The 57,671-nt window shown below is 63.1% G+C and carries 54 protein-coding genes (1 of these 54 running past the window's edge); 35 read left to right on the top strand and 19 right to left on the bottom strand.

Annotation, left to right across the window (positions count from 1 at the left end):
- Both M3P27_00870 and M3P27_00865 read left to right on the top strand, forming a co-directional pair.
- A protein-coding gene (locus tag M3P27_00870; protein MDP9266861.1) for a tetratricopeptide repeat protein crosses the window boundary here: on the top strand, positions 1–1,027 show its 3' portion. Its footprint begins 569 nt before the window's first position; the window shows 1,027 of its 1,596 coding nt (coding positions 570–1,596); the start codon falls outside the window, past its left edge; it ends in the stop codon at positions 1,025–1,027.
- Between the two features lie 534 nt (positions 1,028–1,561).
- A complete protein-coding gene (locus M3P27_00865) occupies positions 1,562–2,551 on the top strand; it encodes a hypothetical protein (GenBank protein ID MDP9266860.1) in 990 nt (329 codons plus the stop codon).
- A gap of 50 nt (positions 2,552–2,601) precedes the next feature.
- On the opposite strand, the gene M3P27_00860 is transcribed toward M3P27_00865, so the two are convergent.
- Both M3P27_00860 and M3P27_00855 read right to left on the bottom strand, forming a co-directional pair.
- A complete protein-coding gene (locus tag M3P27_00860) occupies positions 2,602–2,955 on the bottom strand; it encodes a PilZ domain-containing protein (GenBank protein MDP9266859.1) in 354 nt (117 codons plus the stop codon).
- Between the two features lie 196 nt (positions 2,956–3,151).
- Complete coding sequence (locus M3P27_00855; protein MDP9266858.1) at positions 3,152–3,658, bottom strand: hypothetical protein; 507 nt, start codon at positions 3,656–3,658, stop codon at positions 3,152–3,154.
- A gap of 340 nt (positions 3,659–3,998) precedes the next feature.
- Between M3P27_00855 and M3P27_00850 the strand changes: the two genes are divergently transcribed.
- Both M3P27_00850 and M3P27_00845 read left to right on the top strand, forming a co-directional pair.
- A complete protein-coding gene (locus M3P27_00850) occupies positions 3,999–4,217 on the top strand; it encodes a hypothetical protein (GenBank protein ID MDP9266857.1) in 219 nt (72 codons plus the stop codon).
- Between the two features lie 51 nt (positions 4,218–4,268).
- Positions 4,269–4,637: a VOC family protein gene (locus M3P27_00845; protein MDP9266856.1), complete on the top strand. Its 369-nt coding sequence runs from the start codon at positions 4,269–4,271 to the stop codon at positions 4,635–4,637.
- Positions 4,638–4,703: 66 nt separating this feature from the next.
- On the opposite strand, the gene M3P27_00840 is transcribed toward M3P27_00845, so the two are convergent.
- A complete protein-coding gene (locus M3P27_00840; GenBank protein ID MDP9266855.1) occupies positions 4,704–6,305 on the bottom strand; it encodes a S41 family peptidase in 1,602 nt (533 codons plus the stop codon).
- A gap of 270 nt (positions 6,306–6,575) precedes the next feature.
- On the opposite strand from M3P27_00840, the gene M3P27_00835 reads away from it, so the two are divergent.
- From M3P27_00835 to M3P27_00805, 7 genes are all read left to right on the top strand, one after another.
- Positions 6,576–7,007 carry a twin-arginine translocase TatA/TatE family subunit gene (locus M3P27_00835; protein MDP9266854.1) on the top strand — a complete coding sequence of 144 codons (432 nt, stop codon included), beginning with the start codon at positions 6,576–6,578 and terminating at the stop codon, positions 7,005–7,007.
- A gap of 76 nt (positions 7,008–7,083) precedes the next feature.
- The gene (gene tatC / locus M3P27_00830; protein ID MDP9266853.1) at positions 7,084–7,821 is read left to right on the top strand and encodes a twin-arginine translocase subunit TatC; all 738 of its coding nucleotides are present in this window, start codon (positions 7,084–7,086) and stop codon (positions 7,819–7,821) included.
- The gene (locus tag M3P27_00825) at positions 7,818–8,810 is read left to right on the top strand and encodes a M28 family peptidase (protein MDP9266852.1); all 993 of its coding nucleotides are present in this window, start codon (positions 7,818–7,820) and stop codon (positions 8,808–8,810) included. Before tatC ends, M3P27_00825 begins: the two co-directional genes overlap by 4 nt.
- A 133-nt stretch (positions 8,811–8,943) precedes the next feature.
- Positions 8,944–10,398 (top strand): rhodanese-like domain-containing protein, encoded by a 1,455-nt coding sequence (locus tag M3P27_00820; GenBank protein MDP9266851.1) that lies wholly within the window; start codon positions 8,944–8,946, stop codon positions 10,396–10,398.
- 58 nt (positions 10,399–10,456) lie between these two features.
- Positions 10,457–11,422, top strand: a complete 966-nt coding sequence (locus M3P27_00815; protein ID MDP9266850.1) for a TerC family protein — start codon at positions 10,457–10,459, stop codon at positions 11,420–11,422.
- Between the two features lie 32 nt (positions 11,423–11,454).
- A complete protein-coding gene (aroB, locus tag M3P27_00810; protein MDP9266849.1) occupies positions 11,455–12,570 on the top strand; it encodes a 3-dehydroquinate synthase in 1,116 nt (371 codons plus the stop codon).
- A 5-nt stretch (positions 12,571–12,575) separates the two neighbouring features.
- Positions 12,576–13,373 (top strand): ubiquinone/menaquinone biosynthesis methyltransferase, encoded by a 798-nt coding sequence (locus tag M3P27_00805; protein ID MDP9266848.1) that lies wholly within the window; start codon positions 12,576–12,578, stop codon positions 13,371–13,373.
- A gap of 28 nt (positions 13,374–13,401) precedes the next feature.
- Here M3P27_00805 and M3P27_00800 read toward each other — a convergent pair whose 3' ends face one another.
- On the bottom strand, positions 13,402–14,508 hold the full coding sequence (locus M3P27_00800) for an NAD-dependent epimerase/dehydratase family protein (GenBank protein ID MDP9266847.1): 1,107 nt from the start codon (positions 14,506–14,508) through the stop codon (positions 13,402–13,404).
- 2 nt (positions 14,509–14,510) lie between these two features.
- Positions 14,511–15,830, bottom strand: a complete 1,320-nt coding sequence (locus M3P27_00795; protein ID MDP9266846.1) for a peptidyl-prolyl cis-trans isomerase — start codon at positions 15,828–15,830, stop codon at positions 14,511–14,513.
- A 137-nt stretch (positions 15,831–15,967) separates the two neighbouring features.
- Here M3P27_00795 and M3P27_00790 point away from each other — a divergent pair, with 137 nt between their 5' ends.
- From M3P27_00790 to M3P27_00770, 5 genes are all read left to right on the top strand, one after another.
- Complete coding sequence (locus M3P27_00790; protein MDP9266845.1) at positions 15,968–17,398, top strand: cation-efflux pump; 1,431 nt, start codon at positions 15,968–15,970, stop codon at positions 17,396–17,398.
- Between the two features lie 79 nt (positions 17,399–17,477).
- Entirely contained in the window at positions 17,478–17,828 is a 351-nt protein-coding gene (locus M3P27_00785) for a four helix bundle protein (GenBank protein ID MDP9266844.1), read from the top strand.
- Between the two features lie 20 nt (positions 17,829–17,848).
- Complete coding sequence (locus M3P27_00780) at positions 17,849–18,262, top strand: OsmC family protein (protein ID MDP9266843.1); 414 nt, start codon at positions 17,849–17,851, stop codon at positions 18,260–18,262.
- A 160-nt stretch (positions 18,263–18,422) separates the two neighbouring features.
- On the top strand, positions 18,423–18,557 hold the full coding sequence (locus tag M3P27_00775; protein MDP9266842.1) for a hypothetical protein: 135 nt from the start codon (positions 18,423–18,425) through the stop codon (positions 18,555–18,557).
- Positions 18,535–19,500 carry an EamA family transporter gene (locus M3P27_00770; protein MDP9266841.1) on the top strand — a complete coding sequence of 322 codons (966 nt, stop codon included), beginning with the start codon at positions 18,535–18,537 and terminating at the stop codon, positions 19,498–19,500. Before M3P27_00775 ends, M3P27_00770 begins: the two co-directional genes overlap by 23 nt.
- An 18-nt stretch (positions 19,501–19,518) precedes the next feature.
- On the opposite strand, the gene M3P27_00765 is transcribed toward M3P27_00770, so the two are convergent.
- The 5 genes from M3P27_00765 to M3P27_00745 form a co-directional block, all read right to left on the bottom strand.
- On the bottom strand, positions 19,519–20,775 hold the full coding sequence (locus M3P27_00765) for an MFS transporter (protein MDP9266840.1): 1,257 nt from the start codon (positions 20,773–20,775) through the stop codon (positions 19,519–19,521).
- 54 nt (positions 20,776–20,829) lie between these two features.
- Positions 20,830–21,774, bottom strand: coding sequence for a bifunctional riboflavin kinase/FAD synthetase (locus M3P27_00760; GenBank protein ID MDP9266839.1), 945 nt, complete (start codon positions 21,772–21,774; stop codon positions 20,830–20,832).
- Between the two features lie 69 nt (positions 21,775–21,843).
- Positions 21,844–22,614 (bottom strand): MBL fold metallo-hydrolase, encoded by a 771-nt coding sequence (locus M3P27_00755; GenBank protein MDP9266838.1) that lies wholly within the window; start codon positions 22,612–22,614, stop codon positions 21,844–21,846.
- Positions 22,611–23,279, bottom strand: coding sequence for a DUF1844 domain-containing protein (locus M3P27_00750; protein MDP9266837.1), 669 nt, complete (start codon positions 23,277–23,279; stop codon positions 22,611–22,613). The genes M3P27_00755 and M3P27_00750 overlap by 4 nt, the downstream gene beginning before the upstream one ends.
- A 30-nt stretch (positions 23,280–23,309) precedes the next feature.
- Positions 23,310–24,368, bottom strand: coding sequence for a folate-binding protein (locus M3P27_00745; protein MDP9266836.1), 1,059 nt, complete (start codon positions 24,366–24,368; stop codon positions 23,310–23,312).
- 157 nt (positions 24,369–24,525) lie between these two features.
- Here M3P27_00745 and M3P27_00740 point away from each other — a divergent pair, with 157 nt between their 5' ends.
- The 13 genes from M3P27_00740 to M3P27_00680 all read left to right on the top strand — a co-directional run bounded on the left by M3P27_00740 (position 24,526) and on the right by M3P27_00680 (position 40,205).
- Positions 24,526–25,047 carry a hypothetical protein gene (locus tag M3P27_00740; protein ID MDP9266835.1) on the top strand — a complete coding sequence of 174 codons (522 nt, stop codon included), beginning with the start codon at positions 24,526–24,528 and terminating at the stop codon, positions 25,045–25,047.
- 4 nt (positions 25,048–25,051) lie between these two features.
- Positions 25,052–26,149 (top strand): 3-isopropylmalate dehydrogenase, encoded by a 1,098-nt coding sequence (locus M3P27_00735; protein ID MDP9266834.1) that lies wholly within the window; start codon positions 25,052–25,054, stop codon positions 26,147–26,149.
- A gap of 184 nt (positions 26,150–26,333) precedes the next feature.
- A complete protein-coding gene (locus tag M3P27_00730; GenBank protein MDP9266833.1) occupies positions 26,334–28,154 on the top strand; it encodes a prolyl oligopeptidase family serine peptidase in 1,821 nt (606 codons plus the stop codon).
- Positions 28,155–28,275: 121 nt separating this feature from the next.
- Positions 28,276–29,928 (top strand): hypothetical protein, encoded by a 1,653-nt coding sequence (locus tag M3P27_00725; protein MDP9266832.1) that lies wholly within the window; start codon positions 28,276–28,278, stop codon positions 29,926–29,928.
- Between the two features lie 106 nt (positions 29,929–30,034).
- Complete coding sequence (gene mtnP / locus M3P27_00720; GenBank protein ID MDP9266831.1) at positions 30,035–30,913, top strand: S-methyl-5'-thioadenosine phosphorylase; 879 nt, start codon at positions 30,035–30,037, stop codon at positions 30,911–30,913.
- A 2-nt stretch (positions 30,914–30,915) separates the two neighbouring features.
- Complete coding sequence (locus tag M3P27_00715; GenBank protein ID MDP9266830.1) at positions 30,916–31,839, top strand: PfkB family carbohydrate kinase; 924 nt, start codon at positions 30,916–30,918, stop codon at positions 31,837–31,839.
- Positions 31,840–31,853: 14 nt separating this feature from the next.
- Entirely contained in the window at positions 31,854–33,626 is a 1,773-nt protein-coding gene (locus M3P27_00710) for a hypothetical protein (GenBank protein ID MDP9266829.1), read from the top strand.
- A gap of 23 nt (positions 33,627–33,649) precedes the next feature.
- Entirely contained in the window at positions 33,650–34,345 is a 696-nt protein-coding gene (locus M3P27_00705; GenBank protein MDP9266828.1) for an MgtC/SapB family protein, read from the top strand.
- Positions 34,346–34,349: 4 nt separating this feature from the next.
- Positions 34,350–35,153, top strand: coding sequence for a diaminopimelate epimerase (dapF, locus tag M3P27_00700; GenBank protein ID MDP9266827.1), 804 nt, complete (start codon positions 34,350–34,352; stop codon positions 35,151–35,153).
- 23 nt (positions 35,154–35,176) lie between these two features.
- The gene (locus M3P27_00695) at positions 35,177–36,211 is read left to right on the top strand and encodes an LD-carboxypeptidase (GenBank protein ID MDP9266826.1); all 1,035 of its coding nucleotides are present in this window, start codon (positions 35,177–35,179) and stop codon (positions 36,209–36,211) included.
- Position 36,212: 1 nt separating this feature from the next.
- Positions 36,213–37,652 carry a UDP-N-acetylmuramate:L-alanyl-gamma-D-glutamyl-meso-diaminopimelate ligase gene (gene mpl, locus M3P27_00690; protein ID MDP9266825.1) on the top strand — a complete coding sequence of 480 codons (1,440 nt, stop codon included), beginning with the start codon at positions 36,213–36,215 and terminating at the stop codon, positions 37,650–37,652.
- On the top strand, positions 37,649–39,481 hold the full coding sequence (locus tag M3P27_00685) for a PDZ domain-containing protein (protein MDP9266824.1): 1,833 nt from the start codon (positions 37,649–37,651) through the stop codon (positions 39,479–39,481). Before mpl ends, M3P27_00685 begins: the two co-directional genes overlap by 4 nt.
- A gap of 1 nt (position 39,482) precedes the next feature.
- Positions 39,483–40,205: a 1-acyl-sn-glycerol-3-phosphate acyltransferase gene (locus M3P27_00680; protein ID MDP9266823.1), complete on the top strand. Its 723-nt coding sequence runs from the start codon at positions 39,483–39,485 to the stop codon at positions 40,203–40,205.
- Positions 40,206–40,294: 89 nt separating this feature from the next.
- Here the strand turns inward: M3P27_00680 and M3P27_00675 are convergent, their stop codons facing one another.
- From M3P27_00675 to M3P27_00660, 4 genes are all read right to left on the bottom strand, one after another.
- Positions 40,295–40,657 carry a hypothetical protein gene (locus tag M3P27_00675; protein ID MDP9266822.1) on the bottom strand — a complete coding sequence of 121 codons (363 nt, stop codon included), beginning with the start codon at positions 40,655–40,657 and terminating at the stop codon, positions 40,295–40,297.
- Complete coding sequence (locus tag M3P27_00670; GenBank protein MDP9266821.1) at positions 40,657–41,451, bottom strand: response regulator; 795 nt, start codon at positions 41,449–41,451, stop codon at positions 40,657–40,659. The genes M3P27_00675 and M3P27_00670 overlap by 1 nt, the downstream gene beginning before the upstream one ends.
- A complete protein-coding gene (lpxD, locus tag M3P27_00665; GenBank protein MDP9266820.1) occupies positions 41,448–42,461 on the bottom strand; it encodes a UDP-3-O-(3-hydroxymyristoyl)glucosamine N-acyltransferase in 1,014 nt (337 codons plus the stop codon). The genes M3P27_00670 and lpxD overlap by 4 nt, the downstream gene beginning before the upstream one ends.
- A 104-nt stretch (positions 42,462–42,565) precedes the next feature.
- Positions 42,566–43,045 (bottom strand): hypothetical protein, encoded by a 480-nt coding sequence (locus M3P27_00660; protein ID MDP9266819.1) that lies wholly within the window; start codon positions 43,043–43,045, stop codon positions 42,566–42,568.
- 369 nt (positions 43,046–43,414) lie between these two features.
- Here M3P27_00660 and M3P27_00655 point away from each other — a divergent pair, with 369 nt between their 5' ends.
- From M3P27_00655 to M3P27_00635, 5 genes are all read left to right on the top strand, one after another.
- Entirely contained in the window at positions 43,415–44,968 is a 1,554-nt protein-coding gene (locus tag M3P27_00655; GenBank protein ID MDP9266818.1) for a CCA tRNA nucleotidyltransferase, read from the top strand.
- A 160-nt stretch (positions 44,969–45,128) separates the two neighbouring features.
- Positions 45,129–48,611 (top strand): DNA polymerase III subunit alpha, encoded by a 3,483-nt coding sequence (gene dnaE / locus M3P27_00650; GenBank protein ID MDP9266817.1) that lies wholly within the window; start codon positions 45,129–45,131, stop codon positions 48,609–48,611.
- 22 nt (positions 48,612–48,633) lie between these two features.
- Positions 48,634–49,590, top strand: coding sequence for an acetyl-CoA carboxylase carboxyltransferase subunit alpha (locus tag M3P27_00645; GenBank protein MDP9266816.1), 957 nt, complete (start codon positions 48,634–48,636; stop codon positions 49,588–49,590).
- A 134-nt stretch (positions 49,591–49,724) separates the two neighbouring features.
- Positions 49,725–51,557, top strand: coding sequence for a 2-oxoacid:acceptor oxidoreductase subunit alpha (locus tag M3P27_00640; GenBank protein MDP9266815.1), 1,833 nt, complete (start codon positions 49,725–49,727; stop codon positions 51,555–51,557).
- A gap of 18 nt (positions 51,558–51,575) precedes the next feature.
- Positions 51,576–52,649, top strand: coding sequence for a 2-oxoacid:ferredoxin oxidoreductase subunit beta (locus tag M3P27_00635; protein MDP9266814.1), 1,074 nt, complete (start codon positions 51,576–51,578; stop codon positions 52,647–52,649).
- 104 nt (positions 52,650–52,753) lie between these two features.
- Here the strand turns inward: M3P27_00635 and M3P27_00630 are convergent, their stop codons facing one another.
- A complete protein-coding gene (locus M3P27_00630) occupies positions 52,754–53,086 on the bottom strand; it encodes a hypothetical protein (protein ID MDP9266813.1) in 333 nt (110 codons plus the stop codon).
- Between the two features lie 184 nt (positions 53,087–53,270).
- Between M3P27_00630 and M3P27_00625 the strand changes: the two genes are divergently transcribed.
- Positions 53,271–53,600 carry a 2Fe-2S iron-sulfur cluster-binding protein gene (locus tag M3P27_00625; GenBank protein MDP9266812.1) on the top strand — a complete coding sequence of 110 codons (330 nt, stop codon included), beginning with the start codon at positions 53,271–53,273 and terminating at the stop codon, positions 53,598–53,600.
- Positions 53,601–53,688: 88 nt separating this feature from the next.
- On the opposite strand, the gene M3P27_00620 is transcribed toward M3P27_00625, so the two are convergent.
- The 4 genes from M3P27_00620 to M3P27_00605 all read right to left on the bottom strand — a co-directional run.
- Positions 53,689–54,528 carry a tetratricopeptide repeat protein gene (locus M3P27_00620; GenBank protein ID MDP9266811.1) on the bottom strand — a complete coding sequence of 280 codons (840 nt, stop codon included), beginning with the start codon at positions 54,526–54,528 and terminating at the stop codon, positions 53,689–53,691.
- A gap of 165 nt (positions 54,529–54,693) precedes the next feature.
- The gene (locus M3P27_00615; GenBank protein MDP9266810.1) at positions 54,694–55,434 is read right to left on the bottom strand and encodes an OmpA family protein; all 741 of its coding nucleotides are present in this window, start codon (positions 55,432–55,434) and stop codon (positions 54,694–54,696) included.
- Positions 55,435–55,493: 59 nt separating this feature from the next.
- On the bottom strand, positions 55,494–56,888 hold the full coding sequence (locus tag M3P27_00610) for a translocation protein TolB (GenBank protein MDP9266809.1): 1,395 nt from the start codon (positions 56,886–56,888) through the stop codon (positions 55,494–55,496).
- Positions 56,889–56,890: 2 nt separating this feature from the next.
- Positions 56,891–57,671, bottom strand: a 781-nt coding sequence (locus M3P27_00605; GenBank protein ID MDP9266808.1) for a TonB family protein, incomplete at its 5' end; no start/stop codon positions are given.

Genomic DNA, 57,671 nt, shown 5'->3' with positions numbered 1-57,671 from the left:
TCGATTGCACCTAGAGATCGCAGAGACACTATTGGCGCTTGGGCGTGCCGATGAGGCGATCGAAGAGGCGAAGCACGTGGTTGCGTTGGGCCCAACGGGTACCGCGCGCGCGAAGGCGTTCGTGCTGTTGGGGGACTCCGCGATGAGCAAGTGGTTGTTCTCAGATGCTGAACGGCACTATCGCGAGGCCCTCGCAGTTAATGACACTCACCAAAGACACGTCCGTGGTCTAGTGCAGGCATTGATGAAACTAGGCCGTTTCGGCGAGGCTCATTCGATTGCAGATGCTGCGGTAAGGAGGGAGCCCCGAAACGCCAAGTATTATCTGGATAGAGCGGAGGCAGCATGGTACAGGAACGCGGAGGGGGATATTCGTGAGGCTGCTCGCGATTTTAGTCACGCCAAGGAGCTGAATCCGCGTGATGGTAAGATCTATATCACAGTCGCCGAACTATTGCGGAAACAAGCTCATGAATCAACTGATGGTCTTAGGCGCGGAGAGCTGCTTAGTAAAGCCGCCAAGCAACTTGCGGAAGGGGTGGAACTGACCCGTAGAAGTTTTCGTCCCGCGCTTCGAAACCTCCGATCTTGCGTTTTTTTGGAGCTTGGCGATTCCAGAGCCGCCGTCGCAGAATCACGGTGCGCAGTGAGAGAGAATCCCCGTTACGTTACCAACCGTCTTTACTTAGCAAGAGCTCTCATTTTTGCACGAGAATACGGCGCTGCCCACATCGCTGCTAGCGATGCCTTGGTGATTGCTCCTGCGCCACCTGGAAGGTTCTGGTGCAGTTACTTCCAGCTGCTAACCCAGCTACTGAAAGGTGATTGTGCCTCGTTCAAGCAGCAATTCGCGGTGCTGGAGGCTGCTGCGACTAGTATTCAACTGCGAATGTCTTTCGATTTCGGCCCAATGTGGAACGTCGTAGCGCGTGAAAGAGTGACTCCGGCCACCGCTGATGCATTGGCGGCAATGGCTCGGCTGGTTGGAATCGATCTTCCGCCACTAGCGCAAGCGGCTAGCAATTAGAGCATTTCGACACGGCAGCTCTCATTTGTCCTCTTGCGACCAGAGGGAAGGTCTAAACCAATCCTGGCCCGTCAGTGAAACGGATGGCTCTGACGCCACACGAAGCCAGGTAACTTCCAGAATTCTTGTAGGGCGGTTCTCCGTGAGCTAGGCATCCGGCGTACCTCCTTACTTGGTAATATTCCCAGATATACGCGAGCGTTCTGGAATGTGATGGGTTGTCGCTTCGCCGTCTGAATAGCAAAAGCTCTTGCGGCTGCGGCGTTTTGGAGCCGGAGGTAGCTAACAAGGTTCATCTCGTTGTCCTCTTGAAGCGCCAGCGACCTATATCTTGGGTCCGATTGGGTCCAGCGCCGACCTCGCCTTCCTCAAGCCTGTTCCGATCCAAGTCATCAAGCTCATGGCAGTGGGGACATCTTCTACCTGTGCCCCAGAACTGCCCTTGGCCTTGCTGGCGATTTGTGACAGGGGTTGTGACATAACTGCCCGAGCCAAGGGGGTAAATCAGGCCACAATGCTGCTCATCGCTGCACTGTGTCGGATCGTGAAATCGGCGATATCTCCCGCACCCTCAATCAGTTCTGCCTCTTCTTGCTCACGCTTGCCGACAGTGGGGACAGAATTCGCAACGATGAGGTCGTCGGTTCGATCCCGACTAGCTCCACCATTCCTTCCTCTCCGTCCTTTCTCCCGATATATTTGTTGCCGGAGATGACCATGCGGAACGTGCTATTGCTCCTCGCGGTGGGCGTGGTTGTGGCGGGGTGCCGGTCGCGTCCCACGTTCCACGTGACGGTCAATGCCAACCTGTGCTGCGACGTCCAGCAATACAAACTGACGGTGAATGGCACGGAGGCGGGGCCGTTCGCAGCGCTGCAGGCTTACGAGTTCGATGCGCCTGCGACCGCGGGCTCCGATGAACCGCTCGCGATGATGCCCGCCATCCGCGCGCAGGTGCGGTATGTCTGCGGATGGCAAGATGTGCAGGTTGCCCTGTACCCGCCCAGCCGTGCCGCGATAGAGCACGCGAAAGGCCCGTTGCAGGTGCAGGCTCTGGTCGACTTCCAGGCGCCGACGTTTGCGGAAGTCAGCGTCTGGGTGGATAACCGCGGTGGTGGTGACGCGGTTCTCTCGCTGGGCGAGACCAAGCGGAGCGTCGCTGCTGGGGCCGCGACGAGCGTCCAATTCCCGTACTACCCAAAATGCGATGAGGCCAAGATTATGCGTCTCAATGGCGGAGTGATCGCTGATCTGCCGGTCGAGCCCAAAAAGATTCCGGCGTACCTGGTGGATACCAGCGGCTCGCGCTGCTACACCTTACGGATGAAGGACTACGTCGTGAGCAGTATCTTCGCTTCGCCCCAGCCCAAGCCGGAGTATGTTTCCAAGCAGAAGGCGCACGCGCTCACCAACGGTCGCGGAGTCGACTACTTCCAGGAAGCAGCGCCCAACTCCATCACGACGATGAACGGTAATGGGTTTTCGGCGAGCCGATTGTCGGTCATGGATGCACGTTGCAAGTGAAGGGAAGCGGACCCCAGCAAGGCTGCGGTTAGGCGGTTCGGCGGGGGGCGCTACTTCGCCTTCGTCCCCATCAGGCGATTGATCATGTCGCGGACGCGTCCGTGGTCCGACGAAGGCACGTTCACGAATTCCAGGCCCATGCGATTCGGGGTGGAGTGCCGCACCAGCGCACGCATGGTGAGCAGGTCGCCTTTGCTGCCTTCCGGCGCGCGGAAACGCAGCTCGATCTCCGCGCCCCCGGGATACTGCTTCGGTCCCATCAGCCCGATGCCGGTGGCGGAGATGTCGCAGGTCTTGGCTTCCAGCATCTCGTCATTGTTGGCGCCATAACGCACCAGGAACTGCGCGTTGGCGCGCGGGCTGGCTCGGCGCTCGATGCCCGTCGCTTCGTTCGTCGTTCCCATAATCTCCGCGATGTGTGGCGTTTCCGCTGTGAATATACAGGAACGCCCGCCGCCAACTCCCCCGAAATGACGGCGGGCATCCGTTCGCTGCGGTGATACCGGCCCCAGCCGGGATCGCCGTGCAGCTGCACTCTCGCCGATGCCGCGCCGACCGTCAAATTACGGAAGTAATGTGGGGATTCGCTTGCAGTCACAACTACTTGAAGTCAAACGACACCAGGGCCGCGCCGCCTGCCTGGGGTTTGTAGGCAAGTTGCATGCGGCGCCCGGGAATGAGCAGTCCGCGGACGTTCCCTTCGAGCACGATGGTGTGCGGCGCCTTCTCGCCTTTGCCGCGGATCTGGACGAAGGATTTGTTGGGCTGTCCGACGGGCGCATCGAAGTAGTCGACTTGCTCGATCACGCCGACCTCAGTCTTCAATCCTTCGAGGTTCGCCGCCCTTCCACCCAGGGACATGCTGCCGCCGCCGGCCGTCGCCGCTGCGGGTTCGCCCATACCGGGGATGCGGATCAGTCCCTGAGCGTGGGCTTCGAGCACCGCGTTCAGCGCCAGGATGCCGCTGATGGTCAGCAGGATCAGCGTCATGAACAGGCCGTCGACCGTCCAGTGCGGCGGCACGCCGATGTCGCCGGTGAATGCCAGGTAGACGATGAAACCGATGGGTATGGCCGCGAGCAGCAACGAGATGCCGATGGCTTTCATGCCGTCTCCCAGGGAAGGATGACCGAAGGAACCATCTAAACTAACGCTTATTCGAGGGTCGACGCAACGCTCTCGCACTTCGCCCTAGCGGCTCGGCTCGGCTGCGTCGTCCCTCGCCCTCGCCCGCGCGCTGCGCCGCGCTACCCGCGTGAGCAAGAAGATACACCCCTGAAGCCGTGCCGGGCCTTAGGATGCATCTTAGTGGGGTGAGCGCGAAGCGAGCGTGGGTTACGAAGTTAGCCAGCGCGAGCTCGAAAGCGCGAGGGGCGACGCAGCGAAGCGTTGCGGCGACCCTGAGATTAAAGTTGGTGCGTCTAATGACGCTCAAGGAGCCTGACTTATGAAGGCATTGTTATGGATCGGTATCGTGTTGGTGGTGCTTGGAGTGCTGTCGTTGATCGTGCCCATCCCGCGCCAGGAGAACCACGGCATCAAGGCCGGTGACGTGAGCATCGGCGTGCAGACGCGCACCGAAGAAAAAGTCTCGCCGATGATCAGCGCGGCGCTGATCGTGGCCGGAGCGGTGATGGCGGTGGCGGGCAGCCGCGCCGGGAAATAACAGGCCGCGGCCCGGCGGTGAGCTTCGAGCTAGAGGCTGGAGGAACGACCAATGGCGAATCCATTCATCCATGTCGAGCTGAACACTCCTGACCCGAAGCGGGCGATAGAGTTCTACTCGAAGTTATTCCAGTGGCAATTGGAGACCATGCCGAACCCTGACGTGCCCGATGGTTCCTACACCTTGATCAAAGTGGGAGAAGGCACCGGCGGTGGCATCATGCGACAGATCCCGGGTGGACCCTCAGGATGGCTGGCTTACGTTCTGGTGGATGACATCCACGCCGCGACTCAAAAAGCGAAGTCGTTGGGCGCCGAGATCATGAAAGACGTCACCGAAGTGATGGGCATGGGCTCGCTCAGCTTCATTCGAGATCCGGCTGGCTCCGTCTTGGGTCTGTGGCAGCCCAAATCGAAATGAAGACTTAACCCGGCTACCAAGAAAAAGGCCGGCTGCGAAGCCGGCCTTTTCTGCTGCGAAAAAGATTTACTGGTTGGTGTTAGGTACGGGATGCGCGCTGCGCTCGGCGATGACCTTCCTGGCGTTCTCCGCCAGTTCTTTCGCCTTGGGCAGCAGCTCGAGCGCCTTGAGCACCTGGGGATCGTCTTCGGTGCGCACGCGCTGGCCTTCCTGCTGGCCATACTCGGCGATGAAGATCTCGCTCTTGATGTTGGAGCGGATCCACTCGTTGTTCTCCATCAGGTCGGCTTCGGTGAAGGCGATCTTCTGGCTGTCGAGGAAGCGCCGGAACTCCTGCATCACGGGTTCGTCCACCGCGAAGTCCTTGCCGATGTGTTTGCCGATCAGGTAATGCTTGGCGAAGTTGAAGAAGGCGTAGTTCTGCAGCAACTGGTCCTGGAAGCGGTTGGTCTTCAGCGCGGGCAGTTTCACGTCGGGCGAGATGCCGCCGCCGCCGTAGACGGTACGACCGCTATCGGTCATCTTCACTTCTTTGCCCGTGGGATTGCCGGCCTCGTCGCGATGATAGTAGTAGTCGTAGAGCGAGACGCCGTTGTAATCGCGCTGGATCAGGCGGCCGCTGGGGGTGTAGTACTTCGCCGTGGTCAGCGCCAGGCCGGTGTTCTCCGAGAGCGGATAGACGGTCTGCACCAGACCCTTGCCGAAAGTGGTCTCGCCGACGATCAAGCCGCGGTCGTGGTCCTGGATGGCGCCGGCAACGATCTCCGCCGCGCTCGCCGTGCCGCGGTTCACCAGCACGACCAGCGGATACTCCTTGCCGCCGTTGCCGTGCGACGCGCGGTAAAGTTTCTCCGGGCTGGAACGGCCGTGGTGCGAAACGATGACCGCACCCTTCTTCAGGAATTTATCCGCGACGCCCACGCCCTCGCTCAACAGCCCGCCCGGATTCTGGCGCAGGTCGAGGATCAGGCCTTTCAGGTCGCCGAAGGAATCGAGCGCGTCTTGCACCTCGTGCTCGGTGTTCTCGTTGAACCCGTTCACGTGGATGTAGCCGATGCCGGGCCGCACCATGAATTTCAGATCCACGCTGTAGCGCGGGATCTCATCGCGCAGCAAGTTGAATTCAAGCGGCTTATCCGTGCCCTCGCGCAAGACGGTGATCTTTACCGGCGTGCCCTTCGGTCCCTTCAACAGGTCGGCGACTTCGCCGGTGTTCATGTTGTCGGTGGGCTTGCCGTCGACGGCGATGATGACGTCGCCCGGGCGGATGCCGGCGCGGTAGGCGGGCGTCCCCACGAAGGGCGCGATGACGATGACTTTATTGTTGCGCGGACCGACTTGCATGCCCACGCCGTAGTACTTGCCACGCTGGTCCTCGCGCAACAGCGCGTAGGCCTTGGGATCGAAGAAGTTCGAATGCGGATCGAGCACGCGCAGCATGCCGGGGATCGCCCCGTTGTAGATGGCTTTGTCGGCATTCACTGGCTCGGCGTAGTTCTGCTCCACCACGTCGTAGACGGTGGAGAAGGTGCGTATGCTATCGCGCACGTCGGAATCGCTCGTGCCCGAGCCCGGCGCTACGCGCTGTCCGAAGACCACGCCCAACAGGCCGGAGAGAATGATGACGGTGAGTACAGGGATCAGGGAACGGCGAAGACTAACAGCCATGGAAGCTTCCTTCACGTGCCATCGGCAAAGACCAGCAACGTCGCGTTGAACGGCAGTATACCATGCGATTTCAGCCGCTTCCGCAGGCTTCCCCGCGAGCAGCTGCTCAGACCCTTACGTAAGATGCCGCCTCATCCCGAAGGGCTGTGGCGGTGCTCCTGTTTAGACGGACGGCCACGCGATTCGATTCATCCAGATCCTGAGACGCCCCGCCGCCAAACCGCAACTTCCGTCTCTTGCCTCGGTTATCATTGGACTATGGACCTCGGAATGCCCGAGCTTCTGTTCATCATGCTGCTGGCCCTGATCATCTTTGGGCCCGCGCAGTTGCCCAAGATCGGCCGGCAACTGGGCAAGGCCCTGGGCGATTTCAAGCGCGCCTCCAACGACTTCAAGAACCAGCTCGAGGACGAGGTCAATCAGCTCGAACTTCAGCAGATGAAGGAAGAGGCGAAGCGGACCTTCTCGCTCGAGCCTCCGGAGGGGACGGTAGCGAAGCGAAGCACGCCCCCGGCTGAGCCGCCCGAACCCGGCGTTGAGTTCTCCGAGCTGAGCCACGATCCAGGCTGGGAAGACCCCGAGCGCAGCATCAAGCCCCCGGCTGCGCCGACGCAGCCGCCGGCTACTCCAACCGCGCCGGCCACGCCACCCGCTACGGCCGAGGCCGGGCCCGCCAAGCCGGCAGGTGACCACGTTGGCTGAACTCGACCTAGAGCCCTCGCCGATCGCCGCCGAGCAACACCCCGCTGGCGGGGGACACTCTGACGAGTTGGCCGGCATGAGCTTCCTTCAGCACCTGGAAGAACTGCGCAAGCGGCTCATCTGGTCGCTGCTTGGTGTGGCGGTGGGCTTCGGCGCCTGCTGGTATTACGCCGAACGCATCTTTGGCTGGATGCAGCGGCCGATCGTCGCCGCGCTGCAGCGCCACAAGCTCGATACGCAGCTCGTCTACACTTCGCCCACCGAGCCGTTCAACATCTACCTGAAGATCGGATTGATCGCCGGCGTGTTCGCCGCGTCGCCGTGGGTGCTCTACCAGGTTTGGCAGTTCATCTCGCCCGGGCTCTACCGCAAAGAGAAGAAGTACGTTGTCCCGTTCATGTTCTCCACGGTGGGACTATTCATGCTGGGTGGCGCGTTCGGATACTGGATCGTCTATCCCGCAGCGCTCGAATTCCTCATCGGCTACGGCGAGCAGTTCAAGCCGATGATCACCATCGACAAGTACACCGACCTGTTCCTCACCGTGATCCTGGGCATGGGCGTGATCTTCGAGATGCCCATCCTCATCTTCTTCCTCGCGGTGATGGGCGTGGTGAGCGCCGGGTTCCTGTGGCGGAATTTCCGCTACTCCATCCTCATCATCTTCATCATCGCGGGCATTCTCACGCCCACCACCGACATCATGAACATGTGCATCTTCGCCGCGCCCATGATCGTGTTGTATATCGCGAGCATCGGGATCGCGTGGCTGGTGCATCCGTCGCGCCGCAACGTCGAGGAGAACGCAGCATGACGCGCGGGGCCACGAAAACGGCCATCGCCCTGGTGCTGGCATTCGCGCTCACGGGATGCGCGCAGGATGATAAGGATAAAGGCGCTGCGCTGGAGAAAGCCGTGCCGTCACCTGCGGCCACAACAAAGATCGACTGGCCCAAGGTGACCGCGCCCCGCATCGACGCCGACCGCGCCTTCCAGTACGTGAGAGACCTCTGCGCCATGGGGCCGCGACCGGTCGCGAGCGCGGCGCATAGAAAGATGGAGGAGTACATCGTGGCTCACTTGCCTGGCGCGCAGATCGGGGTGCAGATAGAAGACGACCGCTTCGTGCAGGATTCTCCGCCAGGGAAGTATCCGCTGCGCAACATCGTCGCCAAGTTTCCCGGGACCAAGGATGGCGTGATCGTCCTCGCCTCCCACTACGACACCAAGATGATCCCCGGCTTCGTGGGCGCGAACGACGGCGCGTCGTCCACCGCGCTGCTGCTCGCCATCGGCGACCAGTTGCGCGCCGGGATGAAGAACGGCAAGCGCGCAGGCTACTCCGTGTGGCTCGCGTTCTTCGATGGCGAGGAGGCATTCGGCGCGAACATCAACGACGCCGACGGGCTCTATGGCTCGAAGCACCTCGCCGAGAAGTGGCAGCAGGACGATAGCGCGAAGAAGATCAAGGCGTTCATCCTCGCCGACATGATCGGCGACAAAGACCTCGACGTGTTGCGCGACGCGAACTCCACGCCCTGGCTGCTCGACCTGATCGCGGCGGCGGCGGTGCCGCTCGGCCACCAATCCCATTTCTTCAATGCGCAGACGCAGATGATCGACGACCACATCGCCTTCAAGGACGCCGGCGTGCCCGTCGCCGACCTTATCGACTTCAGCTACGGATACCAGAACGCCTTCTGGCACACCACCGAAGACACGGTGGACAAACTCAGCCCGCGCTCGCTCGCCATCGTGGGCGACACGATGCTCCAGGCCGTCTGGATGCTGGACGCGAAGTAAAAGCCCCTAAGCTCTTCGGCCTGAGGCCGGATCAGGAGAGTGGCAAGCGCGGAAGAGAGAAGTAGACTAGGCGTAGATCCTCCGCGCGCAAAAGACGGCGCGCGAAGGATGACAGTGTTGGTTGGAGAGCATCGTGAAGTTCCAAAGATTTGAGGTCCCCGGTCTTGCGCACTACTCCTACGTGCTGGGCGCGGCGGGCAAGGCTGTGGTCGTCGATCCCCAGCGCGACATCGACACCTACCTCGACTACGCCGCGGCCAACGACCTGAAGATCGCGTACATCCTCGAGACGCACATCCACGCCGACTATTGTTCGGGCGCGCGTGAGTTGGCGGAAGCGACCGGCGGTGAGTTATGGCTGAGCGCGCACGATGCGGGCGAAGACTTCGCCTACAAGTTTGCGCATCACGGATTCCATGATGGCGAGGCGCTGGAATTCGGCGAGGTGCGCATCGTCGCGCTGCACACCCCCGGCCACACGCCCGAGCATCTTTCGTTCCTCGTCTACGACACCAAGCGCTCGGCGACCACGCCCATGCTGATGCTCTCCGGCGACTTCGTCTTCGTCGGGTCGTTGGGACGTCCCGACCTGCTGGGCGAGGCGGCGAAGCAGAAGCTTGCCGGCCAACTCTACGATTCGCTGCATGGAACGATCGCGGCGCTGCCCGACGGCCTCGAAGTCCATCCCGCGCACGGTGCCGGCTCGATGTGCGGCGCCGGGATGGGCGACCGTCCGCAGACCACGCTGGGCTACGAGCGGCTCTCGAACATGTTCTTCGCCGACCGCGATAAGCAGACCTTCGTGGAGCACATCCTCGCCACCGTGCCGCCGTTCCCGGACTACTACCGCCGGATGAAGGAAGTGAACTCGGAAGGGCCCCCGCTTCTCGCAAAAAAGACCGGCGGCACCGAACCGCCGCGCGCGCTCCCCATCGAAGAGTTTCGGAAAATGGTTCTAGACGTTAATCCGAACGGCGGCGAACCCGTCGTCATCGACCTGCGCCGCCCCGAGGCTTTTGGCGGTGCGCACATCCCCGGCGCGTTCTCGATCGGACAAGCGCCCATCTTCGCGAATTGGGCGGCGTGGGTCGTGCCCTACGACAAACCCATCCTGCTGGTTGGCGACGCGTCGACCGGCTCTTCGAACTATGACGAAGCGCGGCGCGCGCTCATCCGCGTGGGGCTCGACGATGTTCGCGGATATCTCAAGGGCGGCATGACGGCGTGGGTCGAAGCCGGACACGAGCAGGCGCATGTTCCCCAGATATCCGTGAGTGAGTTGAACGAGCGTACTCGCGACGGCGGCATGGTCGTGCTCGATGTACGCAGCGATAGCGAATGGGCTGCCGGGCACATCCAGGGCGCCACGCACATCATGGGTGGCGACCTCGCAAAGCGTGCGGGCGAGCTGCCGCGCGACCGCAAGATATACGCCGTCTGCGGCGCGGGATACCGCTCCAGCATCGCCACCGGCGTGCTCAGGCGCGCCGGTTTTCGCGACGTGGTGAACGTCGACGGGGGCATGGGCGCGTGGAACCGGCAGAAGCTGCCGGTGGTGAAAGAAGAGCAGGCGGTTGCGGCGCGATGATGGCTGGTTTCGGTGACTCGGCCCCAGCATCAGTTCTTCGCTGCTAGAATCCGAAGCGATGCCACAGAACTGGATCTTCTGGCTGGCGTTCAATCTCTTTGTCCTCGGCATGCTGGCGCTCGACCTGGGCGTCTTCCATCGCAAGGAGCACGTCGTAAAGTTCAGAGAGGCGCTCGTCTGGACGGCGGTGTGGGTCGCATTCGCGGGCGCGTTTGCCGTGCTGCTGCTTTTCTTTGGCCAGACGATGGCGGCCAGCCCGCGCCCCAACGCCGAGCTCTCGCTCGAGTTCCTCACCGGATACCTGATCGAGGAATCGCTCTCCGTCGATAACCTGTTCGTATTCCTGCTGATCTTCCGCTACTTCAAGGTGCCCAAGAACGAACAGCATACGGTGTTGTTCTGGGGGATCATCGGCGCGCTGGTGATGCGCGCGCTCTTCATCTTCGCCGGCATCGGGCTGATCAACCGCTTCCACTGGCTGATCTACGTGTTTGGCGGCTTCCTGGTCTACACCGGCCTGAAGCTGTTCAAGCAGGAGCACGCGGAGGTGCATCCGGAGCGCAATCCGCTGGTCAACCTCTTCCGCAAGATCATGCCGGTGACGCGCGACTACCACGGCAAGCATTTCTTCGTCCGGCAAGACGCGCGCTTTTACGCCACGCCGTTGGCCATCGTGCTGCTGGTCATCGAGACCACCGACGTGGTCTTCGCCGTGGATTCCATCCCGGCGGTGCTGGCCATCACGCGCGATCCGTTCATCGTCTACACCTCGAACGTGTTCGCCATCCTCGGATTGCGTTCGCTTTATTTCGCGCTCGCCGGATTGATGGAGCTGTTCCACTTCCTGCACTACGGTCTGGCCGTGATCCTCACCTTCATCGGCTTGAAGATGATGGCCTCGAACTACGTCCACGTGCCCATCTGGGCGGCACTTGGCGTCGTGATCGGCGTGCTGGCAGTCTCGGTGATCGCGTCCATCCTCATTCCCCATAAGAAGAGCGAGACGGAGAGAGAGCTCGGCTGAACCCCGCGCGGCGTCGGCTATGATGAAGTGACATGGCTGCCCGCACCATCACCGTGAACGTCCCGCCGCGTCCCTACGACGCGGTCATCGAGACGGGCTCGCTCGCCCGCGCCGGCGCCGCCATCGCGGCGCTGATCCCAGCCGAGGCGCGCGTCTTTGTGGTGACGAACCCGGTCGTCCGCGGCAAGTGGGGCAGCACGCTGGAACGGTCGCTGAAAGCCGCGAAGGTGCGCGCGGACTTCCTCGAGATCCCCGACGGCGAGCGCGCGAAGATCATGGCGACGATAGAGAACCTTGCTGGACGCATGCTCAAGGCGGGCGCCGACCGGGGCACGGTCGTGGTCGCGTTCGGCGGCGGCGTGGTCGGCGACCTGGCCGGCTTTCTCGCGTCCGTGTTCATGCGCGGCGTGCCCGTGATCCAGATCCCGACAACGCTCCTCGCGCAGGTGGATGCCGCCATCGGTGGCAAGACGGCGGTGAATCTTTCCGCGGGGAAGAACCTGCTCGGCACCTTCCATCAGCCGCTGGCGGTGCTGATCGATCCCGCGGTGCTGGCCACGCTGCCCGACCGCGAATTCCGCGCGGGACTCTTCGAAGCTCTGAAGTGTGGCGTGATCTCGAGCCCGGAGATATTCGCATTCATGGAAAGCAAGCGCGAGCGCATCCTCGAGCGCGATCCGGCAGCGCTGGAATGGCTGATCGCCGAGACGGTCGCAGTGAAAGCGCGCGTGGTCGGTGCCGACGAACGCGAGGCCGGACTGCGCCGCATCCTGAATTTCGGACACACCATCGGACACGCGCTCGAAGCGGAGACCAAATACAAGCAATACCTGCACGGCGAAGCGGTGGCGTGGGGCATGGTCGCCGCCACCATGCTGGCGGTGGCGATGCAGAAGACGCCGCCGGAGATCGCGCAGCGCATCATCGGGGCAGTGCTGGCGTATTCGCCGCTGCCTAGGGTGAACGTGCGTCCCAAGAGCGTGCTGAAACGCCTGGCGATGGACAAGAAAAGCCGCAACGGCGTGCCCCACTTCGTGCTGCCGCTGGAGATCGGCAAGGTGGAAGTCACCAATGAAGTGCCGCCGGAGATGGTGATCCACGCGCTCGACGAGGTGCGCTACCTTTCCAAGTGGAATGCCGGGGATTGATGGTGATGAAAACGGTTGATACCAGGCCGGGCGACGCCTCTGCGGAAGCCAGCGGCACACGCCCTGCCGGCTCCACCGACGAGCGCGCCGCCGCGGCCCAGGTGCGGCAGATGTTCACTGCCATCGCGCCGCGCTACGACCTGCTCAACCATCTGCTCTCCTTCAACGTCGACCGGTTGTGGTGGAAGCGTACCGCGCGCAGCTTCTCAGCTATCTTGGCGCGGCCTGATGCGCGCGTGCTTGACCTGTGCTGCGGCACCGGCGACATGACGCTGGCGCTGGCGCGGGAATCCCAGCGACAGGGCGGCGGGACGTCCGCGGGTACCCCGGCAATACTGGGCGCCGATTTTTCCCACGCCATGCTCACGCGCGCGCAGCAGAAGTTTGCTGCTGGAGAGAAGGCCAGCGCCATCGAAGCCGACGCGCTCGCGCTCCCCTTCGCCTCCGCGTCCTTCGACCTGGTGACCTCAGCTTTCGGTTTCCGTAATCTCGCCAACTACGATGCTGGACTGGCGGAGATCTTCCGCGTGCTGCGCGCGGGCGGGGAAGCCGGCATCCTCGATTTCGGCGAGCCGCGCGGTGTGATGGGCGGCGTCTATCGGATGTATTTCCGTCACGTGTTGCCGGCGGTGGGCACGGTGATCTCCGGCGTCCGCGGACCGTACGCATATCTGCCCGTGTCGGTCGAACGCTTTCCTGCGCCCGAACAGATGCTCGCGCGCATGCGCGCCGCCGGGTTCTCGAGCGTCTCGTGGACGCCCTACACCTTCGGCATCGCCGGGCTTTATCGCGGGAAGAAATAACGATCGCGGCAGGAAGTAAGAAAGAAGTTCAGCCCGTCGCGGAGCGTTCCAGGGCGGCCGCCGCTTCCGGTCGTGCCGGGAGCTCGCGGAAGGTATCGCGCAGCCCCTCTTCCACGGTGAAGCGGATGACCTGGGAATATTCCGCACCCAGCAGACGCTCGAGCCGCGAGCAATCCATCAGGAATGTTCCCACCATGTAAGGGAAGGCTTCCGGCGGGATGCCGGAGATGCCCAGGTTCCACAGCAGGCGCAAGACGGCGGCGCAGGTAAAGCGTCCGGGGAGTCGTACGATCTTCGAGTTTGCGATGGCGGCGGCTTGTGCGATGGTGACTGCCTCGCCGCGTCCGGCAACGTTGAGTATGGCCATCGCGCGGCGATCTTCTTTCCGGCGCAGCAGCCACGCGATGAGGCGCGCGATGTCGTCCACGTGCAAGAACTGGAAGCGCGTTTTCGGATACTGCTTGCCGAAGGGCAACAGCAAAGGCAAGCGCTTGCCCTTCTGCCGCCAGCGTTTGGCGATGCGTCCGCTGCCCGTGGGCGTGCCACGCAGCGCGCCCACCAGATAATTCTGCATCGTCGCGCCCACGAAGATGTGCGGACGCAGCAGGTACGTGCTGCACGCGCCCAGCCTCTGCGCGCGGGCCTGCACCACTAGGTCCGCCTCGCGCTTGTGCACCGCGTAAGGCAGCGTGTGCGCCGCCAGCGGATAACTCTCGTCCACCGCGTGCGGCAGCTCCGGCCCGTAAGCGGAGACGCTGGATGGGAAGATGAACTTGGTGACGCCGCCGCCCATGCGATTCACTTCGGTGATGGCTTCCATCACGCGCGCGGTGCCGGCCACGTTGATCTGCCACATGCGGTCCACGTCGAGCACTCCGGTGCGCAGTGGATCGATGACGAAGGCAAGATGGATGACCGCGCTGGCGCGAACGTCGCGCAGCAACTCGACCATCAGCGCGCAGGATGACTCGTCGCCCAGGTCGATGGCGCGGAAGGCGTGCAGGCCCGCGCCGGCGGGAGCGCGCATGTCCACGCCCACCACGTCGAAATCGCGCAGCTCCGGGAGCAGTCGCATTCCCAGGTTCCCGGCAACGCCGGTCACGACGACGCGCGGCTTGGCGGCGGCTTCCGTCACGTTTATTTCGGAGCCTCTGGTTTCGGAGCCTCTGGTTTCGGAGCCTCCGGTCGCGCCGGTTCCGCCGCGTCGGGTTTGGCTTCGGGCGACTTCGCTTCGGGCGTTTCCGCAACCTCCGGCTTGGAGGGAGCGAAATACGCCGGGTTCAGGTTGGGCTTGCCGGCAGAGAACACCTGCTTGATGGCCTCGTCCTCTTTCTGGTTCCGCAGCGCGCTCCTGATGTCTTCGCGGACCTCCGTGAGCGGCACCGCGCGGCGGCTCTCTAACTTGTAGAAGACGTAGGCGGAGGGCTCGTCGATGAGCGCGCTGTATTGCCCTGCCTGCAGGGCGAAGATCTTCTCCTCATGCGCCGGCGGCAACTGGCCGCGATGGATGGCGACAGCTTCCGTGTCGGGCGCGGCGCTCTGCAGTCCGGCCACGGTGAACGCATCTTTCTGTAACTTGTCGAATGCTTCGCCCGCCTTGGCGCGTTCCACCAATTTTTCCGAGTAGGCTTTGCGCGCGGCAAGTTGCTGGTCGTAGGGCAGCTCGGGCGATGCCCCCAGCTTCGCCGCCGACGGGCTGTCGGGCGCGGCAGTGGTGGCCTTGTCTTCCGCTTTCGTGGCTTCCGGCTTCTTGTCCGGCGGCGCCTGCACCGCCGCCTTCTGCTGCGGCTTGGGGACCACGATGCGGCGGATGGTCGCCTCTTCGAACTCGTTCTTGTGCCCGTTGTAATACGCGATCACATCGGCCTCGGGAATGTTCGCGAACCGCTGCTGCAGGTGGCGGTGCAGGGCTTCTCCGAGGGCGGCGATGCGGCCCATCCAGATAGCCTCGGCGGTCTGCGGATCCTGCTCGAGCTTGAGCTTGCGCGCCTCGTTATCGATCAGCAGGCCACGGACGTAGTACTCCGCGAGCTGCCGCTTGTCCGCCTGTTGCGCGCGCGGGCCGAGCCCGGCGACCAGCATCTCGAACTGTGACTTGGTGACCGCGCGCATGCACGTTCCCGGCGGCGTGCCCGGACGGGGCGGCACCACCAGGGCGGGCACGTTCGCGCCTTGCAGCGCGCACAATCCGCTCACGAACATCACCGGCGTGCTCGGGCCGACAACGCCGGCGGTGCCAGATGACGCGGCCCGGGATGACGCGGGCGCGCTGGGACCGGCCGTTTGTCCGGCGGCGGACTTCTTCCTTGTGCCCGGCGTGCTTGTGCCCGGCATGCTTGTGCCCGGCGTGCTTGTGCCCGGCGTCGTTCCGGTCGCGGTCGCGGGCGTGCCGGTCTGCGCGGCGGTGAGGGCGGTGATCAGGAAAGCTACAAAAAGGATGGCGAGCCTGCGTGGCATGCGGTTCTCCTGGGTTTCTTCCGAGTGTTTCTTCTGGCTCATTGCGGACGGCGGCAAAGCGAGAATCGTAGCACGCCAGGCGCCGCCGCCGGCGCTTGCCGACTGCGGCGCCGTGGCGGGTAAGATGGAGGGACGCGATGCCTATTCCCGCCACGGTGACGCCGGTGGACTCGATGCGCGCGGAAAAGCGCGCGGTGGCGCAGAACTCCGTCTTCGCCGCCGCCGCCATCACCGCCCTCAAGATGCTGGTCGGGATCTCGACCGGCTCACTCGGCATCCTCTCGGAAGCGGCGCACTCGTTGCTCGATCTCGTCGCCGCCATCATCACGCTGGTCTCGGTCCGCGTCTCCGATAAGCCGGCCGACGCCGACCATCAGTATGGCCACGGCAAGGTCGAGAACTTCTCCGCCTTCCTCGAGACGGGTCTGCTGCTGCTCACCTGCGTGTGGATCCTGTGGGAGGCAGGGAAGCGCCTCTTCGTCCATCATGTGGAGATCGAGCCCAGCGCCATGGCCTTCCTGGTGATGTTCTCTTCTATCGCAGTGGACTGGTGGCGCTCGCGCGCGCTAAAGCGCATCGCGGTGAAGTACGACAGCCAGGCGCTCGCGGCTGACGCGCTGCATTTCTCCACCGACGTGTGGTCGAGTCTGGTGGTTGTGATCGGACTGACCGTGGTCGCACTCGGCCGGAAGTATGGACTCACTTGGGTGCAGATCGCCGATCCCATCTCCGCACTCTTCGTCGCCGGCTTCACGCTCTACGTGAGCTCGCGGCTGGCGCGCCAGACCATCGACGCCCTGCTTGATGCCGCGCCCGCGGGCATCCGCAACCAGATCGTGGGCGAAGTGGAGCGCGTGCCGGGCGTGCTCGAGGTCGTGGGAACGCGCATCCGGCGCGCCGGCAACCGCTATTTCGCCGATCTGACGGTGGGGCTGAGCCGCAACGTCACCTTCCAGCGCGCCGAGCAAGTGGTGCTCGAGGTCACCGCCGCCGTCCATCGCGTGCTGCCCGATGCCGACGTGGTCGTCCACTCCGCCCCGCGCGCTTCCGCGGGCGAGAACATCTTCGACCGCATCCGCGGCGTGGCCACGCGCTACAACTACAACGTGCACGACGTCAGCGTGCAAGACCTGCGCGGACGCCTGCACGTGGAGCAGCACCTCGAGCTCGACCACAAGCTCACGCTCAAGCAGGCGCACGACGCCGTCACCGAACTCGAGGGTGAGATCCGCAAGGAAGTGCCGGAGATCAAGACCATCCTCACGCATATCGAGAGCGAGCCGGCGACCATCGAGCCGGGCGATGTCAGCGTGCGCGACGCCGCGCTGGCCATGCGGCTCAAACGCATCGCGACCGAGTTTCCCGAGATCCTCGACATGCACGAGATCGAGTTGAAGATGGTCCGCGGACGGCTCTACGTCTCCTGCCACTGCACCATGGCAGACGACTTGCCGCTCACCCGCGTCCACGACATCGCGACCGAACTCGAGATCCGCTTCAAGCAGGAAGCGCCGGAGCTGTTCAAGGTGCTCATCCACACCGAACCGCAAACGGATAATCGGCGCTGAGATTGAGTCATTGGTTCATTGAGTCATTGCTTCATTGTTTCCCAGACGTTAGGCTGCCGCCGTGTACAAATCTGAAGAGTTGAAGCTGCGCACCAAGCGATTCGCGATTCGCGTCGTCAAGCTATGCCGCGCCCTGCCAAAGAATGACGAGGGCCGCACGTTCGGCAGGCAGTTGATGCGGGCGAGTACCTCTGTAGCGGCCAACTATCGGGCAGTCTGCCGAGCCCGGTCTCACTCTGAGTTCGTGGCAAAGATCGGCGTAGTGGTTGAGGAGATCGACGAAACTGTCTTCTGGCTGGAGTTTTTAGTGGATGTCGAGATCATCCGCCCAGCCCGTATGAGCGAGTTGCTTCGCGAGGCGAATGAGCTGCTAGCGATCCTGGCGGCCTCGCAGCGAACTGCTAAAACCTCTGGACCCCGCCGTAAATGAATAAATGAGGCAATGAACCAATGAGTCAATCCGTCAGCGCTTCCGCGTTACGCGTAGATGTTGAACGATTCGTCGTCACCGCGACCTCCGGCCACGCGATCGTGGTCGATTCCGATCGCAAGCGGAATACCGCCTCCGGCCCGATGGAGCTCGTTTTGATGGCACTGTGCGCCTGCACCGCCACCGACGTCGACATCGTGCTGCGCAAGAAGCGTGAGCCGTTCACCTCTCTCGAAGTGCGCGCTGAAGCTGAACGTGCAAAGGACCCGCCCCAGGTCTACACCGCGATCAAACTTGTCTACACCGTCGGCGGCAAGGTGGCGAAGAAGGCCGTGGAGCACGCGATCCGGCTTTCAGAAGAAAAATACTGCTCGGTCTCGGCCATGCTGCAGAAGACGGCAAAGATCACGGCTGAGATCGTTTATCTTCCCTGAGTTAAGCGCGCGAATGTGATGCAGCTCGCGCCCCGGTTTGCTAGTCTGAATATTCATGACCTCGAAATCAGTGATCCTGTTCTCGCAGCCCGGCTGACCGCCGTGTCGCCAAGCCCAGGCCTACCTTTCGGAGAAAGGTATCGAGTACACGCTGAAGGACGTGAGCGCCGACCATGGTGCCGTCTTCGAGCTGGTACGCACTTACAACAGCCGCAGCACGCCGACCTTCGTCATCGGCGATCAGGTCGTGATCGGATTCGACCGGGAGAGACTTGACCAGCTCCTCGCAGAGTAGGACGTCGCAGGGTAGGACCAGCTCGCTGCGCGGCTATCTGTTCATCGCCGCGGCCACGTTCTTCTGGGGACTCTCCGCCACGCTCGGCAAGCTGGTGTTCAACGGCGGCCTGGTCACCGGCGCCACGCCACTCGGTCCGGTGATCCTGGCACAGACGCGGACAACTTTTTCTCTTCTACTCCTCTTTCCTCTTCTCCGGCTAATAGGCAAGCGGGCACCCGCTGCGATGACGCGCCGCGACCTGCTCTTCGCCTTCGCCGTCGGCATCTTCGGCATCGCCGGCTCGAACTACTTCTACTACCTCGCCATCCAGCAGACCTCGGTCGCCACGGCGATCATCCTGCAATACACCGCGCCCGTCTGGGTGCTGTTGTACATGGTCGCGCGACGCCTGCAGCGCGCGACCTGGCAGCGGCTCGCGGGCGTGGGGATGGCGGTCGCGGGCGCGGCGCTCGCCATCGGCGCGTTCCAGTCCGAAGGCGTTCGGCTGAACGCCATCGGCGTGATCGCCGCATTACTTGCCGCGCTCACGTTTTCTTTCTACAACGTTGGCGGACGCGAACTGGTCGCGCGCTTCGATCGCTGGTATGTGGTGCTCTACGCCATGGCCGGCGCCTCGCTGTTCTGGCTCCTGGTGAACCCGCCGTGGAAGATCTGGGCGGCGCACTACACCGCCAGCCAGTGGCTCTTCCTGTTTGTGTTCGCGTGCGTCTCGATGCTGGTGCCGTATTTGCTCTACTTCGCCGGACTGCACCACCTCGACGCCACGCGGGCCATCGTGGTGAGTTGCCTCGAGCCGGTCTTCGCCATCAGCTTTGCGTGGGCGTTCGTCCACGAACGTGTGACGGCGCTGCAGGTGCTGGGGATGGTGATCGTGATCGCCGCAACCATCATCGTGCAGCTGTCAGACGCGAGCACGCAGAAGCTCACGCCGGATGACTAGTCGCAGCCGAAACGATGACTAGTCCAGCTGCTTGCCCTTGGTCTCCGGTAGCTGCGTGGCGACGAGCGTCGCCAAAAAGAACGACGCGGCGCAAAGGAAGAATGCGCCGCCCAATCCTTTCGACTCCGCCACCCATCCGATCACGAACGGCGAGATCGCGCTCATCGTCCGCGCGCCGTTGTAGGTGAACCCCAGCGCCCGCGCCCGCACTGACGTAGGGAACATCTCCGCCCCAATGATCCCGGAGCCGGAAAAGAATCCGGTCCCGAAGAACGCGATGGGCGTCCCCAGCACCAGCAGCAGCCAGAAGTTGTGCGCCATGGCGTAGAGCGGCACCAGCAGCGCGGCCATCAGGGTATAGAGGATGAAGCTGCGGCGGCGGCCGATCCAGTCTGCCACCCAGCCGAAGCTGGCATAGCCGGGCAGCATGCCGGTGAGGTTCAGCACCACCAGCAGCACCGTCTTCTGCGCTTCCGAGAAGCCGAGGCCGCCGCGGTCGGGCGCGAGCGTGAAATATGCGGGCACCCACGTGAACAGGCCCCACCATCCGAACATGCCAAAGAAATTCAGGAAGAGCAGCGCGAGCGTGCGCGGTCCATACTCGCCGTGGAAGAGTTCGGCAAACTTCACGTCGGGCTTGAGCTTGACCGCGCCAGAAGCCCGCTGCTCCTGCCACATCTTCGATTCCGGCACGTCCTTGCGGATCCACAGGATGACCAGCGCGGGCAGTACGCCAACGAAGAAAACCGCGCGCCACTGAAAGCGCAGCATCACCGCCCAGACCGCGAACGCCGCAAGGGCAAAGCCGATGGCCCACGAGCTCTGCACGATGGAGAGCGCCTTGGCGCGCAGGTTCGTTGGCCAAGTCTCGGCAACCAGCGTGGCGCCGGTGTTCCACTCGCCGCCCATGCCGAGTCCGAGGATGAAGCGGAAGGCGGCGAGCATCAGTACCGAGGTGGAGAGTCCGGAAGCGAACGAGCACAGCGAATAAGTAAGGATGCTGAGCATGAGTGCGCGCTTGCGTCCGATGCGGTCGGCAACGAAGCCGAACATCAGTCCGCCGATGCCCGAGGCCACCAGCGTGAGCGTGTTGAGCAGCCCGGCTTGTTTCTGCGTCATGCCGAGATCGCGCATCACATGCACGAGCACGAGCGAGTAGAGCATGACGTCGAAGGCGTCGAGCATCCAGCCGAGCGCGGCGGCGATCAGTGTGCGCCGCTGATCGCGGGTGGAGGTGGAGAACGTCGCCGGGACGGGAGCCGCGGAGATTGACATGGGGTCCGTGGACATGGGGTCCGTAGACATGGAGCCGGGATTATATGCGACCGGCTAGTCGGAGCTTTCCAGCAGACGGAAGTAGCGGCGCGCGCGTTTCACGTCGCGGCTGATCTGTTCGCGGAGCGCGTCCACGGATGGGAACTTGATCTCGTCGCGCAGGCGGCGCAGGAAACATATTTCCACGCGCGTCTCGGCGAGCACGTCGATGGGATGGAAGTTCAGCAGGTGCGTCTCGATTGCGAACGAGTCGGCGCCGAAGGTGGGGCGGTTGCCCACGTTGGTGACCGAGTCGAACCGCTCCTCGCCCACCCGTGTACGCGAGATGTAGACGCCGTCCCGGGGCACAAGCTCGTCGTAGCGCGAGAGGTTGATGGTCGGCACGGTGTACTTGTGGCCATAGCCGCGTCCGCGGCCGGGGGTGGAGACGATGTTGAAGACACGCCCGAGCAAACGCCGCGCCCGCCCGACTTTGCCTTCGCGCAACAGCTCGCGGATGCGCGAGCTCGAGACCACGTCGCTGCCCACGCGTAGTTCGGGATAGATGACCACCTCGTACCCGGCCGCTTTGCCGAATTCCTTCAGCTTTTCCACGTTGCCTTCCGCCTTGTGCCCAAAGTGGAAATTCGCGCCTTCATGTACTTCTTTAGCTTTCAGCCCGTTGCCGATGATCTCAATGGCAAAGTCACGGGGCGGCGTGAGCGACAGATCGCGCGTGAAGGGCAGCACCAGCACGGCATCGAGTCCGGCCTGCTCGAGCACTTGCAACTTCTCCGGCAGCAGCGTGAGAAGTTTCGGCGCAACGTCCGGGCGCAGGACACGCATCGGGTGCGGATCGAAGGTCACTGCCATCGCCTTCGCGCCGAGTCCCTTCGCGCGCGCGACCACTTCCTTCAAGACGAGCTGATGCGCACGGTGGACGCCATCGAAGTTGCCCACGCTCAGCACCGTCGGACCAAATCCGGCGGGAACGTCTTTGAGTTTGCGGAAGACTTTCATTCGAAGATCAGCATTAGAAACTCAGCATTCGAAACTCAGCATTCGAAACTCAGCCTCACAAGATCAGCACTAGATCTCAAACTCCAGCTTGAGCCCGTCGTGGGCCAGGCGGACGTGTGGCGGCAGCCCAGCATTCGTCTCCTCGTGCGGCAGGTCGTGCGAGATGTGGGTGAAGAACGCGCGCCGCGGCGAGAGCTCTTCCACCAGGCGCAGCGAGTTCTCGACCGTCGAATGCGTGGGGTGCGGCTTGTGCCGCAGCGCATCGAGAAAAAGGATGTCCAACCCGCGCAGCTGCGCCTTCGATGCCGCGGGGATGTCGCTGAAGTCGGTGAGGTAGGCAGCGCTGCCAAAGCGGAAGCCGTGGATGGCGTCGTCGCCATGCATCACGCTGACCGGCTCGATGCGCGCGCCGAAGAGTTCGAATACACCGTCGATGGGCTGGAGTTCGACCTGCGCCTTGCTCGGATACTTGTTCTGCTCATCGAAGATGTAGCTAAAGATCCTCTGCAACGAGCGCGCCGTGTGCGCATCGGCATAGAGTGGCAGCCGGCCGGGATGGTGGAAGCTGAGCGGACGCAGGTCGTCGAGCCCGAGGATGTGGTCGGCGTGTCCGTGGGTGTAGAGCACGGCGTCGAGCTTGCGGATGCCGGCGCGGATAGCCTGCTCGCGGAAGTCAGGCGTGGTATCGATGAGCACGTGTTTGTCCGCGTACTCGAGCAGCACGGAAGGACGCAGCCGGCGATCGCGCGCGTCTTTGCTGGTGCATACGGCGCAGTCGCAGCCGATGGTGGGCACGCCCATCGACGTGCCGCTGCCGAGCACGGTGAGCGTCGCTTTCATTTGATTCGCGTAGGTCCGGGACCGCTGGGAAGGGATGGCCCGCCCGGCATGTGCACCGCCGGCGGATCATTGATGGCGTTCATCACCTCCACCCACGCCATGCGCAGCTCGTAGAGCGCCTGCTGCAGCATGTTCTTTTCGGCGTCGGTGAGATTGCCTTTGGTCTTTTCCTGCAGCAGCGCGATGGTGTCGATGGTCTGGCGCGCGCCCATGATGTCCACGCGCGGCTGCTCGCCTTCGGGCGCAGCCATGCCGAGCTGCAACAGCGCCGTCATGTAGAGCGACGCCGCAAAACGCTCGAACGTCATCTCGAACTGCCGCACCTCGCGGCCGGCAAGTTTTTCCTTGAGCTGCTCGTCGAGTTTGCGGTTGGTCTCGTCGTAGGCGGTTTTCTGCTGCGCCAGCTCTTCGTCGGTCAGCGGCGGCGGCATCTGCGGCTCGTCGGGCGCATGCCCCTGCGTTTCCGGTGCGGGGACGACTCTTGCCGACTCCGTCACGGTTGCTGGATCCGTCGCAATCGGGGCGGCGCTTGCCTTCTGCTCTGCGACGGCCACGGCCGGCGGAGCTTCTTCTCTATCCGGCGGCGCGTCGGGACGAATGTCCCCCTCGGCGGTGAACTTGCGACGATCACTTACCACGAACTCTGTCTGTTTTTCCTTAGCCATGGTTCTCCATTGTTTCACTTGTTCATTGCTTCATTGACTCATTGCTTCATCGAGCGAGAAAGGAAGCGAGCTTACTCGAGCTTTCGTTCCCTCCACTTCAACCTCAGAGCCGGGCTTGCCTGCTTCGCGCCGGATGTATCCGAGTGCGAGCGTGTGCCGGTTGCCGTTGGGCAGCTGCGCCACGCTGGTGATCTGGCCCACGTCTTTTCCGCAGGCGGAGACTTTCGCGCCCGGTTGCGGCGTGCCCTCCGCGATCTCGAAGCCGGCCAGCGACCGGTGCACCGCTCCGCGCGCGTGGATGCGTTCCACGATCTCCTGCCCGAGGTAGCAGCCTTTGTTGAAGTCGAGCGCACGCTGCTGCGCCGTCTCCTGCGGCAGGTCTTTTTCGCGGATGTCCACCCCGAAGCGCGGCGTGCCTTCGGCCACGCGCGCCAGTTCCAGCGCTTCGTAGCCCACGGGCGTGGCGCCGGCAGCAACGAGTGCGTTCCACAGGCTCTCGGCACTTACAGGCGCCAGCCAGATCTCGATCGTGTCGGGCGTGTCCTTACGGATGACGGTCGCGGCGGAATCGTTCCATGCGGCGGTGACGGCCGTCAACGGCCCGACCGGAACACCGAAGCCTGCCGTGCCGAGAACCTCCACCGCCTTCGAGCCGGTGACGCCGATGGCAGTGAGTTGGGCGCCGAGGTCGGCGACCTCGACCTCGTCCATGATGATGTACTTGTCGAAGAGTTGCAGCACGGTAGCTGCCTGCGACAAGTCGGTCTCCACCAGGAGATGATCGCCGCGGTTGTAGATGTACATGTCGGCGAGGATGTGTCCCTGAGCGTTGAGCAGGAAGTTGTAACTGCCGTGGTCGTTCGCGAGGTCGCGGATATTGTTGGTGACCATGCCATTCATCCAGCGCACGCGGTCGTTACCTCTCACGACCAGCTTGGCACGGCGGCCGAGATCGTATATGCCCGCGCCGGAACGAAGTGCCGCGAACTCCCGGGCCATGTCACCGAAGGACGCAGCCGTCTCCGCGCCGCCGAATTCGCCAAAGCGACCGCCGGCGGAAACAAGCGCGGGATGGAGTGGTGTCTGCATGGACTGAAGCGTGATCCCCAACCCTTGATTATAGCCGCGCAATGCCGCTTGGCCGGGCGCGCCAGAAGGGGCTATCATCACCAGTCACTCAGCCAGTCCACCATTCGTCATTTGCCAGTTCGTCATTTGCTAGTCCCACAGGACTCCAGGAGGAACCATGAAAACGTTGCGCCTGCTCGCCCTCGCGCTCTCCCTTGCCGCTGGCTTCTCGCTCGCGGCGCAAGACATGCACAAGCCGATCCCTAACGCCGCGTTCGACCGTTTGAAGACGCTGGCGGGCAGCTGGGAGGGTAAGTACACCGGACCAGAGGGAAGCTTCACCGGCGCCGCCAGCTTCAAGGTCGTTTCCGGCGGCTCCGCCATCATGCTCAGCATGGACGAAGGCACGGGCGGCGAGATGATCACCATGTTCCATCCCGACGGCCAGAAGCAGCTCATGGCGACCCACTACTGCGCCGGGCAGAACCAGCCGCGCATGAAGTTGAACAGCATATCCGATCCGAACGTGCTGGTCTTCGACTTTGTCGACGGCACTAATGTCTCCGATCCCAAGGCGGACCACATGACGAAGCTGGTCATCCGGATCGTGGACGCCGACCACCACACCGAGGAGTGGACCTCGGAGGCGAGCGGCAAGCTGACGACCGCGAAGTTCGTCTACACCCGGGTGAAAAGCTAGCCGGATGTCCGCGACCCCGAAACCGCCAGCCGCGCGGATGAACGAAAAGAAGCGCATCGCCGTGGTCCCCGGGGACGGCATCGGCAAGGAAGTGATCACCGCCGCGCTCGACGTGCTGCGCGCCACGGGCGCGCCGCTCGCCTTCACCACCTTCGACTGGTCGGCCGACCGCTATCTGAAAGACGGCACCACGCTGCCGGGCTACGCCGATGGTTCTGGCTTCCGCACGCTGGAGCGCGATTTCGACGCCGTCTTTGTCGGCGCGCTCGGCGATCCGCGCGTGCCCTCGAACGTCCACGCCAAAGAGATCCTGCTGGGTATGCGCTTCAAGATGGACTTGTACGCCAACGTGCGTCCGGTGAAGTGTCTCGACGAATCGCTCAACCCGCTCAAGCACGCCCAGGCCGCGGACATCGATTTCGTCGTCGTCCGCGAGAATACCGAGGGCTTATACGTCGATCGTGGGAGCCACACCAAAGCGGGGACGCCGGACGAGACCGCCATCCAGGAAGACGTGAACACGCGCAAGGGCGTGGAGCGCGTCATCCGCTACGCCTTCGATCTGGCGCAACGCCACGGGCGCAAGCAAGTCCTGATGACGGACAAGTCGAACGTCATGACCATCGCGCACGGCTTGTGGCAGCGCGTGTTCAAGGAAGTGGCAGCGGAGTTCCTGCAGATCGCCGCCTCGCATATGTACGTGGACGCGCTCTGCATGCAGATGGTCCGCGACCCCAAGCAGTTCGACGTGATCGTGACCAACAACATGTTCGGCGACATCATCACCGACCTCGGCGCGGCGCTGCAGGGTGGGCTGGGGATGGCGGCGAGCGCGAACATACATCCCGGCAAGACCTCGATGTTCGAGCCGGTGCACGGGTCGGCGCCGCCGCTGGCGGGTAAGGACCAAGCCAATCCCATCGGCGCGATCGCGACGGCGGCGATGATGCTCGCTCACCTTGGCCTCGAAAAAGAGTCAGAGAAGCTGGACCGCGCCATCCTGGAAGCGGTGAAAAAGAAGAAGACGACCGCCGACGTGGGCGGAGCGCTGGGCACGAAAGCCTGCGCTGCGTTCATCGCCGAGCGGGTCGCGCGCGGGTAGTCCTGCAAGACATTTTCTTTGGGGGATAGAGATGAAGATGACGAAGAGCTCTGTTTGGATGTTGTTGCTGGCGCTGTGTGCGCCAGTCTTTTCACAAACCGCCGCACCTGCCGCCCAGCCGCCAGCCGCGGCGGTGCTCAAGCCCTACGACAACCTGGTGGTCGAGAACGTTCCACCCATCCCGATGAGCGTGGTGGAAGACGTGGCACGCTACACCGAGTACCGCACCGCGGGCTTTCGCAGCTGGCATCCGACGAAGCGCGAGATCCTCATCGGCACACGCTTTGCCGACGTGCCGCAGATCCACCGCGTCACCACTCCGGGCGGCGCGCGCACGCAGCTCACGTTCTATCCCGATCGCGTTGGCGGCGGTGAGTACGAACCGAAGCGCGGCAGCTACTTCGTCTTCAGTAAGGACAAGGGCGGTGACGAGTTCTTCCAGTTCTATCGCTACGACGTGGCCACCGGCAACGTGACGCGGTTGACCGACGGCAAGTCGCGCAACACCGCCTTCACTTTCTCCACCGACGGCAACCGCGCCGTCTATGGCTCCACGCGCCGCACCGGCGACGATGTGGATCTCTACGTGATCGATCCCAAGGACCCGGGATCCGATCGCATGCTGGTTGAACTCAAGGGCGGCGGCTGGGAACCGCTTGACTGGTCGGAAGACGACAAGAAGATCGCGCTCGCCGAAGGGATCTCGGCGAACGAGAGCTACATCTGGATCGTGGACGCGGCCACTGGGCAAAAAGAATTGCTCACTCCCAAGGGCGGCGCGGAGAAGATCGCCTACGGCCCGGCGCGATTCTCGAAAGACGGCAAGGGCCTCTACGTCACCACTGACAAAGAGAACGAGTTCCAGCGCCTCGCCTATGTGGACCTGGCAACGAAGAAGCACACCTATCTCACCTCGAACATCCCATGGGACGTGCAGGATCTCGACCTGAGTAAAGACGGCAAGACCATCGCCTTCGTGACCAACGAGAACGGCATCGGGAAACTGTACCTGCTCGATGTGGCGACGGGGAAAGAAAAGCCGGCGCCGCCGTTGCCCCCCGGGAGTGTCGGCTCGGCGAACTGGCACGAGAACTCCACCGACCTGGCCTTCAGCCTGGACAGCGCGCAATCGCCCAACGACGTCTATTCGCTCAACGTTCGGACCGGCAAGATCGACCGCTGGACCATGAGCGAGACCGGCGGCGTGGTCACTACCGACCTGCAGGAACCAGAGCTGTTGAAGTGGAAGAGCTTCGACGGCATGGAGATATCCGGCTTCCTCTATAAGCCGCCCGCCAGGTTCACGGGCAAACGTCCGGTGATGATCAACATCCACGGTGGCCCGGAGGGGCAATCCACGCCCGGCTTCCTCGGCCGCAGCAACTATTACTTGAAGGAGCTTGGCGTCGCCATCCTTTATCCCAACGTGCGCGGCTCGAGCGGATACGGCAAGACCTTCCTCGCGCTCGACAACGGATTCAACCGCGAGAAGAGTTATCAGGATATCGGCACGCTGCTCGACTACGTCAAGACGCGTCCTGACCTGGATAGCGACCGCGTGTTCATCATCGGTGGCAGCTACGGCGGGTTCATGTCGCTTTCCGTCTCCACCAACTACAGCGAAAAGATCTGCTGCTCGGTGGATATCGTCGGCATCTCGAACCTCGTCACCTTCCTCGAGAACACCTCCGGATACCGGCGCGACCTGCGGCGCGTGGAGTATGGCGACGAGCGCGATCCCAAGATGCGCGCCTTCATGGAGAAGATCGCGGCGGTGAACAATGCCGACAAGATCAAGAAGCCGCTCTTCGTGGTGCAGGGCTTCAACGATCCGCGCGTCCCGCGCACCGAGGCGATGCAGATGGTGCAGAAGGTGCGCTCGAGCGGCACGCCCGTCTGGTTCCTCATGGCCAACGACGAAGGCCACGGCTTCGCCAAAAAGAAGAACGCCGACTACCTGTTCTATGCGACCGTCATGTTCATGAAGGAGTTCCTGCTGAAATAATGGAAGCATGGCCGGGCAAGGCGGGCGGCGACGCCCGCCTCATTTTTCTCGCCCACCAGAGGCCGGGCTGCGTTCTAATCGCGGAGTGCGGCGTCTAACATCTCATATGCGCAATCTTCTTATGCCGGCCCCAGTTACGCGCGCTGCGGGATCCCTGACCCTCCTGCTGCTCCTCTTCGTTTCGCCCTGGTCTTTCGCCCAGCAGTCTTTCGCCCAGCAGTCTCTCGCCCAGCAGTCTGTCGCCCAGCAGTCTTTCGCCCAGCAACCGCCCACCTCGCCACCGGCGGGTGCCGCGCGCTCCGCTCCGCCCGCGCCCCAGGCTCCGGAGAGCAAAGCGAAGAAGAAGAACGACCGCAAGATCTCTGAGCAGGAAGCCCGCCAGCTCTTCGCCCAGGTCGACGAGATCCTGAGATTCGTTTCCCAGGATACCGGCCTGCCCATCAAGCATCCGGTGAAGCGCCAGTTGGCGAGCCGCGAGCAGGTGCGCAAGTACGTCACCGAGAAGAGCAAGAACGACGAAGACACCAAGCGGCTCGAGCGCACCGCCATCGTGCTTAAGAAGCTGGGACTACTACCGCGCGACTTCGACCTCGAGAAGTATCTTGGCGACCTGCTGGAAGAACAGGTCGCCGGCTATTACGACGCCAAGACCCAGACCGTCTACCTGCTCGATTGGATCGAGCCAGACGCGCAGAAGGCGGTGCTGGCCCACGAGCTCACGCACGCGCTTCAGGACCAGAGCTTCGATCTCGAGGAGCTGTTGCGGCACGACCTCAAGGAGGAAGACCAGTCGAAGGCGTTGAAGGCGCACGCGCCGATCGAGATCCGTCCGGATGAGCCGGGCACGGCGCGGCAGGCTGTGATCGAAGGCCAGGCCATGGTGGTGCTCGTCGATTACATGCTTGCCCCCAGCGGACATTCGCTGGCCGACTCGCCCCTGATCGGCGAGATGGTGAAAGCCGGCGCGAAGCGCCAGACCGACGAGATGCCGCTGATGTCGCACGCGCCGCTCTATCTGCGCGATTCCCTCATGTTCCCCTACACCTATGGCATGGATTTCGTGGCCGACATGCTGCATCGCGGCGGGAAAGAGCTTGCCTTCGCCGGCGTGCTCTCCAAGCCGCCACGCAACACCCGCGAGGTGATGGAGCCGAAAGCCTACGTGGCCGGCGAGAAGATCGAGTCGCTCACGCTTCCAAACATGCGCCAGTTACTGGGCAAAGCTTACGAACCATATGACGTTGGCAGTGTCGGCGAGTTTGACGTCCACGGACTGCTGAAGCAATTCGCCGGTGAGAAGACGGCGGAAAGACTTTCGCCCAAGTGGCGCGGCGGCGCTTACTACGCCAGCGAGCGCACCAGCGGCATGGCGGGGAAGAACGCCGATTGCGCCGCCAAGCCCAGTGATCCGAAGGCGCTCGAGGCGCAGCGCGTCGCGTGTCTCTCGCTGCTGGTCGAGACCCGGTGGGAGACTCCGGAAGCGGCCAACCTGTTTGCCCAGCGCTATGCCAGCCTGCTGCTGGTGAAGTATCGCTTCGCGCAAAGCCTCTCCGACGAAAGCGCGCAGCCGGAGAGCCAGCGCCAGCCCGGGAAGCGCTGCTTCGAATGTGTGGGCGGCGAGCGCTTCCAGACCGATGAAGGTATCGTCACCATCCAGCAACAGGGCGACCGCGTGCTCTCGCTCGAGACCTTCGACGACCTGGTCACCCCCAAGCTGCAGCAGGCAGTGATGCCGCAGCAGACTCCGCCGGCGGCGGTACGCAGTCCACAGTAGTCCTGCCACACCAGTCGGCGCAGCCGGCCGTCGCAGGTGCCTGGCGACCCGCCTTGTATAATTCCGCGTTCGACGTCACGACCTCCCACGCAACCCGGAGCCAAATATGCGCGAAGCAGAGATCGGCATCATCGGCGGCAGCGGCCTCTACCAGATGCCCGGGCTTACCAACCTGGTGGAGAAGGTCGTGGTCACGCCCTTTGGCAAGCCTTCGGACGCATACCATCTCGGCACGCTCGAAGGCCGGCGCGTCGCTTTCCTCTCGCGCCATGGCCGCGGACATCGCTTCATGCCCACGGAATTGAATTACCGCGCCAACATCTACGGCTTCAAGGTGCTGGGCGTGGACCGCATCCTTTCGGTCTCTGCCGTGGGCTCGCTCAAGGAAGAGCACAAGCCGCTCGAGTTCGTGCTTCCCGACCAGTTCATCGACCGCACGCGGCACCGCGTGGACACTTTTTTCGGCGACGGCGTGGTGGTCCACGTCGGCTTTGCTGACCCGGTCTGCGCGGAGGTCTCGAAGATCGCACAGGCGGCAGGGCAGAAAGCCGGCGTCACCGCGAAGCTGGGCGGCACCTACGTGTGCATGGAAGGCCCGCAATTCTCCACCCGCGCCGAGTCGAACCTCTATCGCTCGTGGGGCGCGGACGTGATCGGCATGACCAACCTGCAGGAAGCCAAGCTCGCGCGCGAGGCCGAGCTCTGCTATGCGACCGTCGCCATGGTGACCGACTACGACTGCTGGCACGATTCGCATGAGTCGGTGAGCGTGGACCAGATCGTCGCCAACCTGATGAAGAATGCGGAGAACGCCGCCACGCTGGTCAAGCATGCGGTCGCGGCCATGCCCAAGGAGCGCTCGTGCAAGTGCGGTTCGGCGCTGGCCAACGCTATCCTGACTGACAAGACGAAGATCCCGATGGAAGTGAAGCAGCGGCTGCAACTGCTGATCGGCAAGTACGTCGGCGTGAAGGTCGGAGCCTGAGGATGCCGGCATCTGCATCGTCCTTGCTCGTCGTTGGCTCGGTCGCCTTCGATACCATCCAGACGCCGCACGGCAAACAGGAGCGCATCCTTGGCGGTTCCGCCACTTATTTCTCGCTCGCGGCCAGCTACTTCACCAACGTTCGCGTGATCGCCGTCGTCGGCGAAGACTTCACCCCCGCGCATGAAGCCGTGATGACCGGCCGTGGCGTGGACACGCGCGGCATCCAGCGCGCGAAAGGGAAGACCTTTCACTGGGCCGGCGAGTACGGCGACAACCTCAACGAGGCTAAGACGCACCTCACCGAGCTGAATGTCTTTGAAGACTTCAAGCCGCAGGTGCCGCCCGAGTTTGCCGGCTCCGAGTTCCTCTTCCTCGCCAACATTGATCCGGTCTTGCAGGCACAAGTCCGCCGCAGCATGCCGCACGTCAAGCTCACCGGCGGCGACACCATGAACTTCTGGATCGGCGGGAAGCGTCGCGAACTTCAGGAAACCCTCAAGCTGGTGGACATCCTGCTCATCAACGATGGCGAAGCCAAGATGCTCGCGGAAGACAACAGTCTGCCACGCGCCGCACACAAGATCCGCGCCATGGGACCGAAGGCGCTGGTGATCAAGCATGGCGAGTATGGCGCGACCATCTTCTTCGCCGACCACAAGCATCCGTTCCGCGCGCCCGCGCTGCCGCTCGATGAGGTGCGCGACCCCACCGGCGCCGGCGACAGTTTTGCCGGCGGATTCATGGGATACATCGCCGCGCAAGGCAAACTGGACCGCGAGGTTCTGAAGCGTGCCATGTTTTACGGCGGCGTGATGGGCTCGTTCGCGGTGGAGCGTTTCGGCACCGAGCGGCTGCAATCGCTCACGCGTGACGAGATCGAGGCGCGCTTCCAGCTCTTCCGCGAACTCACGCACTTGGAATAGGCGTGGATAAACCTGTGCAAACTTCGAACGTGAGCGATAAACGCGACACCGTCCTGATCGTCCTTGCGGCGGCCTTCACCTCGCTCTGCGCCTTCCTTTACTACTTCACCCGCGGACAGATCCTGCTCTACGGCGACTCGGTCGCGCACATCAACATCGCGCGCCGCGTCTTCGATTCGGCCGTCCCCAGCCTGCTGCACTTCGGCACCGTCTGGCTCCCGCTGCCGCACCTGCTCATCCTGCCGTTCATCATCCCGCTGGACTGGTGGCAGTCGGGCATCGGCGGCTCGATCTACTCGATGGGAGCGTACATCTTCGGATGCCTCGGCAGCTTTCGGCTCGCATTGCGGCTCACGCACTCGCGCGCGGCGGCCGCGGTGGCTTGCATCGTGTTCGCCGCGAATCCGAACCTGCTCTACATGCAGTCCACCGCGATGACCGAGCCGCTGTGCATCGCGCTCTTCATCTGGATCGCGGTCTACTTCACCGAGTTCGAACAGGCCTCGCGCCCCAACCACGACGAGGGTAACGCCCAGACCGGCGATGCCCGTGCCGCGCGCGCGCTCACCCGTTGCGGCTGCTGCATCGCCGCGATGGCGCTCACGCGCTATGACGGATGGTTCGCCGGACTCGTCTTCGTGCTGGTGGCGTTTGTGGTTTTGATCCGGCGACACGGCTGGGGTTTCCTGACGCGCGCGCGTACGCCGCTGTGGCGCGGCGCGCGCAATCTCGCGTTGATCTCTGCCGCCGCGCCCGCTTTCTGGTTCGCGTGGAACTGGCTGCTTTCGGGAGATCCCCTCGACTTCGCGCTCGGTCCCTACTCCGCCAAGGCGATTGCCGTGCGCACGGCGATGCCGAACGCGACTTATCCCGGCCAACACTCGCTTGCCGTTGCCGCTACCTTCTTCCGCAAATGTGCGGAGCTGAACCTGGGCGAAGCGCCGTGGCATCACGCGGTGTTCTTCGCCGCAATCTTTGGGACGCTGCTGGCCGTCATCCTGAATCGGCGCGCATGGCCGGCGCTATTGCTCTGGCTGCCATGGCCGTTCTACACGCTCTCGCTCGCCTACGGCGACGTCCCTATCTTCATGCCGATGTGGTGGCCGTACTCGTATTACAACGACCGCTTCGGATTGCAGCTGCTGCCCGCCATCGCGCTGGGCGTGGGGCTAGCGGTCGCGGCCACAACCAACGTCTGGGTGATGCTGAGACCGGAGGGGGTCCCGGCGCATTCTCCGGACAGCCCGGGCCGGGGCGAGGCCTCGTTGGTCCGCACTTCGTTGGCCCGCACTTCATTGTCCCGCACATCTTGGGTCCGCAGCGGAATCGTCATCGTCATCCTGCTCATCACCGGCGCGACCTACTACACTGCTTGGCGCGCCACGCCCATCACGCTGCGCGAGGCGCGGGCAATCTCAAAGGCGCGCATCGCGCTCGAGACGCGCGTTGCCGAAGAGCTGCTGCGGCTGCCGCCCGATTCGCGCATCCTTATATACATGGCCGAGCACGGCGGCGTGTTGCAGCGCGCGGGCATCCCCTTGCGCCGCACCATCAATGAGAGCACACACGCGCACCGTGAGCTGCCGCACGGACTGTGGGAGCGCGCCCTCGCTGATCCCCGGCAATATGCCGATTACGTGGTCGCCTTCGAAGGCGATCCGGTCGCGCGATCGGCGGCGGCACATCGCGCGGACCTGCGCACCATCATCGTGATCCACAGCGCAGGCCAGGCCCCGGCCACTATCTACCGGGTCGAACCCGCTCCGCAGGCCCCGGCGTCGCGCTGAAGATGTAGAATCCTGCCACCGTGATGCACTGGCTCATGCAGCTCCTCTGGCCCGACAGCGCCTTTGTTGCGCCGACCATGACGCGCCTCATCCTGGCTGCGCTGCTTGGCGGCGCCATCGGACTCGAGCGCGAAGTCAGACACAAGCCCGCCGGGCTGCGCACCAACCTGTTCATCTGCGTGGGAGCCGCGATGTTCACGCTGCTCTCCGACCGCCTGGCAACGAGCTACGGCGGCGACCACACGCGCATCGCGGCGCAGATCATTCCCGGCATCGGCTTCATCGGCGCGGGTTCCATCCTGCATTCACGCGGCGGCGTCACCGGGCTCACCACCGCGGCCACGCTCTTCGTGGTCGCTTCCATCGGGATGGCGGTCGGCGGCGGCCTCTATGTCACCGCCATCCTCGCCACCATCGTGGTGGCGGTCGCGCTGAATGGGCTGCTTTGGTTCGAGACGCGCTTCAACCTCAAGCCCGTCATCGTGCACTACGACCTGGTGGCGACGCATCCCGACGCCGTGCTCGGCGACGTGAACCGCGTCCTGAAGGACGAAGGCCAGCAGATGCGCACTGTGCGCATCGCCCGCGAGGAAGGCGCGGCTCGCCTGCAATTCACCGTGGAAGCGCCGCGCCGCGAACAGCACGACTTGTTCGAACGCTTGCGCCACATCGCCAGCGCGCAGCAGGTACAATCCTCCGCTGCCGAGCCGGTCGAGTGATCCCATGCCGGCGATCCCATTCGTAAAGGCCGACGCCTGCGGCAACGACTTCCTGCTCATCGACGGCATGCACATGCCGCCCGACCTGATCGTCTTCGCGAAAAAGATCTGCGATCGCCACAGCGGCGTGGGTGCGGATGGAGTCGAGTGGCTGCTGCCCGACCAGGAAGCCACCGTGCGCGCGCGTCTGTTCAACGCCGATGGCTCCGAGGCGGAGATCTCGGGCAACGGTACCCGCTGCGTCGCCGCGCATTGGGTCGCCGAACATCGCGCCTCCGAGCATGACGCCGGTGACGCGCTCACTGTCCGCACCGGCGCCGGCATCAAGCGTTGCCGGCTCACCACGCACGAAGCCAACATTTATTGGTTCGAGATGGATATGGGCGAGCCCCAGGTGGGCGACGAGTTTCCCATCAAGCTCGCTTTCGCTGAGGTGCGCGGCATCCCCGTCTCGATGGGGAACCCGCACTTCGTCGTTTTCGTGCCCGAGTTCGCGCCCGGATGGCAGGCCGAAGCCGCCGAGATCGGCAAGCACCACGACTTCAAGTACGGCATTAATGTTGAGCTGGTACGTGCCGGCAAACCCGACACCATCGAGATGCGTATCTTCGAGCGCGGCGTGGGCGAGACGCGCTCTTCCGGCACCGGCTCTTGCGCCGCCGCGGTCGCCGCCATCCACACCAAGCGAGCGACGTCGCCGGTGAAGGTCATCGCACCCGGCGGCGTGCAGACGGTCCGCTGGGAGGGTCAGTCGGTCTTCCTCAACGGTCCGGCGCAGCTCGTCTGCCGGGGCGAGTTTTTCATTTAAGATGAGACGCCTCGGCGCCCCGCATGCCTTCCATCGTTAACTCTCGTCCCGCCCAACCGCGTCGCAAGCCGCCCGCGCTCGCGCCCGGCGACACCGTCGGCATCGTTGCGCCCGCATCGAACATCAAGCCTGAATTGCTCGCGGCCGGCGTGCGCGGACTCGAGCGCATGGGATACCGCGCGTTCTACCTGCCATCCATCCTCGACCACGAGCTCTATTTTGCCGGCTCGGTGCAGCGGCGCGCGCGCGAGTTGGAAGAGATGTTCGAGCGCGACGAGGTGCGCGCGATCTTGTGCGCCCGCGGCGGCTACGGCACGAACACCCTGCTCGAAGCGTTGGACCTCAAGAAGATCGCCGCGCATCCCAAGATCTTCTGCGGCTGTAGCGATGTCACGACGCTGCTTACTTATTTCGCCGACCAGGCCGGCTTCGTTACGTTTCACGGTCCGATGGCGACCAGCGACTTTGCCGGCAAAGAAGGTGGTGGCGTCGAGCTCTCCTCGTGGCAGGCTGCGGTGAGCGGCAAGCCGGAGTGGGATTTACCAAGCAGCAATGTCCGCGCCCTCGTCGAAGGAAGCGCCGACGGCGTGCTCTATGGCGGCTGCCTCTCGTTGCTCGTGGCGTCGCTCGGGACGCCATACGAGATCCAGACCGGCGGCACCATCCTGTTCCTCGAGGACGTGGGCGCGAAGCCTTACCAGATCGATCGCATGCTGATGCAGTTGCGCCTGGCAGGAAAATTCGCGGGCGTGCGCGCCCTCGTCTTCGGTGAGATGCTCGACTGCAAACAGCATCCCGACCAGAAGTACTCGCTCGATGAAGTCATCCTGCGCGTGGTCGGCGACCTCGGCGTGCCCGTCGTTACCGGACTGAAGTCCGGACACGTGACGGGAGAGAACATCACACTCCCCATCGGCGCACAGGCGCGGCTGCGCGCCGAAAAGAAAGTGGGAGTCAAGCTCAGCGTGGTCGAACCTGCGACCACTGCGCGCCCCGCGCAAAAGACTTCAAGCGCGCAGACTTCAAGCGCAAAGCCCCCGGCCCGAGGACGCTCCTAGGATGCGCGCCGGCGACTCATCGCAGCAGCACGTCCATCTCATCGGCATCTGCGGCACCGCCATGGCCTCGCTCGCCGGCATGCTCAAGCAGCGCGGCTTCAAGGTCACCGGGTCGGATAACGCCGTCTATCCGCCGATGTCCGACTTTCTCGCCGCGCTCAATATCGCCGTCTCGCAACCTTACAGTGAAGCGAATCTGAAGCCGCGGCCGGACATGGTCGTGGTCGGCAACGCCATCTCGCGCGGCAATCCCGAGCTCGAGTACGTGCTCGACGAGCGCATCGTTTTTCGCTCGCTGCCGCAGGTGGTGCAGGAGCAATTCCTGCGGACGCGCGAATCGCTGGTCGTTGCCGGAACCCATGGCAAGACGACCACTACCTCGATGCTGGCGTGGATCTTCCACACCGCCAACCAGAATCCGTCCTTCCTTATCGGCGGCATCGCGGAGAACTTCGGCTCCAGTTTCGCGGTGAAGCAGGGCCGCCACTTCATCATCGAAGGCGACGAGTACGACACCGCCTTCTTCGATAAAGGCCCAAAATTCCTGCACTACCTGCCCCAGTCCGCCATCCTGACGAGCGTGGAGTTCGACCACGCGGACATCTACGCCGACCTCGAGGCAGTGAAAGTCGCCTTCAAGCGGCTGGTGAACCTCGTGCCGCGCAAGGGCGCCATCGTGGCATACGACGCCGACATCAATGTGGACGAATGCCTCGCCCAGGCCTTTTGCGGGGTCGAGCGCTACGGTTTCAGGCCGGATTCGCACTGGCACATCACGGGCGTGGAGTACGAGCGCGAGCGCACCACGTGGCGCGTGCACAAGCAGGGCAAGCCGTGGGCGGAGCTCGAGTTCGCGCTCGCTGGCGAGTACAACGTGCTCAACGCCACCGCGGCGGCGGCGCTGGCTTTGCACTATGAGATCGCGCCGACGAAGATCGCGGAGGCGCTGAAGACATTCAAGAGCGTGAAGCGGCGGCTGGAAGTGAAAGCCGAGGTCGCCGGCATCACCATCATCGACGACTTTGCGCACCATCCCACCGCCATCGCGGGAACGTTGCAAGCGGTGCGGACGCGCTGGCCGAAGGCGCGCGTGTGGGCCATCTTCGAGCCGCGCTCGAACACGCTGCGCCGCAACGTCTTCGAACACGAACTGGTGAAGAGCCTCGCGCTCGCCGACGCCGTGGCCATCGCCAGCGTCTTCAGGCCGGAGGCCATCCCCGAGGGCCAGCGCCTCGAGACCGCCGCGCTCGTCCGCGGACTCAAGCAGGCCGGCCGCCCCGCGTCGGAATTCGCCGACGCTGACGCTATCGTGCAGAAGGTGGCGCCGCAACTTCGCGCCGGCGAGGTCGTCGTGATCCTCTCGAACGGCGGATTCGGCGGCATCTATGAGAAACTGCCGCAGCGCTTGAAATCTCTCCACGAGGTCGGAAGCAAAGCTTGACCCGCAACCGCGTTCTGAGCCGAGCGGCACGGCTCGCACTCACGCTCATCCTGGTGTACGCACTGACGGCCGCTGCGGTGGCGGCGCACGCCGTTCCCGCCGTGCCGGTGGATTACACCGTTTCATTGCGCGAGGCGTCGCGCCACCTCATCCACGTCCGCATGCAGCTTGCCGGCACCTCGAAGGAGCGCGACGTGCGACTGCCGGTATGGAACGCGCTCTACCAGATCCGCGACTTCGCGCAGTACGTGCGCTACGTGCACGCGGCCGACAGCAATGGGCGCGCGCTCGCCGTCCGCAAGCTCGATAAGACGACGTGGCGCATCTCGGGCGCGGAGTCCGGCGCCGTGGTCGATTACCTGGTCTACGCGGACACGCCCGGCCCTTACGGCATGCAGGCCAACACGCAGCATGCGTTCATCAACCTTGCTGAGCTGCTGATGTATCCCGTGGACGCGCGCGAGTCGCCCATGACGGTGACGTTCACCGACCTGCCCGCGGGATGGAAGATCGCCACGCCGCTCCCCGCGCTCGCCGCCCGCAACGGGCAGCACACTTTCACCGCGCGCACTTACGATCGCCTGGTGGACGGCCCCGTGGACGTCGGTACCTTCGCCGAAGCCGCCTTCGATCAGGATGGAGCGCACTATCGCATCGTCGTCGACGCCGATCCCGCCGACTACAAGATGGACCAGATCGTCACCATGGCGAAGAAGCTCACGCATGCTGAGGTCGAGTGGATGAACGAGCGTCCTTTCACCGAGTACATGTTCCTCTATCACTTTCCGCACGGGCCTGGCTCGGGCGGGATGGAACACGCCTACGCCACCGCCATCGACGTGAATGCCGAGCGCCTGCAAGACGATCCGCTCGCGCTGCCCAGCGTCACCGCGCACGAGATCTTCCACCTCTGGAACGTCAAGCGGCTGCGTCCGGCATCGCTCGAGCCCATCGATTACACCCAGGAGCAGTACACGCGCGCGCTGTGGTTCAGCGAGGGTTTCACTTCCACGGTGGGCGACTACATGCTGGTGCGCACCGGATACCTCGACGAGCGCGGCTACCTCGAGAGCCTCGCGCGCGAGATCCGCGCGCTGCAACTGCGTCCCGCGCACCTCACGCAGAGCGCCGAGGATTCCAGCCTGGATACGTGGTTCGATAAGTATCCGCAGTACCGCCTGCCCGAGCGCTCCATCTCCTACTACAACAAGGGCGAGATACTCGGCGTGTTGCTCGACCTTGCCGTGCGCGATGCGACTGGAGGACGCAAGAGCTTACGCGAGGTCTTCCAGTTCATGAACGAGCAGTATGCCCACCAGGGGCGTCCGTTCCCGGATACCGCCGGCGTCCGCGAAGCGACGGAAGCGGTCACGCATCGCGATTTTGCGTGGTTCTTCGAGTCCTATGTCGCAGGGTTAGAAGAACTGCCCTACGACCGCTTGTTCGCCACAGTGGGCCTGCGGCTGAATCGCAAGCGCGTCACTATCCCATACACCGGCTTTAGCACGGTGAAGAACTTCGACCAGCCACCCATCGTGGTCCACATCGAGGAAGGCAGCGAGGCGCAGCGCTCGGGCCTGGAACAGGGCGACCAGATCGTCGCCGTCAACGGCAAGACGCTCTCCTCCGAGCTCGACGAGAAGCTCAGCGACCTGCGCGTGGGCGATACGGTGAAGCTGCGCGCGGTGGGCCGCAAAGGCTCGCGGGAGATCAAGCTGCAACTCGGCGGACAATCGCAGGATGAGTTCAGTTTCTCCGACGCTGCCGCCGTGACGCCGGCACAGCGCGCGCGCCGCACCGCCTGGCTGCGCGGCGAAGCGGAGCCATAGGATGAGACGAGCGTTCGCCATCCTGCGCACCGCGCTTGTCCTGCTCTTCCTCGTCTTCTATCTGCCGCTCGCCGCGCTCATCGCATTTCCGTGGAGTCTGCTCACCGGCAAGGCCGATTTCCTCTACGCCTGCGGCATGTTCGGCGCGCGCGCGGTCGTGCGTATCGCGGGAATCCGTGTAGTGAAAGAAGGCCTCGAGCACCTCGATCCGCAGGGCACGTACATCTACATGTGCAACCACGTCTCCGATATCGATCCGCCGGTCGTGGTGCCCGCCATCCCACGGCGCACTTCCGTGCTGGTAAAGAAGGAGCTGTTCAAAGTCCCGATCCTCGGAAAAGCGATGCGGCTGGGTTCGCTCGTCCCCGTGGATCGGACGAATCGCGATGCTGCCATCCAGAGCCTGCGCGCGGCCGGTGACGTGATGCGCGCGGGCATCAACATGACCGTCTTCCCTGAGGGCACGCGCTCGCGCGAGGGCAAGCTGCTGCCGTTCAAGAAAGGCCCGTTCTATCTCGCGATGGAGAGTGGCGTGCCCGTCGTGCCCATGACCATCCTCAACAGCTACGAGCTCATGCCCAAGGGACAAAACTACGCGCTGCCCGGCACGGTGCGCTTGATCTTCCACCCGCCACTCGACCCCAAGGATTTCGAAGACAAAGACCAGTTGATGGAAGCGGTGCGGAACGCGATCGCCGATTCCTTACCGGAAGAGCGGCGGTAAACCTCTTAAACCACGAAGGTCACGAAGGTGCACGAAGGAAAATCAGGAACTTATCTTCCTCACTTCGTGAACCTTCGTGACCTTCGTGGTTAATGGCTTTTGACGTTCACCACCCACTCCACTTTTCCGCCATCCCCGATGCGCGCCTCGATCTCGCCAGCGACGCCGGCTTCCACGCGCGGGCCTTTCGAAGTGATGAGGCGATTGGAAGCATCGTAGAAACGGATGGAGAGGTCGGCCGGGTCAGAGAACTTCACGTTGCGCTCGCGCATCTCGCCGGCTTTGAGTTCGCCGATGCCGAACATCTTGCCGTAGTTGAGCTCGACCTCGCGCACCGGCTGCGTCCCGACGTTCCTCATACGGACGAACGCGCGCGAAGAAGAGCAGGAGCAGAGGCCGGAGAGAAAGGCGCCCAGGATGGCAAGGGAGACGAGCGCGGCCGCGCGCCTCACTAGAAGCCCTTCTTCTCGATGATCCTTGCGCTCACCACTACGCCCTCCCGGTCGTCGTGCAGTTTGAGCGGGAAGACGAGGACGTTCCACACGTAGCGCGGATTCTTCTTGGGCAGGTGCGGGATGCCGCGCATGCCGCGGTCGATGTAGGTCTCGCGCGTCTCGGCGACCGTCTTCACGATCTCGCGCCACTCGTCGCTCAGCTCGGGAAAGCTCTCGAACAGGTTCTTACCCACGAACCACTGCCGCTTCTTGTCGAACAGTACGGCGAAGGGATCGTTCACGTACTGCCACACGCCGTCGGCGTCAAGGATCTCGAGCGCCACGTCTTCGCCCATCGACATCGAGATGCGCGAGTAATAGAAGTCGCGCGCGTCCACCACCACTGGCTTGCCGCGCTTCTTGGCTTCGAAGTTGCGCAGCGCCGCGATCAGGTCGTCGGTCGAGCTGTAGCCTTTGAGCAAGTGCATGTCGGCGATGCCGCCGAACTTCCGCTCCAGCGTCGCCGACAGGATGATGATAGGGACCTGCGGACGCTTCTCGCGCAGTGTCTCCGCCACGTCGGTGCCGAACTTGCCCGCGCCCAGGTGATAGTCGAGCACGGCAATGTCGATGTCGGCGAGCTTGGTTTCGGCTTCCTCGATCGAGGTCGCGGTGACCGCCTCATAGCCGTGCTGCCGGATGATGGTCGAGCGCAAGAGCAGGTTCTCTTCGCGATCGTCGAGCAGCAAGACGCGGATCGGCTTCCGCTCCGGCTTGGACACCATCTTCAACCCTTTTGGATCGTCGGTCATTGCTTGTCGTCCTTGTCGTCGTTCTTGCGGCCGCGCCACTGCTTGGCCAGCTCGGGAAGTTTATTAAAAATCGCGACCGCGCGCAGCCATTGCCGGTTGTCGATCGCCGGATATCCGCTGACCACCTTGCCCGCCTCCACGTCGTTAGGAATGCCGCTTTGCGCCGTGGCGACCGCGCCGTCGCCGATCTTGCAGTGTCCGGCCACTCCGACCTGTCCGGCGAGGATAACGTTCTTCCCCACCTCGGTCGACCCGGCGAGGCCGACCTGCGCACACAGCAGCGTGTTCTCACCCACCGACGACCCGTGCCCGACCTGCACCAGGTTATCGACCTTCACGCCCTCGGCCACGCGCGTCTCTCCAACCGACGCGCGGTCGATGCATGCGTTAGCCTGCACCTCCACGTTAGACGCGATCACGGCGCGGCCCGACTGTACGATCTTGTGCCACTTGCCGGCGTCGTCCTTGGCAAAGCCAAAGCCGTCGGCGCCGATGATCACCCCGTTTTGCAGGATCACGTTGTCGCCGATCTCGCAGTGCTCGCGGACGACGGCGTGGGCGTGCGCAAAGAAATTCTTTCCGATTTTCGCGTGTTGGTAGATGACCACGTGCGCAAGTAGCGTCGCGCCCTCGCCGATCTCGACATCCGCCTCCACGATGACATATGGCCCGACGTGCGCGTTCTTGCCGATCTTGGCCGAAGCATCCAGGACAGCAGTCGGATGCACTCCCGGCGTGTACTGCGGCGCCTGATAGAAAAGCTCGATGGCTTTCGCGAAGGCGAGGTATGGATTCTTCGTGCGCACGGTCGGCTTGGTGAGGGCAGGGAAGTCTTCCGCCACGATCACGGCTGCGGCTTGCGTAGTCTTAGCCGCGGCGGCGTACTTGGGATTGGAAACGAACGTCAGCTGGCCGGTACCGGCCGCTTCGATGCCGGCAACGCCCGAGATCTCGGCGTCAGCGCCGTCGAGGCGTGCTCCTAACCGCGCGGCGATGGCGGAGAGCTTCATCGCGAAGCAGAGATTCTAATGGACGGGCGAGGGATGTGGCGAGGGCGGGGTCAAACGGTGGAGTTGTGTTGTCGTCTTATCGCGAGTTGGTATCGCAGCTTCACCTACTCCCCAAACAGCTCTTCTTGCCCCGCCGGCACCGCCGCCGCCTTCTTCCGCCGCGCCGCCGGCCCACCGATCACCGCCAGCACGGTCAGCGAGTCGAGCGCCGTCCGCGGAACAAAGATGCGCTGCGTGTTGGCGCGCGTGTCCGGAGGGATGACGGTGAATCCCTCCGGCGCGTTCTGCGTGAGCTCGTTCGGCATCAGCGCTTCGATGGTCTCGTTGTCTTTGAACTTGAGGCGCACCCACAGGCCTTCGGTGCGCGGGCGGGTCGCAAAAGTTTTGCGCGCGAAGCCTTCGCCCTCGCTGAATTCGCGGACGAAGTAGACGCCCTTCACCTCGGCCAGCTCGATCATCACGACTTTCCCCGAGACGTTCAGCAGCTCGAGCTTGCCTTCGGAGACGAACTCCGGCGAGACGTAGCCCTGGATGGCGTCGCGGTCGAGCTTGCGAACGATGACTTTCTTGTGGGTTGAGGGCATTCAGGACCAGTTTCGAGTTTCGAGTTTCCAGTTTCCAGAAGAACCAGTAATTGGGCCATGTCGGGACACACCCCAATATCTGCGGCCTTCCTGCGAACCGCGATTCTGCGCCATTTCTGCCGAGAATCCAACGCCGAACGCCAAAAGTAGCCAAGAACGTAAACCTGTGTTATCTTCTAGTGTTGGTCGCGGCCCCGTGGACGTCCTATAAGTCGTTTGTACGGAATCACTTACAGGGATATTTCTAAACGGAGACGCCCTTAGTGGCGCCTCGGACGGCCAGATGGCCGTCTCTACCTGGGACCATTCGTAGGAGATAGACCCGGCAGTTCGCGGCAAGAAGTCCGCCCGCTAGCGCGCCACCCAAGCATGGCCGACTACTTATACATGATGGAATCGCGGCTCTCGCCCGAGCAGCACAAGGGCGTGGCCCTGGTCACCGACGCCGCACGCGCCCACGAAATGAACGTGTATCTCGTCGGCGGCGGCATCCGCGACATGATCTCGGGATACAACATCCGCGACCTGGACTTCGCCGTCCAGGGTAATGCGCTGCGCCTGGTCAAGGACCTGGAAAAGGCCGGCGCCGTCATCCAATGGATGAACGAAGATTTGAAATCCATGGGCCTGCTGTTGCCCGGGAACATGCGCGCCGAGATCGTGATGACGCGCACCGAGAAGTACGACAAGCCCGGCCGCACTCCGGAAGTGCACCAAGCCACCATCAGTGAAGACCTGCGCCGCCGCGACTTCACCGTCAACGCCATGGCACTCTCGCTGAATCCCGGGTCGCGCGGCCTGTTGCTCGATCCCGCGAACGGCGTTGCCGACGTGGAAGCCAAGCTCATCCGCGTGCTGCACAACTACGCCTTCCTCGAAGAGCCTTCGCGGCTCATCCGCGCCACGCGCTTCTGCGCCCGCTTTCACTGGACCATCGAAGAGCGCACCCAGGCGCGCTACAACACCGCGGTCGAGAATAAGTACATCGAGAACATCTCCGACGAAGCTCGCGGCCGCGAGATCGAGCAGATGGCCTATGAAGACGATCCGCTGGCCATCCTGCGTGCGCTCGAGAAAGAAGGCTGGCTGCGCGTGCTGCATCCGCGCTGGTCGGTCGCCAAAGTGGATAACTCCGGACTCTCCGACCTGTTGAAGACGCGGGCCCAGCTTGCCGACTTCGGATATCCCACCGACCCTGCGCCCGCGATCCTGTACTTCCTCACCGGCAACATGCCGGAGAGCGACCGCAAGGAGTTGCAGAAGCTCATCCCCAACAAATGGCTGGTGGAGAAGTGGCGCGTGCTCGAGGACGAAGCCAAAGAGCTGGCGCAGAAACTAACCTCGAAGGAAGCCGCAACGCCGTCGCTCACCTGGAAGCTTTTGGACAAGTACCGTCCCGAGACCATCCTGTTCCTCGCCGTCACCGCGCGCCAGCAGGCGGTGCAGCAGAAGCTGAAGAACTTCCTCAACAAGTGGCGCCAGATTAAGGCGAGGATCCCGCTCCCTGAGATGATCGAGATGCGGATCACGCCCGAGCTCGAGGAGTATCCCATCGTCGCCGAGCACGTGTTTTACATGCTCATCGACCAGCGCTCGAAGAGCGAGGTCAAGAAGTTCCTGAAGCAGTTCGAGCCGCCGCCTCCGCCGCCACCGCCTCCGCCGCCGGTCAAACGCGGACGCAAGGCTGAGCCGCCACCGCCCGCACCCGTCGTGCCCGAAGTGAAAGGCAAGGGGAAGGGCAAGAAGGGCAAGGGCGAGCCGCAGATCGTTTCGACCACAGCTCCTGCCGCCGCTCCCGCCGGCAAGGGCAAGCCAGCTGCGCCTGCGGCTGTTGCTGCGAAAGGGAAGAAAGCCGCCGCGAAGCCTGCGCCGAAAGCCAAGGCGCACAAGCCTGCGAAGAAGCCCGCCAAGAAGAAGCGGTAGACCGTTAACCACGAAGGTCACGAAGTTTCACGAAGAGGTCACTGCAGGCCTTCATCGTGTTCCTTCGTGACCTTCGTGGTTTAAAAGGTTTTCCCGGTTAGAGCCGCGTAATCCACAGGCCATGATGCCCTCCCAAGCAGATAAAATCTAACTAGTCCCCATGTCGCAATTCGTCCATCTCCATCTCCACACCGACTACTCGCTGCTCGACGGCGCGTGCGGCGTGGACAAGCTTGTCGCCAAAGTGAAGGAGCACGGCATGCCGTCCGTTGCCGTGACCGATCACGGCAACATCTTTGCGGCACTCGAGTTCTTCAATGCGGCGAAGGATGCCGGGGTGAAGCCCATCATCGGCTGCGAGCTCTACGTCTCGAAGAAGGACGACCACGACACCCGCCGCACCCCGCCCGATGGCGACACCTACAACCATCTGCTGGTGCTGGCCGAGACCGACGAGGGGTATCGCAACCTGGTCAAGATCACCAGTGAAGCTTCGCTGCACGGCTTCTACTACAAGCCGCGCATCTCGAAGAACTATCTCGCCGAGCACGCCAAGGGATTGATCGCGCTCTCCGGCTGCCTGAAGGGCGAGGTCGCCGAGCGGCTGACGGAAGGGAAGTACGACGAGGCCAAGAAAGCTGCGGCCTACTTCGGCGACATCTTCGGCAAGAATAATTTCTTCCTCGAGATCCAGGACCAGGGACTCGAGCTCGAGCACCAGATCCATCCTGACCTCTTCCGCCTGGAAAAAGAGCTGGGCGTGCCGCTGGTCGCGACCAACGACTCGCACTATATCTGTGAAGACGACGCGCAGGCGCACGACGTGCTCGTCTGCGTGCAGACGGGGAAATCGGTCCACGACACCAACCGGCTCAAATTCACCGGCAACCAGTTCTTCGTGAAGAGCTACGCCGAGATGCGTAAAGTATTCGACGGCGCGCCACAAGTGCTGGAGCGGACGCTCGCCATCGCGGAGCGTTGCTCCGTGAACCTGCACAAGGTGAAGAACCCGTTCCCGCCCTTCGAGGTGCCCGCCGGTTTCACGCTCGACACCTATTTCGAGCACGTGGCGCGCGAGGGCTTCGCGAAGCGCCTGGAAGAGTTGCGCCGGGTCGAGGCCACCGGCAAGCTGAAGCATCCGCTGAGCGAGTATGAGCAGCGGCTGGCGCGCGAGATCGCGACCATCCGGCAGATGAAATTCCCGGGATACTTCCTCATCGTGTGGGATTTCATCCGCTATGCCAAGGAGAACAGCATCCCGGTGGGCCCGGGCCGCGGCTCGGCGGCGGGCTCGCTGGTCTCCTACGCCATGGACATCACCGACATCGATCCGCTGGAGAACGAGCTGCTGTTCGAGCGCTTCCTCAATCCCGAGCGCATCTCCATGCCGGACATCGATATCGATTTCTGCATGAACCGGCGCGGCGAGGTCATCCGTTACGTCACCGAGAAATACGGGCGCGACCAGGTGGCGCAGATCATCACCTTTGGGACCATGGCGGCAAAGGCCGCGATCAAAGATGTGGGCCGTGCCATGGACATCCCCTACGGCGACGTGGACCGCATCGCCAAGATGATCCCGCCCACGCTCAACATCAAGCTCGACAAGGCGCTCGAAGAGTCGGCGGCGCTCGCCGAGGCTTACGACCGCGAGCCGCTGGTCAAGGAACTGCTCGATACCGCGCGCAAGCTCGAAGGCCTGGTCCGCAATGCGGGCGTCCACGCGGCCGGCGTGGTCATCGCGCCCGAGCCGCTCATCAACCTTGTCCCGCTGCATCGGACGAAGAATGACGAGATCGTCACCGCGTTCGACATGAACGCGATCGAGAAGCTGGGCCTGCTGAAGATGGACTTCCTCGGGCTGACCACGCTCACCGTGATCGACGACACGCTCAAGCTCATCGTGCAAACGCGAAACCAGCAGCTCGACCTGCGCCGCGTCCCACTCGACGACAAGCAGACCTACGAGCGCGTCTTCCACTCCGCGCTCACTTCCGGCATCTTCCAGTTCGAGTCGCACGGCATGCGCGATGTCTTGCGGCGCTACAAGCCCGGCTCCGTCGAAGACCTCACCGCCTTGAACGCGCTCTACCGTCCCGGTCCGATCCAGGGCGGCATGATCGACGACTTCATCGACCGCAAGCACGGGCGCAAGGCCATTGCTTACGAGATGCCCGAGCTGGAAGAGATCCTCAAAGAGACGCTCGGCGTCATCGTCTACCAGGAACAGGTGATGCAGATCGCCAACAAGCTTGCCGGCTACTCACTGGGCGAGGCCGACCTGCTGCGCCGCGCGATGGGCAAGAAGAAAGCAGAGGATATGGCGGGGCAGCGCGAGAAGTTCGTCGCCGGCGCGCTCGCTCGCGGCTTCCCCGAGCGCAAGGTGGTGAAGATATTCGATCTGATGGAGCAGTTCGCCGGCTACGGCTTCAACAAATCGCACTCGGCCGCTTACGCGCTGCTCGCCTATCACACCGCGTATTTGAAGACGCACTATCCGGTCGAGTTCATGGCCGCGCTGTTGACTTCAGAGACCGGTTCCACCGACAAAGTGGTGAAGTACATCAACGAGTGCCGCGAGATGGGCATAGCGGTCGAGCCGCCGGACATCAATCATTCCGACGCGAACTTCACACCGCATGGCCCGGCCATCCGCTTCGGCCTGGCTGCCGTCAAGAATGTGGGACGCAACGCCATCGATTCCATCGTGGTCGCGCGCACCGCGCTCGGCGGCTTCAAGACGATGTTCCAGTTCTGCGAGAAGGTGGACCTGCGCCTGTTGAACAAGCGCGTGCTGGAATCGCTGATCAAGAGTGGCGCGATGGACCCGCTCGGCCCGCGCGCGCAGCTGATGGCAGTGATCGACAAAGCCATCGAACGCGCGCAGAAATCGCATCGCGACGCGGAGAGCGGACAGCACGGCCTCTTCGGCGTCTTTGCCGACGACCAGGCGGCCCCCGCAGACAATGACAAGCTTCCCAACCTGCCCGACTGGGACGAGCACCAGCGCCTGGCCGGCGAGAAAGAGATGCTGGGCTTCTTCGTGAGCGGACATCCGCTCGAGAAGTACAAAGACAAGCTCGCGGATTTCTCCGCCCTCGACACCGAAGCCATCCTGGCGATGAAGTCCTCGACCGGCAAGGAAGAGATTGCGACCGGCGGCATGCTCGCCGGCGTCCGCGTGGCAAAGTCGAAGAAGGGCGACCTCTACGCGCAGTGCGTCCTCGAAGACATGGTCGGCGCGGTCGAAGCAGTCGTCTTTCCCGAGGCCTATCGCCGGCTCGCCGAGAAACTGAAGCTCGACGTGCCCGTACTCGTTCGTGGTGGGGTGCGGGTAGAAGAAGGCGCGAGTCCAAAGCTGATGATCTCTGACATTCGCACGCTCGAAGAGGCCAAGCCGAAGCTGGCGCGCTCGCTGCGCATCCGCGTGCCGCTCGAGACCGCGACGGAGCAGACCATCGACGCGCTGCATTCGCTCTGCATCGAGCGCAAAGGCGAAGCCAAGTTGCTGTTCGACGTGGAACGCGCCGGCGAGTTCATGGTGGTGATGGAGGTCGAAGGCTATAATGTGATGCCGGACCGCTATTTCATCACCCGCGTGGAAGAGCTGTGCGGACGCGGCGCGGTCCGCGTGATCGACTAGAAGCTGCTCCCCCACTTCGACGATGCCCACGAAATCCGAGCGCGAGCTCGAGAACATCGAAAAGCATATCGCGCAACTGGAAGCCGCCGCCGGCGACAACCAGGAGGCCAGGCAGAGGCTGGCCGCCCTGCACTCCCAGGTCGCGCAACTGCGAAAGCAGATCCACGCCCAATACGAAGCCTGGCAGAAGACCGAACTGGCTCGCCATCCGCAGCGCCCCTACACGCTCGACTACATCGAGCGCATCTTTTCCGGCTGGAGCGAGATCCACGGTGACCGCTCCTACGCCGACGATCCCGCCATCATCTGCGGCATGGCCCACTTCCACGGCAACGAAGTGATGCTCATCGGACACCAGAAAGCGCGCGACACCAAGCAGAAGGTCTATCGCAATTTCGGCATGCCGAATCCCGAGGGGTATCGCAAGGCGCTGCGCGCGATGAAGATCGCGGAGAAATTCAAGCGTCCCGTGTTCACCTTGGTGGATACCCCCGGCGCCTATCCCGGCTTGGGCGCCGAGGAGCGTGGCCAGGCCGAAGCCATCGCCCGTAACTTGCGCGAGATGGCGCGGCTGCGTGTCCCCATCATCACGGTGATCACCGGCGAAGGCGGTTCAGGGGGCGCGCTGGCTATCGCCGTGGCCGACCGCGTCCTGATGATGGAGAACTCGGTCTACTCGGTCATCTCGCCCGAAGGCTGCGCCTCCATCATGTGGCGCGACCCCTCGAAGAAAGATGTGGCCGCGGAAGCGCTCAAGATCACAGCGAAAGACCTGACGGAACTGGGATGCGTGGATGGCATCGTCCCTGAGCCGCCTGAGGGGGCGCACGCCGACCACGATGCTGCCGCCGCGCTGCTCGACCAGGCGCTGCTCAGCCACTACTACGAGATCAAGAACCTCGCCACCGACGATCTGCTCGCCCAGCGTTACGACAAGTTCCGCCACATGGCCCAGTTCTTCAAGGAAGAACCGGCGTAGAGTGGCCCGCCGCTGAATCCGTTTCGTTTTCCCAGCATCCATTTTGTATAATCAAATGTTTCGAGAACATCTCCAAATCATTCATAGAACAACCGCTTTCTTCGTTGGAAGCTTGCGCAAAGGAAACTCTCGTTATGGCAACTGATGTAGTGGTACAGCAGCACCGCCAGGGACCGCCGCCCACCAAGACCGTCAACGACTTCTCCATCCAGGTCGCCACGGTCAACGGTTCGGGCTCGCAATCGGCGAACATGGTGCTGTTGCGCAGCATCTTTCAGATGGGCATCCCGGTCTCGGGCAAGAATCTTTTCCCTTCGAACATCGCCGGACTGCCGACCTGGTTCACCATCCGCGCCAATAAAGACGGCTACATCGCGCGCAAGAAGGAAGTGGACTTCCTCATCGCGATGAACGCGGAGACCGCCATCGAAGACGCGAAGTCGCTCTCGCCTGGCGCCGCCGTGCTCTATGACGAGCCGTTGAATCTTTCCGCCGTCCGCGATGATGTGGTGTTCTACGCCGCTCCCTTCGACAAGCTGGTGGCAGCGGTGTGTCCGGAAGCCAAGCTGCGCAAGCTGGTGAAGAACATGATCTACGTGGGCGTGGCTGCGCAGCTCATCGGCATCGACATGGCCGAGGTGGAGCGCGCCGTGCGCAAGCAGTTCAAGAAGAAACAAAAAGCTGCGGACCTGAACTTCGCCGCGGTGAAAGCGGGCTTCGACTACGCTGCCGCATCGCTGAAGAAGGCGGACCACTGTTCCGTGGCGCCGATGAACGCCACGCAAGGCAAGATCATCATCGACGGCAACGCTGCCGCCGCGCTCGGCTCGATGTTCGCCGGCGTGACGGTGGTGACCTGGTATCCCATCACGCCATCGTCGTCGGTTTGTGAGCAGCTCATCGACTACATGAAGCACTACCGCATCGGCGCCGACGGCAAAGCGACCTTCGCCATCGTGCAAGCCGAAGACGAGCTTGCCGCCATCGGCATGGTGTTGGGCGCCGGCTGGGCAGGCGCACGCTCGATGACTGCGACTTCCGGCCCCGGCATCTCGCTGATGTCCGAATTCGCCGGCCTCGGCTACTACGCCGAGATCCCCGGCGTGATCTGGGACATCCAGCGCACCGGTCCTTCCACCGGACTGCCCACCCGCACCATGCAGGGTGACATCCTTTCGACCGCGCTGCTCTCGCACGGTGACACCAAGCACATCATGCTGCTGCCCGATTCGGTCTCCGAGTGCTTCGACATGGCGTTCGACGCCTTCGACCTCGCCGACCTTTTCCAGACGCCCATCTTCGTGATGAGCGACCTCGACCTCGGCATGAATAACTGGATGAGCGAGCCGTTCAAGTATCCTGACCGCCCCATCAATCGCGGCAAGGTGTTGAGCAAGGCCGACCTCGAGAAGGCGGGCAGTTTCGCGCGCTACAAAGATGTGGACGGCGACGGCATCGGCTATCGCACCTTGCCCGGCACCGATCATCCTGCCGCCGCGTACTTCACCCGCGGCTCCGGGCACAACGAGAAGGCGCAGTACTCCGAACGGCCAGACGACTATCAGAACAACATGGACCGCCTCGCCAAGAAGTTCGAGACCGCGCGCTCGCACGTTCCCATGCCCATCGTCGAGACCGGCAAATCGAAGATCGGCATCATCGCCTATGGCACCACGCACTGGGCCATCGTCGAGAGCCGCGACCAGTTGCGCAAGGACTACAAGCTCGAGACCGATTACCTGCGCCTGAAAGCGTTCCCGTTCACGCGCGAGGTGCACGACTTCGTGAAGAATCACGACCGCATCTACCTGGTCGAGCAGAATCGCGATGCGCAGATGCTCGACCTGCTCAAGCTCGACTTGAGCGTAGACCAGATCCCCAAGCTGCGCAGCATCCGCCACTACAACGGATTGCCCATCGACGCGCGCAGCGTCACCGACGAACTCGTTACCCAAGAAGGCAAATAGCAGAAGGGAAGCAGCTACATGGCCAGCACTCCGACAACCCCACCGACCGCAACACCGCCCGCGGCACAACCAGCCGTCAAGACGAACCGCATCGGACTCTCCATCATGGAGTACAAGGGCGGCAAGACGACCTTGTGCGCCGGCTGCGGCCACAACGCCATCTCCGAGCGCATCATCGACGCGATGTACGAGATGGGCGTGCAGCCCGAACGCCTGGCCAAGTTCTCCGGCATCGGATGCTCCTCGAAGAGCCCGGCCTATTTCCTCAGCCGCTCACACAGCTTCAACTCGGTGCACGGCCGCATGCCTTCGGTCGCTACCGGTGCGCTGCTCGCCAATCGCAGCCTGATGGGCATCGGCGTCTCCGGCGATGGCGACACCGCGTCCATCGGCATGGGACAGTTCGTCCACCTCATGCGCCGCAATCTGCCCATCATCTACGTCATCGAAGATAACGGCGTCTACGGGCTCACCAAGGGACAATTCTCGGCCACCGCCGACCTGGGCTCGAAGCTCAAGACCGGCGTGATCAACGACCTGCCGCCCATCGATACCTGCGCCATGGCCATCGAGCTGGGGGCGACGATGGTGGGCCGCTCCTTCTCCGGCGACAAGAAGCAGGTGTTGCATCTGCTCAAGGCCGCCATCGCGCATAACGGCACCGTGATGCTCGACATCATCTCGCCTTGCGTCACCTTCAACGATCACGAAGGCTCGACCAAATCCTACAAGTACATGAAGGAGCACGACGAGCCGGTGCACGACCTCAGCTTCGTGCCGCACTTCGAAGAGATCAACGTGGACTACGAGCCGGGGACGACCACGCAAGTCACCATGCACGACGGTTCCCACATCATGCTGCGCAAGCTCGAGCATGAGTACGACCCCACCGACCGCATCGAAGCCGTCCGCCGCCTGATGCAGGCGCACGAAAAAGGGGAAGTCCTCACCGGCTTGTTCTACATCGATACCAAGAAGCCGAACTTCCTCGAGATGCTCCACATGACGGATGCGCCGCTGGCTACGCTGCCTGAATCCATCACCCGGCCGCCCAAGTCGGTGCTCGATGAAGTGATGGAGGGGCTGAAGTAGTCGCTAGTTGCCAGTCTCTAGCCGCTAGGAAAATCAAAAGCCCTCCGAATGGAGGGCTTTTGATTTCCTGCCTAGAGACCAGCGACTAGAGACTGGCGACTCCATCACGCCGCTGCGTCGCCGTCTTTCTTGTCTTGCTTCTTCTTGTCGTTCCTTTGTTTGATCCCCGGCTCAGGCACCTGCGTCCCGCCTTCGGAGTTGTGGCCGGGCGCGGGCAGCGTGTCCTTGTCTTTCAGGTTCGGCCCCTCGGGCTCGCCCGAGTGCTCGGGGCTCTCGCCCGGCTCGGGGAAGTCTGAGTCGCTCGACTTGATGAGCGGGTCCTGGTCGCGATGGCCAAGCTGGCCCGCCATCGAAGTCACGGCCTGGTCGTTCGGGTCTTCCGATTCGACCGCACCTTTGTGCAAGTCGCTGTCTTTTTCCTTGTCGGTCGGGGTCATGATTGATCGGCTCCAGAAAATAGAGATTCCGTCACCACACCACGGGTTGCATGGTTTTTCGCGGGACTCGCACGGCCGCGCGCGCGTTTCCGTAATAGAATCCCGCCAGCCGGAATCCTATACCCAGGAGCAGTCGTTTAGTGAGTACCCCAGTAGTGAGTACCCCAGTAGTGAGTACCTCCGCATGAGTAACCCCGGCGCACTCTTCCGTCCCTACGACAAGCTGGTCAAGATCACGGTGAAAGGCCGCGAGGTCGAGGTGCCGGACAACAACATGATCCTGCGCGCCCTGCAGTACGTCGCCGGCGACAACATCGCCTACGGACGCTTCTGCTGGAACGAAGAGTGCCAGTATTGCCGCATCACCTACGACATGGGCGAAGGCACGCCCGCGCACACCGCGATCTCGTGCAAGCAGATGGTGAAGGCCGGCATGCGCATCACCCAGATGGATACCGAGCTGCGCTACTGCCTGCGCGATGTGCCCGCGCCCACCGAAGGTCAGAAACCATAACCAGGAAGGGCACGAAGGTACACGAAGGTTTTTTCAAAAGGACTCCTTCGTGAGACTTCGTGTCCTTCGTGGTCAAAAGGTTTTGAACCTAGCGAGGCGAAGTCCGCTTGGGGCTGGGCTTGCGCGCCGACGCGCCGAGCTGGGTGAGCCGCTGTTGCGCCTGTGCCGCTTCGCTCGTCTTGGGATAGCGCGCGAGCAGCGAGTTCAGTTCGCGAATGCCGGCATCGCGCTGCCCCAGCTCGAGCAGGGCGTATCCCTTTTTCAGCTGCGACGCCGCGGCCTTGTTCCCGCCCGGATACTGGTCTAGCACCTTGTTGTAATCCGCCACCGCCTGCTGAAAGTTTCCCTGGCGGTACTCGATGTCGGCGATGTAGTACTGCGCGTTCCCGGCAAGCTCGTTGTCGGGGTAATACTTCAGGAAGTCGCGAAACTCCTGGTCGGCGAGCTGCATCTTGTTGGCCGTCATGTCGCGCAGCGCGGCCTGGTAGAGCGTGTCAGGCGGCGGCGCCTGCCCCGCGCCCTGCGGGGGCGCCTGCAGGTTCTGCTGCTGCTGACCCATCTGGTCGAGCTGCTGCTGGATCTTGTTGAGCCGCGCCTTCACCTCATCCACCGAGTCGTGAAGTGCCTGCACCTGTGCCGAGACCTGGTCGGTCTTCGCGCCGGTGTCGCCGGATTGCTGCTGCAACGTCTTGGTCAGGCTATCGACGTTCGAGTTCAGCCGGTTGATGTTGTCGGTGGTCTGCTCGATCAGGTTCTTCATCACACCCATGCGCTCGTCGAATGACTGCTGCATGCGCGCCATCGAGTCTTGCAGGGTCTGCACCTGCGTCTGCAGCTGCACCATGTCTTTGTTGGCGGCCAGCGCCGGCGCCGCCAACGCGACGATGAGAAGGGCAGGAAAGAGGAGCGATAGTTTCTTCATATTCATAAAGGGTTACTTGCTTGGATGCAGGGTACCTGTTTCGCGGCGGCTCTCAAAAAGCTCACCACGAAGGTCACGAAGTAGCACGAAGGAAAACAAACTAAGTATCCGTCCTTCGTGAACCTTCGTGACCTTCGTGAACCTTCGTGACCTTCGTGGTAAAGGTTCGTCTTACTTGTTCAGCACAAAATGCCCGCGCCGGTTCTGCTGCCAGCACGCCTCGCTCGACTCGTTGCAGAACGGCTTTTCCTTGCCGAACGTCACCGGGCGGATATTGCCACCGTTCGCACCCGCCTGCACCAGCGCGTTCCTCACCGCCTCAGCGCGGTTGGTGCCGAGCGTGAGGTTGTACTCGATGGAGCCGCGCTCATCGCAGTGGCCTTCCACGGTGATCTTCCAGTTGGGATGCTGCTTCAGGAACGCGGCGCTCTGTGGTAGCGCGCCCTGCTGGTCGGCGCGGATCTCATAACTGTCGTAGTCGAAGAAAACGTCTTTCACGTTCTGCGCGAACATCTGCTCATCGCTGAGTGAGATGGTGGACTGCGCCTGCGGCTGGGCCACGGTCACACGCGCGGTGGCTTCCTGTGTGCCGCCCGGCCCTTTGGCGGTCAGCCGATACGTGGTCGACTGCACGGGCGCGACCTGGCGCGAGCCGTTCGCCTCCACGGTACCCAGCCCGTCGATTGTCACGGCGGTCGCGTCGTCCGTCCTCCACGTCAGCGTGGTGGATTGCCCCTGCTCGATGGCATCTGGATTCGCCGAGAGCGACGCCGTGGGCGCCGGTGGCGGCGGAGGCGTCTGCGCGATCGGTGCCGGCTTCTTCTTCGCGCATCCCGCGATCAGGATCGCCGCCAGTGCGGTCACTGCGAGTACGAAACGGACGTCTACAGAACCCTTGTGCGTGCCTTTCACTTCATCCTCCACAATAAAAGCAGAATACCCGTCGCAATCCCCTTGATCACTTCCAACCATTACTTCCAACTCCAGTTCGGCTGCGTGTTCTTGCCCGAGCTGGTGAGCTGATGCTGCTTTGCGCCATCCGCCAGCATGGTCCAGATCTGGTCCGAGCCGCCGCGGCGCGACTGGAAGACGATGTGCCTTCCGTCCGGCGACCACGACGGAAAATCATTGGAGCCCTCGTGCGTGAGCTGCACCCACTGGCGCGAGGTGACGTCCATAATATAGATGTCTTGCCCGCCCGGCGCTCCCGGCCCGTAGTGCCGGATCCAGGAGAACGCCAGCAACTGCCCGTTCGGGGACCATGCCGGCGATACGGCATAGCCTTCCTGGGTGACGCGCTGCACGTTGGCGCCGTCGGCGTCCATCAGGTAGATCTGCGGCAGTCCGGTGCGTCCGCTCACCCACGCCACCTGCGCGCCGGACTTCCGGTTCATCGCTGGTTGGCCGTCCGGGCCTTTGAATGCCGTCAGGCGCCTGGGATTGCTGCCGCTCGCTTCGGCCATGAACACCTCAGGATCGCCCGAGCGCATCGACGACGAGAACAGCAGCTTGCCGTCGGCGGTCCAGGAAGGCGCGGTGTTCGCGCCGCCGAGATGCGGGAAGGCGACGCGCCGTCCCAATTCCAGCGAATACATTGCCAGGTCGGCGTTGCCGCTGGTGAACGAGACGTAGGCCACGCGCGCGCCATCGGGCGAGATCGCCGGCGAGAGCGCGATGGAGCCGTCTTTGGTGATGCGCTGCTGGCCGGCGCCGTCGTAATCCATCATCCATATTTCTTTGTTGCCGCCGCGCGTCGAGACGAACACGATCTTGCTCTCCGCGATGCCCGCGAGGCCGCCGCCCAGCCGGAAGATGATCTCGTCGGCAAATCTGTGCGCGATCAGGCGCGCGTTCTCGACCGTCGCCTTCTCGCGATACTGTTTGCCCAGCACCTGTGGCGACGCGGCATTCTTCACGTCGTAGAGCCATCCCAGGACATTCACGTCGTCGCCGGCAACGTTCAGATTGCCAAAGGCAAGCATGGCGGCGTTGGTCGGCGGGTTCGCCCACGCGTCGAGGCGGACTTGGTTCGGCTGGCCCGGCTGGCCGAGAGGGTAGAAACTCTTCGACACCATCTCGAAGATGCCGGCATTATCGAGATCGTTCCACAGCGTCTCGTTGAACGTCTTGAGCAATCGCGCGGCGCGCGGATCCGGGGTGCTCGAAGACGACGTGGTCTTGAAGTCGGGCTGGGCCAGCCGCACCTTCTCCACGCCCAGGCCCGTGCCGGTGCGGATCCAATCGCCCTGCGCGAACGCCGCCGCGCTCGCGACCACGACGAGAAGAAGAACGCTGAGCCTTTTCACCATGGTGTCTTTCCTGTCCCTGTCTTCTTCGGTGTCCTTTGCGTCCTCTGCGGTTGTCATGTTCAACGCTTGTAATCGAACCAGAACTCCACCGCGACCCGGTTGCCGGAATAATCCGGCGGCAACGGACCGAACGTGTCGATGCGCTGGATGGCGCGCACCGCGCTGATATCCAGCGACGGGATGCCGCTCGACTGCTCCACTTGCACGTTCGCCGGCTCGCCCGAGCGCGAGATGTCGAAGGTGATGTACACCCGGCGCGCGGTGGAAATGCTCGGGTCCACCTCGTACTTCATCCAGTTCTCCGAGACTTTGCGCCGGACCACATCCACATACCAGCCGTAGCGGCTGCCAAAATCGCCACCGCCGCCGGTGAATCCGAACCCACCCTTCGCGCCGTTGGTGTTGAATACGCCGTACGGACCGCTCACCGGCCCACCCTGCCCGAACGGGATCTGGTTCGTCGCCACCGGTTGCTGCGGCTTCTTCGGCGGTGACGTCTGTTCCGCCGGCTTGGCCCGCTCGTTCGCCTGCTTCGCCGTTTTGTCGGGGATGGGGATCGCTTCCGGCGCGGGCTTCTCCGCCTCCTTGGGCGGCGACTCGGTCAATCCCTTGGACTCGTTGGCGAGCACGTTGTCCGTCTGCTCTTGCGGCGCGGGCAGCGGGATGGCCGCATTCGAGACCGCCGCATTGGATACCGCCGCATTGGATACCGCCGCATTGGATACCAAAGTCGCGCTCATTGCGCCGCCACCCCCGGTCGCACCGCCCCAGTCGGTGCCATGCATCTGGCCAAAGAATCCGGCGTACAGGAACATGCTGCTGAACAGGACAGCGTGAAAG

The organism is Acidobacteriota bacterium, from assembly GCA_030774055.1.
GTDB lineage: Bacteria > Acidobacteriota > Terriglobia > Terriglobales > Acidobacteriaceae > JACPNR01.
The sequence above is the reverse complement of the archived record's forward strand: the minus strand, read 5'-3'. Positions and strand labels throughout refer to the sequence as shown.

Bases quoted from the DNA above. Each gene is read 5' to 3' on its own strand.
- M3P27_00860 (MDP9266859.1), bottom strand. From the start codon at position 2,955: ATGGGAACGACGAACGAAGCGACGGGCATCGAGCGCCGAGCCAGCCCG.
- M3P27_00855 (MDP9266858.1), bottom strand. From the start codon at position 3,658: ATGAAAGCCATCGGCATCTCGTTGCTGCTCGCGGCCATACCCATCGGT.
- M3P27_00850 (MDP9266857.1), top strand. From the start codon at position 3,999: ATGAAGGCATTGTTATGGATCGGTATCGTGTTGGTGGTGCTTGGAGTG.
- M3P27_00845 (MDP9266856.1), top strand. From the start codon at position 4,269: ATGGCGAATCCATTCATCCATGTCGAGCTGAACACTCCTGACCCGAAG.
- M3P27_00840 (MDP9266855.1), bottom strand. From the start codon at position 6,305: ATGGCTGTTAGTCTTCGCCGTTCCCTGATCCCTGTACTCACCGTCATC.
- M3P27_00835 (MDP9266854.1), top strand. From the start codon at position 6,576: ATGCCCGAGCTTCTGTTCATCATGCTGCTGGCCCTGATCATCTTTGGG.
- tatC (MDP9266853.1), top strand. From the start codon at position 7,084: ATGAGCTTCCTTCAGCACCTGGAAGAACTGCGCAAGCGGCTCATCTGG.
- M3P27_00825 (MDP9266852.1), top strand. From the start codon at position 7,818: ATGACGCGCGGGGCCACGAAAACGGCCATCGCCCTGGTGCTGGCATTC.
- M3P27_00815 (MDP9266850.1), top strand. From the start codon at position 10,457: ATGCCACAGAACTGGATCTTCTGGCTGGCGTTCAATCTCTTTGTCCTC.
- aroB (MDP9266849.1), top strand. From the start codon at position 11,455: ATGGCTGCCCGCACCATCACCGTGAACGTCCCGCCGCGTCCCTACGAC.
- M3P27_00805 (MDP9266848.1), top strand. From the start codon at position 12,576: ATGAAAACGGTTGATACCAGGCCGGGCGACGCCTCTGCGGAAGCCAGC.
- M3P27_00795 (MDP9266846.1), bottom strand. From the start codon at position 15,830: ATGCCACGCAGGCTCGCCATCCTTTTTGTAGCTTTCCTGATCACCGCC.
- M3P27_00790 (MDP9266845.1), top strand. From the start codon at position 15,968: ATGCCTATTCCCGCCACGGTGACGCCGGTGGACTCGATGCGCGCGGAA.
- M3P27_00780 (MDP9266843.1), top strand. From the start codon at position 17,849: ATGAGTCAATCCGTCAGCGCTTCCGCGTTACGCGTAGATGTTGAACGA.
- M3P27_00765 (MDP9266840.1), bottom strand. From the start codon at position 20,775: ATGTCAATCTCCGCGGCTCCCGTCCCGGCGACGTTCTCCACCTCCACC.
- M3P27_00760 (MDP9266839.1), bottom strand. From the start codon at position 21,774: ATGAAAGTCTTCCGCAAACTCAAAGACGTTCCCGCCGGATTTGGTCCG.
- M3P27_00755 (MDP9266838.1), bottom strand. From the start codon at position 22,614: ATGAAAGCGACGCTCACCGTGCTCGGCAGCGGCACGTCGATGGGCGTG.
- M3P27_00750 (MDP9266837.1), bottom strand. From the start codon at position 23,279: ATGGCTAAGGAAAAACAGACAGAGTTCGTGGTAAGTGATCGTCGCAAG.
- M3P27_00745 (MDP9266836.1), bottom strand. From the start codon at position 24,368: ATGCAGACACCACTCCATCCCGCGCTTGTTTCCGCCGGCGGTCGCTTT.
- M3P27_00740 (MDP9266835.1), top strand. From the start codon at position 24,526: ATGAAAACGTTGCGCCTGCTCGCCCTCGCGCTCTCCCTTGCCGCTGGC.
- M3P27_00735 (MDP9266834.1), top strand. From the start codon at position 25,052: ATGTCCGCGACCCCGAAACCGCCAGCCGCGCGGATGAACGAAAAGAAG.
- M3P27_00730 (MDP9266833.1), top strand. From the start codon at position 26,334: ATGAGCGTGGTGGAAGACGTGGCACGCTACACCGAGTACCGCACCGCG.
- M3P27_00725 (MDP9266832.1), top strand. From the start codon at position 28,276: ATGCCGGCCCCAGTTACGCGCGCTGCGGGATCCCTGACCCTCCTGCTG.
- mtnP (MDP9266831.1), top strand. From the start codon at position 30,035: ATGCGCGAAGCAGAGATCGGCATCATCGGCGGCAGCGGCCTCTACCAG.
- M3P27_00715 (MDP9266830.1), top strand. From the start codon at position 30,916: ATGCCGGCATCTGCATCGTCCTTGCTCGTCGTTGGCTCGGTCGCCTTC.
- M3P27_00705 (MDP9266828.1), top strand. From the start codon at position 33,650: ATGCACTGGCTCATGCAGCTCCTCTGGCCCGACAGCGCCTTTGTTGCG.
- dapF (MDP9266827.1), top strand. From the start codon at position 34,350: ATGCCGGCGATCCCATTCGTAAAGGCCGACGCCTGCGGCAACGACTTC.
- M3P27_00695 (MDP9266826.1), top strand. From the start codon at position 35,177: ATGCCTTCCATCGTTAACTCTCGTCCCGCCCAACCGCGTCGCAAGCCG.
- mpl (MDP9266825.1), top strand. From the start codon at position 36,213: ATGCGCGCCGGCGACTCATCGCAGCAGCACGTCCATCTCATCGGCATC.
- M3P27_00680 (MDP9266823.1), top strand. From the start codon at position 39,483: ATGAGACGAGCGTTCGCCATCCTGCGCACCGCGCTTGTCCTGCTCTTC.
- M3P27_00670 (MDP9266821.1), bottom strand. From the start codon at position 41,451: ATGACCGACGATCCAAAAGGGTTGAAGATGGTGTCCAAGCCGGAGCGG.
- lpxD (MDP9266820.1), bottom strand. From the start codon at position 42,461: ATGAAGCTCTCCGCCATCGCCGCGCGGTTAGGAGCACGCCTCGACGGC.
- M3P27_00660 (MDP9266819.1), bottom strand. From the start codon at position 43,045: ATGCCCTCAACCCACAAGAAAGTCATCGTTCGCAAGCTCGACCGCGAC.
- M3P27_00655 (MDP9266818.1), top strand. From the start codon at position 43,415: ATGGCCGACTACTTATACATGATGGAATCGCGGCTCTCGCCCGAGCAG.
- dnaE (MDP9266817.1), top strand. From the start codon at position 45,129: ATGTCGCAATTCGTCCATCTCCATCTCCACACCGACTACTCGCTGCTC.
- M3P27_00645 (MDP9266816.1), top strand. From the start codon at position 48,634: ATGCCCACGAAATCCGAGCGCGAGCTCGAGAACATCGAAAAGCATATC.
- M3P27_00640 (MDP9266815.1), top strand. From the start codon at position 49,725: ATGGCAACTGATGTAGTGGTACAGCAGCACCGCCAGGGACCGCCGCCC.
- M3P27_00635 (MDP9266814.1), top strand. From the start codon at position 51,576: ATGGCCAGCACTCCGACAACCCCACCGACCGCAACACCGCCCGCGGCA.
- M3P27_00630 (MDP9266813.1), bottom strand. From the start codon at position 53,086: ATGACCCCGACCGACAAGGAAAAAGACAGCGACTTGCACAAAGGTGCG.
- M3P27_00625 (MDP9266812.1), top strand. From the start codon at position 53,271: ATGAGTAACCCCGGCGCACTCTTCCGTCCCTACGACAAGCTGGTCAAG.
- M3P27_00620 (MDP9266811.1), bottom strand. From the start codon at position 54,528: ATGAATATGAAGAAACTATCGCTCCTCTTTCCTGCCCTTCTCATCGTC.
- M3P27_00610 (MDP9266809.1), bottom strand. From the start codon at position 56,888: ATGACAACCGCAGAGGACGCAAAGGACACCGAAGAAGACAGGGACAGG.